This window comes from Pseudomonas sp. CFBP13509 (assembly GCF_005233485.1).
Lineage (GTDB): Bacteria > Pseudomonadota > Gammaproteobacteria > Pseudomonadales > Pseudomonadaceae > Aquipseudomonas > Aquipseudomonas marginalis.
On record NZ_QGAA01000004.1, the window covers coordinates 346,029 to 402,332 of the forward strand.

The 56,304-nt window shown below is 52.6% G+C and carries 52 protein-coding genes and 2 pseudogenes (2 of these 54 running past the window's edge); 27 read left to right on the plus strand and 27 right to left on the minus strand.

Features of this window, described 5'->3' with window-relative positions:
• A protein-coding gene (locus PspCFBP13509_RS09370) for a DUF6957 family protein (protein ID WP_137201150.1) crosses the window boundary here: on the plus strand, positions 1–269 show its 3' portion. Its footprint begins 127 nt before the window's first position; 269 of the gene's 396 nt are visible here — the last part of the coding sequence; its start codon lies off the left edge, out of view; its stop codon occupies positions 267–269.
• 1,115 nt (positions 270–1,384) lie between these two features.
• Here PspCFBP13509_RS09370 and PspCFBP13509_RS09380 read toward each other — a convergent pair.
• From PspCFBP13509_RS09380 to PspCFBP13509_RS09400, 5 genes are all read right to left on the minus strand, one after another.
• Positions 1,385–3,673, minus strand: a complete 2,289-nt coding sequence (locus PspCFBP13509_RS09380) for a DEAD/DEAH box helicase (protein WP_137201154.1) — start codon at positions 3,671–3,673, stop codon at positions 1,385–1,387.
• Positions 3,648–4,943 carry an ATP-binding protein gene (locus PspCFBP13509_RS09385; protein WP_137201156.1) on the minus strand — a complete coding sequence of 432 codons (1,296 nt, stop codon included), beginning with the start codon at positions 4,941–4,943 and terminating at the stop codon, positions 3,648–3,650. Before PspCFBP13509_RS09385 ends, PspCFBP13509_RS09380 begins: the two co-directional genes overlap by 26 nt.
• Entirely contained in the window at positions 4,940–7,378 is a 2,439-nt protein-coding gene (locus PspCFBP13509_RS09390; RefSeq protein WP_137211953.1) for a tellurite resistance TerB family protein, read from the minus strand. The genes PspCFBP13509_RS09385 and PspCFBP13509_RS09390 overlap by 4 nt, the downstream gene beginning before the upstream one ends.
• Before the next feature lie 364 nt (positions 7,379–7,742).
• The gene (umuC, locus tag PspCFBP13509_RS09395; protein ID WP_137211954.1) at positions 7,743–9,023 is read right to left on the minus strand and encodes a translesion error-prone DNA polymerase V subunit UmuC; all 1,281 of its coding nucleotides are present in this window, start codon (positions 9,021–9,023) and stop codon (positions 7,743–7,745) included.
• Positions 9,010–9,441 carry a LexA family protein gene (locus PspCFBP13509_RS09400; protein WP_137201163.1) on the minus strand — a complete coding sequence of 144 codons (432 nt, stop codon included), beginning with the start codon at positions 9,439–9,441 and terminating at the stop codon, positions 9,010–9,012. The genes umuC and PspCFBP13509_RS09400 overlap by 14 nt, the downstream gene beginning before the upstream one ends.
• A gap of 99 nt (positions 9,442–9,540) precedes the next feature.
• Here PspCFBP13509_RS09400 and PspCFBP13509_RS09405 point away from each other — a divergent pair, with 99 nt between their 5' ends.
• Positions 9,541–10,251, plus strand: a complete 711-nt coding sequence (locus PspCFBP13509_RS09405) for an SOS response-associated peptidase family protein (RefSeq protein ID WP_137211955.1) — start codon at positions 9,541–9,543, stop codon at positions 10,249–10,251.
• 256 nt (positions 10,252–10,507) lie between these two features.
• Complete coding sequence (locus PspCFBP13509_RS09410) at positions 10,508–11,167, plus strand: hypothetical protein (RefSeq protein WP_137211956.1); 660 nt, start codon at positions 10,508–10,510, stop codon at positions 11,165–11,167.
• Positions 11,168–11,237: 70 nt separating this feature from the next.
• Here the strand turns inward: PspCFBP13509_RS09410 and PspCFBP13509_RS09415 are convergent, their stop codons facing one another.
• Together PspCFBP13509_RS09415 and PspCFBP13509_RS31715 are read right to left on the minus strand one after the other, a co-directional pair.
• Positions 11,238–11,573: a hypothetical protein gene (locus PspCFBP13509_RS09415; RefSeq protein WP_065926142.1), complete on the minus strand. Its 336-nt coding sequence runs from the start codon at positions 11,571–11,573 to the stop codon at positions 11,238–11,240.
• 378 nt (positions 11,574–11,951) lie between these two features.
• A complete protein-coding gene (locus PspCFBP13509_RS31715; protein ID WP_242001062.1) occupies positions 11,952–12,236 on the minus strand; it encodes a hypothetical protein in 285 nt (94 codons plus the stop codon).
• 198 nt (positions 12,237–12,434) lie between these two features.
• Here PspCFBP13509_RS31715 and PspCFBP13509_RS09425 point away from each other — a divergent pair, with 198 nt between their 5' ends.
• A complete protein-coding gene (locus PspCFBP13509_RS09425; RefSeq protein ID WP_137211957.1) occupies positions 12,435–12,875 on the plus strand; it encodes a hypothetical protein in 441 nt (146 codons plus the stop codon).
• Positions 12,876–13,079: 204 nt separating this feature from the next.
• Here the strand turns inward: PspCFBP13509_RS09425 and PspCFBP13509_RS09430 are convergent, their stop codons facing one another.
• Positions 13,080–13,352 (minus strand): hypothetical protein, encoded by a 273-nt coding sequence (locus PspCFBP13509_RS09430; protein ID WP_137211958.1) that lies wholly within the window; start codon positions 13,350–13,352, stop codon positions 13,080–13,082.
• Between the two features lie 267 nt (positions 13,353–13,619).
• Positions 13,620–15,050, minus strand: coding sequence for an IS1182 family transposase (locus PspCFBP13509_RS09435; protein WP_137201169.1), 1,431 nt, complete (start codon positions 15,048–15,050; stop codon positions 13,620–13,622).
• 501 nt (positions 15,051–15,551) lie between these two features.
• Between PspCFBP13509_RS09435 and PspCFBP13509_RS09445 the strand changes: the two genes are divergently transcribed.
• On the plus strand, positions 15,552–15,809 hold the full coding sequence (locus PspCFBP13509_RS09445) for a hypothetical protein (RefSeq protein ID WP_137201173.1): 258 nt from the start codon (positions 15,552–15,554) through the stop codon (positions 15,807–15,809).
• A gap of 103 nt (positions 15,810–15,912) precedes the next feature.
• Here the strand turns inward: PspCFBP13509_RS09445 and PspCFBP13509_RS09450 are convergent, their stop codons facing one another.
• Together PspCFBP13509_RS09450 and PspCFBP13509_RS09455 are read right to left on the minus strand one after the other, a co-directional pair.
• Positions 15,913–16,317, minus strand: a complete 405-nt coding sequence (locus PspCFBP13509_RS09450) for a hypothetical protein (protein ID WP_236708831.1) — start codon at positions 16,315–16,317, stop codon at positions 15,913–15,915.
• A 141-nt stretch (positions 16,318–16,458) separates the two neighbouring features.
• A complete protein-coding gene (locus PspCFBP13509_RS09455; protein ID WP_056859367.1) occupies positions 16,459–16,695 on the minus strand; it encodes a hypothetical protein in 237 nt (78 codons plus the stop codon).
• A gap of 212 nt (positions 16,696–16,907) precedes the next feature.
• Here PspCFBP13509_RS09455 and PspCFBP13509_RS09460 point away from each other — a divergent pair, with 212 nt between their 5' ends.
• The gene (locus PspCFBP13509_RS09460) at positions 16,908–17,690 is read left to right on the plus strand and encodes a DUF4253 domain-containing protein (RefSeq protein ID WP_137211959.1); all 783 of its coding nucleotides are present in this window, start codon (positions 16,908–16,910) and stop codon (positions 17,688–17,690) included.
• A gap of 262 nt (positions 17,691–17,952) precedes the next feature.
• Positions 17,953–19,170 (plus strand): DUF1444 family protein, encoded by a 1,218-nt coding sequence (locus PspCFBP13509_RS09465; protein WP_068933367.1) that lies wholly within the window; start codon positions 17,953–17,955, stop codon positions 19,168–19,170.
• 365 nt (positions 19,171–19,535) lie between these two features.
• On the opposite strand, the gene PspCFBP13509_RS09470 is transcribed toward PspCFBP13509_RS09465, so the two are convergent.
• The 5 genes and pseudogenes from PspCFBP13509_RS09470 to PspCFBP13509_RS09490 all read right to left on the minus strand — a co-directional run.
• Positions 19,536–20,675, minus strand: coding sequence for a hypothetical protein (locus PspCFBP13509_RS09470; protein WP_003191440.1), 1,140 nt, complete (start codon positions 20,673–20,675; stop codon positions 19,536–19,538).
• A 253-nt stretch (positions 20,676–20,928) separates the two neighbouring features.
• Positions 20,929–22,020, minus strand: coding sequence for a bifunctional transcriptional activator/DNA repair enzyme AdaA (locus PspCFBP13509_RS09475; protein WP_012723700.1), 1,092 nt, complete (start codon positions 22,018–22,020; stop codon positions 20,929–20,931).
• Between the two features lie 84 nt (positions 22,021–22,104).
• Complete coding sequence (locus PspCFBP13509_RS09480; RefSeq protein WP_003191438.1) at positions 22,105–22,941, minus strand: isocitrate lyase/PEP mutase family protein; 837 nt, start codon at positions 22,939–22,941, stop codon at positions 22,105–22,107.
• 408 nt (positions 22,942–23,349) lie between these two features.
• Positions 23,350–24,672: a chloride channel protein gene (locus PspCFBP13509_RS09485; RefSeq protein WP_003191437.1), complete on the minus strand. Its 1,323-nt coding sequence runs from the start codon at positions 24,670–24,672 to the stop codon at positions 23,350–23,352.
• Between the two features lie 136 nt (positions 24,673–24,808).
• Positions 24,809–24,954: pseudogene (locus tag PspCFBP13509_RS09490) on the minus strand (potassium transporter TrkH); the annotation flags it as partial.
• 1 nt (position 24,955) lies between these two features.
• Here PspCFBP13509_RS09490 and PspCFBP13509_RS09495 point away from each other — a divergent pair.
• Together PspCFBP13509_RS09495 and PspCFBP13509_RS09500 are read left to right on the plus strand one after the other, a co-directional pair.
• A pseudogene (locus PspCFBP13509_RS09495) lies at positions 24,956–25,381 on the plus strand (methyl-accepting chemotaxis protein); the annotation flags it as partial.
• A gap of 171 nt (positions 25,382–25,552) precedes the next feature.
• Positions 25,553–25,918 carry a histone-like nucleoid-structuring protein, MvaT/MvaU family gene (locus PspCFBP13509_RS09500; RefSeq protein WP_012723702.1) on the plus strand — a complete coding sequence of 122 codons (366 nt, stop codon included), beginning with the start codon at positions 25,553–25,555 and terminating at the stop codon, positions 25,916–25,918.
• A 116-nt stretch (positions 25,919–26,034) separates the two neighbouring features.
• Here the strand turns inward: PspCFBP13509_RS09500 and PspCFBP13509_RS09505 are convergent, their stop codons facing one another.
• Complete coding sequence (locus PspCFBP13509_RS09505; protein ID WP_012723703.1) at positions 26,035–26,997, minus strand: GlxA family transcriptional regulator; 963 nt, start codon at positions 26,995–26,997, stop codon at positions 26,035–26,037.
• Between the two features lie 329 nt (positions 26,998–27,326).
• Here PspCFBP13509_RS09505 and PspCFBP13509_RS09510 point away from each other — a divergent pair, with 329 nt between their 5' ends.
• Positions 27,327–27,785 carry a hypothetical protein gene (locus PspCFBP13509_RS09510; RefSeq protein ID WP_137201177.1) on the plus strand — a complete coding sequence of 153 codons (459 nt, stop codon included), beginning with the start codon at positions 27,327–27,329 and terminating at the stop codon, positions 27,783–27,785.
• A 144-nt stretch (positions 27,786–27,929) separates the two neighbouring features.
• A complete protein-coding gene (locus PspCFBP13509_RS09515) occupies positions 27,930–29,558 on the plus strand; it encodes a methyl-accepting chemotaxis protein (RefSeq protein WP_137211960.1) in 1,629 nt (542 codons plus the stop codon).
• Between the two features lie 173 nt (positions 29,559–29,731).
• Here PspCFBP13509_RS09515 and PspCFBP13509_RS09520 read toward each other — a convergent pair whose 3' ends face one another.
• Positions 29,732–30,706: a helix-turn-helix domain-containing protein gene (locus PspCFBP13509_RS09520; protein ID WP_012723706.1), complete on the minus strand. Its 975-nt coding sequence runs from the start codon at positions 30,704–30,706 to the stop codon at positions 29,732–29,734.
• Positions 30,707–31,017: 311 nt separating this feature from the next.
• Between PspCFBP13509_RS09520 and PspCFBP13509_RS09525 the strand changes: the two genes are divergently transcribed.
• Together PspCFBP13509_RS09525 and PspCFBP13509_RS09530 are read left to right on the plus strand one after the other, a co-directional pair.
• Positions 31,018–32,331 (plus strand): methyl-accepting chemotaxis protein, encoded by a 1,314-nt coding sequence (locus PspCFBP13509_RS09525; protein ID WP_012723707.1) that lies wholly within the window; start codon positions 31,018–31,020, stop codon positions 32,329–32,331.
• Between the two features lie 53 nt (positions 32,332–32,384).
• Positions 32,385–32,657, plus strand: a complete 273-nt coding sequence (locus PspCFBP13509_RS09530; protein ID WP_224265959.1) for a DUF1652 domain-containing protein — start codon at positions 32,385–32,387, stop codon at positions 32,655–32,657.
• Between the two features lie 399 nt (positions 32,658–33,056).
• Here the strand turns inward: PspCFBP13509_RS09530 and PspCFBP13509_RS09535 are convergent, their stop codons facing one another.
• Together PspCFBP13509_RS09535 and PspCFBP13509_RS09540 are read right to left on the minus strand one after the other, a co-directional pair.
• Positions 33,057–33,398 (minus strand): carboxymuconolactone decarboxylase family protein, encoded by a 342-nt coding sequence (locus tag PspCFBP13509_RS09535; RefSeq protein ID WP_043205211.1) that lies wholly within the window; start codon positions 33,396–33,398, stop codon positions 33,057–33,059.
• A gap of 21 nt (positions 33,399–33,419) precedes the next feature.
• Positions 33,420–34,088, minus strand: coding sequence for an FUSC family protein (locus PspCFBP13509_RS09540; protein ID WP_012723710.1), 669 nt, complete (start codon positions 34,086–34,088; stop codon positions 33,420–33,422).
• 59 nt (positions 34,089–34,147) lie between these two features.
• On the opposite strand from PspCFBP13509_RS09540, the gene PspCFBP13509_RS32130 reads away from it, so the two are divergent.
• Positions 34,148–34,474, plus strand: coding sequence for an IclR family transcriptional regulator domain-containing protein (locus tag PspCFBP13509_RS32130; RefSeq protein WP_370636183.1), 327 nt, complete (start codon positions 34,148–34,150; stop codon positions 34,472–34,474).
• Between the two features lie 55 nt (positions 34,475–34,529).
• Positions 34,530–34,766 (plus strand): IclR family transcriptional regulator domain-containing protein, encoded by a 237-nt coding sequence (locus tag PspCFBP13509_RS09545; RefSeq protein ID WP_052308660.1) that lies wholly within the window; start codon positions 34,530–34,532, stop codon positions 34,764–34,766.
• Positions 34,767–34,916: 150 nt separating this feature from the next.
• Here the strand turns inward: PspCFBP13509_RS09545 and PspCFBP13509_RS09550 are convergent, their stop codons facing one another.
• Positions 34,917–35,459, minus strand: coding sequence for a cysteine hydrolase family protein (locus tag PspCFBP13509_RS09550; protein WP_043205215.1), 543 nt, complete (start codon positions 35,457–35,459; stop codon positions 34,917–34,919).
• A gap of 100 nt (positions 35,460–35,559) precedes the next feature.
• Positions 35,560–36,450, minus strand: a complete 891-nt coding sequence (locus PspCFBP13509_RS09555) for an MBL fold metallo-hydrolase (RefSeq protein ID WP_012723712.1) — start codon at positions 36,448–36,450, stop codon at positions 35,560–35,562.
• A gap of 132 nt (positions 36,451–36,582) precedes the next feature.
• Between PspCFBP13509_RS09555 and PspCFBP13509_RS09560 the strand changes: the two genes are divergently transcribed.
• On the plus strand, positions 36,583–37,566 hold the full coding sequence (locus PspCFBP13509_RS09560; protein ID WP_137211961.1) for a GlxA family transcriptional regulator: 984 nt from the start codon (positions 36,583–36,585) through the stop codon (positions 37,564–37,566).
• Positions 37,567–37,659: 93 nt separating this feature from the next.
• Here the strand turns inward: PspCFBP13509_RS09560 and PspCFBP13509_RS09565 are convergent, their stop codons facing one another.
• The 3 genes from PspCFBP13509_RS09565 to PspCFBP13509_RS09580 form a co-directional block, all read right to left on the minus strand.
• The gene (locus PspCFBP13509_RS09565; RefSeq protein ID WP_224265958.1) at positions 37,660–38,598 is read right to left on the minus strand and encodes a GlxA family transcriptional regulator; all 939 of its coding nucleotides are present in this window, start codon (positions 38,596–38,598) and stop codon (positions 37,660–37,662) included.
• Between the two features lie 665 nt (positions 38,599–39,263).
• Positions 39,264–41,345 (minus strand): TonB-dependent receptor, encoded by a 2,082-nt coding sequence (locus tag PspCFBP13509_RS09575; RefSeq protein ID WP_122461176.1) that lies wholly within the window; start codon positions 41,343–41,345, stop codon positions 39,264–39,266.
• Between the two features lie 109 nt (positions 41,346–41,454).
• A complete protein-coding gene (locus PspCFBP13509_RS09580; protein WP_122461174.1) occupies positions 41,455–41,844 on the minus strand; it encodes a DUF2946 domain-containing protein in 390 nt (129 codons plus the stop codon).
• A gap of 176 nt (positions 41,845–42,020) precedes the next feature.
• Here PspCFBP13509_RS09580 and PspCFBP13509_RS09585 point away from each other — a divergent pair, with 176 nt between their 5' ends.
• From PspCFBP13509_RS09585 to hutH, 9 genes are all read left to right on the plus strand, one after another.
• Positions 42,021–42,905 (plus strand): LysR family transcriptional regulator, encoded by an 885-nt coding sequence (locus PspCFBP13509_RS09585; protein ID WP_122461172.1) that lies wholly within the window; start codon positions 42,021–42,023, stop codon positions 42,903–42,905.
• 94 nt (positions 42,906–42,999) lie between these two features.
• Entirely contained in the window at positions 43,000–44,166 is a 1,167-nt protein-coding gene (locus PspCFBP13509_RS09590) for a pyridoxal phosphate-dependent aminotransferase (RefSeq protein ID WP_137211962.1), read from the plus strand.
• The gene (locus PspCFBP13509_RS09595) at positions 44,163–45,095 is read left to right on the plus strand and encodes an AEC family transporter (RefSeq protein ID WP_137211963.1); all 933 of its coding nucleotides are present in this window, start codon (positions 44,163–44,165) and stop codon (positions 45,093–45,095) included. Before PspCFBP13509_RS09590 ends, PspCFBP13509_RS09595 begins: the two co-directional genes overlap by 4 nt.
• Before the next feature lie 543 nt (positions 45,096–45,638).
• Complete coding sequence (locus tag PspCFBP13509_RS09600; protein ID WP_101220338.1) at positions 45,639–46,421, plus strand: transporter substrate-binding domain-containing protein; 783 nt, start codon at positions 45,639–45,641, stop codon at positions 46,419–46,421.
• Between the two features lie 55 nt (positions 46,422–46,476).
• Positions 46,477–47,205: an ABC transporter permease gene (locus PspCFBP13509_RS09605; protein ID WP_137201185.1), complete on the plus strand. Its 729-nt coding sequence runs from the start codon at positions 46,477–46,479 to the stop codon at positions 47,203–47,205.
• Positions 47,202–47,912, plus strand: a complete 711-nt coding sequence (locus PspCFBP13509_RS09610) for an ABC transporter permease (protein ID WP_068933319.1) — start codon at positions 47,202–47,204, stop codon at positions 47,910–47,912. Before PspCFBP13509_RS09605 ends, PspCFBP13509_RS09610 begins: the two co-directional genes overlap by 4 nt.
• A 16-nt stretch (positions 47,913–47,928) precedes the next feature.
• Entirely contained in the window at positions 47,929–48,693 is a 765-nt protein-coding gene (locus PspCFBP13509_RS09615; RefSeq protein ID WP_137201186.1) for an ABC transporter ATP-binding protein, read from the plus strand.
• 183 nt (positions 48,694–48,876) lie between these two features.
• Complete coding sequence (gene hutU, locus PspCFBP13509_RS09620; RefSeq protein WP_137201187.1) at positions 48,877–50,568, plus strand: urocanate hydratase; 1,692 nt, start codon at positions 48,877–48,879, stop codon at positions 50,566–50,568.
• The gene (gene hutH, locus PspCFBP13509_RS09625; RefSeq protein WP_137201188.1) at positions 50,565–52,097 is read left to right on the plus strand and encodes a histidine ammonia-lyase; all 1,533 of its coding nucleotides are present in this window, start codon (positions 50,565–50,567) and stop codon (positions 52,095–52,097) included. Before hutU ends, hutH begins: the two co-directional genes overlap by 4 nt.
• Positions 52,098–52,362: 265 nt before the next feature.
• Here hutH and hutC read toward each other — a convergent pair whose 3' ends face one another.
• Positions 52,363–53,100 carry a histidine utilization repressor gene (hutC, locus tag PspCFBP13509_RS09630; protein WP_137201189.1) on the minus strand — a complete coding sequence of 246 codons (738 nt, stop codon included), beginning with the start codon at positions 53,098–53,100 and terminating at the stop codon, positions 52,363–52,365.
• Complete coding sequence (gene hisC / locus PspCFBP13509_RS09635; protein WP_137201190.1) at positions 53,100–54,236, minus strand: histidinol-phosphate transaminase; 1,137 nt, start codon at positions 54,234–54,236, stop codon at positions 53,100–53,102. The genes hutC and hisC overlap by 1 nt, the downstream gene beginning before the upstream one ends.
• A gap of 740 nt (positions 54,237–54,976) precedes the next feature.
• On the opposite strand from hisC, the gene PspCFBP13509_RS09640 reads away from it, so the two are divergent.
• Together PspCFBP13509_RS09640 and PspCFBP13509_RS09645 are read left to right on the plus strand one after the other, a co-directional pair.
• Positions 54,977–55,324 (plus strand): RidA family protein, encoded by a 348-nt coding sequence (locus PspCFBP13509_RS09640; RefSeq protein WP_137201191.1) that lies wholly within the window; start codon positions 54,977–54,979, stop codon positions 55,322–55,324.
• A gap of 12 nt (positions 55,325–55,336) precedes the next feature.
• Positions 55,337–56,304 carry the 5' portion of an NAD(P)/FAD-dependent oxidoreductase gene (locus PspCFBP13509_RS09645; protein ID WP_137201192.1) on the plus strand. Its footprint extends 268 nt past the window's final position, so the window shows 968 of its 1,236 coding nt (coding positions 1–968); it begins with the start codon at positions 55,337–55,339; the stop codon falls past the right edge of the window.

A 56,304-nucleotide genomic window follows, 5' to 3' on the forward strand; every position in this document is an offset into this window, starting at 1 on the left:
TCGAGCAATGGACTCTTTTCCAAGCAGACGTATCCGCTGATGATCTGGCCAAGATTCAGACCGCCGGGCATCTTCCATTGGTGGTCTTTGCCCATCGAGTCATAGAAGATAGCCGTGGTCGCTTTCAGCCTGGTGATTGGGTGCGGTCGAGTATGTGCACATCGTTCGACGGCAGCATCCTGGCTGAGACGAAGAGCACCGTGTATGTGTTGGTCGGCCCCGGTCGACGCCAAACGGCGAGCCTCAAAACGATTTTCTCTTTTTTCTGATCGCGTATAGCAGTGGTCAGTCCATCTGGTAAGGACACTTAATGCCCGGCTCCATCGATGTAGATTTTCACAGCAAACAGCATTCTGACTTTGATCTCCAGTGCATAGCCGGAGCCATTTCCCAAGGCTTCGCTGAACCGGTTACTGCATACCTCACTGAAGCGTTCATCAAGTCTCGGACATGTGTTGGAGTCGTATTCGGACATCAAGGGGACGACCCTCACGGAAGGTTAGAAGACGGCCGGGTTATCCAAACCGGTGTTGTGGTGATGGCTCAGAAGGAAGGGGGTTATTGGGTCTTATCAGATGAGGCGGGCAGCAGGTATGTGCTTGTCACATTCCGCCGAGATGGTGGGAGCGAGAGTCTGCTCAGTTATTTGCAAACGGCAGAACCGCTATCATAGCTACCTTGCTGAGTCCGACATGAGCGATATTCCTCCAAACGAAAAGGCTCTACCCGAAATCAAGATTGAAGAGTTCAGAGCGCGTTATCCGCAGCTTTTCTCGGATCCCAGAGTCGATGAGATCTACTGTGATCCAGGTTGGGGCGGTCTTCTCTTGGTTTTTTGCGTTACCTTGTAGTCGCATCTAACGCGGCATCCTGACGTCACGCCGGTGACTGTCGCCCAAATCAAATCTAAATTTGGCGAGCTTCATTTCTTTTTGCTGGTGGTGATGCGTACTGCCGTGGAGCAGTTGATTTGGCAGCGGGGCTTTTGCTGAAAACTTGTGAGAGGTGCGGTGCTCCTGGCAGCCTTGTCGGAGGGCAGTGGGTTAGCACGCTGTGTTCGACCCACGACGGTAGCAGTACTGAATAAAGCCGAAGGATCCGACTGATATAACTGGCGTGGCGTGCCGCTTTCGCGGACGGCTGTTGTAAACCGAGCCACTACGCGTCTCGGCCCTGCCGGGCTTCCATCCTCACGTCTTCGGCCGAAGGCCTACGCGCTCCGCTTGCGGGTAGATGAGCCACGCTCCGGTCAATGCTCCATGACGCGGAGTGCATTTTGATCAGACGGCTGAACCTCATTGGCCTGATCGACAGGTTTCGCCCTTGCTGACGACAGTATTCTGAATTCACGCGCGGACACGAACTCGGCTACGTGAACTCAGTGTCAATGGACGGTAGTGCTTTCAAAGGCGCCTCCACTGGGTAGCCACCGAGTAGTGAAGAACTTTGCAAACTCCACCGCTCCTTTGAAATTCAACTGAGATGACGCATAGGATTTCATGAGTAGTGAGCGGGGGAGCGTCCAATCCCATTTTTCCCTGATGAGATTCTCGACTCCTTCTAGTAAGGCTTCGATGTCGTCAGGGTCTAGCTCAGCGATCTTAGCGAGGGCGTCAGCGACATTTTTTTGTGACCCTCCGATGGACAACGCAAGGCCTGAGCTCTCACAACTCATTCCTACATGATTGAACATGAGTACCAGAGCGTCATTGGTTTGGTCACCACGCCAAGTCACTAGATGAGTTTTCGAGTCAGACCCATAGGTGAAGTTGTCTGCCAGTCCGAGTGATGAGAATGACTTTCGGGCTTCTCTGAGCAATTCCTGCGCTTTGCTATCAATGAACGGGCAGGGGGCTGTTTCGGTTAGCACCGCGCGCATTTCCCCTCTGACCTGGTCGTGCACCATAGCGCCCATTCCGTCGAACTGGGGTGGCTGGCCACCCTTCGCGGCAGTGACCACAATCACCTTTTTTTCGATATCAACATCCAGTACCCGCCAGCGGCGACCACCAAAGATAATCCGCTGGCCCTTCATCAAAGGTCGGCTTACCGGTATTGATCCAAGCGGCTTACCTTCTCGTACCAGTCTGAACTCTTCGTCGCTGGTGAAAGCACTGTAGAACTCGTAGTGGTTGATCAGCCGTTCCCCGAGTTCCCCTGGAAGCAACAAACCTGAGCTGTCTTGCACAATCAATTTCTTCTCGCCGAGACCTTTCAGTAGGGAGAAGAAATCAGTCTTGGAAATACTTTTGAATGTCCCGCTTCCAACAAGACCACCCCACAGTTGAGCAGCGCTGGCGCCTCCTTGCTGTGCAATCACTGACAGAATCTGTTGCACCAGAGTTGAAGCGTGTAAACCCTCAGCCCTAGGTGGCTCGAACCAGTTGCCAATCAGCAACCTGATCATCGCGATGGTTTGGACGAGGTTCTGGCGTAGCAGGTCTGACAACAGCGATTGGTCAGTTAGCTCTCGTTCCTGACAGTAGGCTCGGAGCGTGGCAGGTTCGTCGTTGCGGCGGCCTGACCTTCCCAGGCGTTGGCGCAGGCTTGCAACCGATGGAGGCGAACCTATCTGGACAACTGTCTTGATGTTGCCGATGTCTATGCCAAGCTCCAGGGTGGTGGTGCACACGGCGGTTGCTGGCGGTGTGCCTGCTTTGAGCGCACGCTCCGTGTCTTCTCGAAGGTCTTTCGAAAGGCTGCCGTGATGAGGCAGGAATTCGTTGGGCATACCGCTGACTTCACACAGGCGACGCAGGCGGTCTGCGTACCACTCCACCTCCTGCCGACTGTTTGGGAAAACCAAGTTGTTACTGCCGCGCAGCACCTTGTACATGTGTGCGGCGATGGCATGCCTGGAGCCGGACTCGTCTTCTTTCTCTTCTTCGTCAGGGTTCTGGTCAGGGTCGTGATTTGGTACTTCGACAGCACGCAACTTTTGCATCGGCGGCATCATATAGCCGCGCACTTGCACCTGAAGATTCTGGCCAGATGATTTCGACTCAATCACCTGCACCCGTTCTGGATGCCCGGGCCTGAGAAACTCGCTCGCCAGCGACATGTCTCCCAGCGTGGCGGACAAGCCGACTCTCGGCAGGGTTTTTCCGGCTACAAGCTCGACTCGCTGCATTAATGACTGGAGCTGCTTGCCACGCTCGCTGCCAATGAAGGCATGCAGCTCGTCGATGACGATGTAACGCAGGTACTGGAACAGCCCCATCAGGCTTGAACCTCTGTTGACGAACAGCGCCTCTAGCGACTCTGGGGTGATCAGCAACACACCCTTAGGAGACTTGAGAAACTTGTGTTTTTTGCTGGCAGACACATCCCCGTGCCAGGCGACGACGGGAAGATCCAGTTGCTCGCAGAGTTGGCCAAGCCTATCCCATTGATCGTTGATGAGTGCCTTTAGTGGGCTGATATAGAGGACGGCCCCAGCTGGGTCTTGGTGCTCCATCAGGTTAGTGAGGATAGGCAGGAATGCGGCCTCAGTTTTCCCGGCAGCTGTTGAGGCGGCGATAATCACATCCCGATCAGCATCGACCAGCGCGGAAATTGCCCATTCCTGAGCGTCCCTCAATGCTGTCCATCCCTGGGCCCAGACCCACTGCTGAACGTCGGGGTGCAGGCGCTCGAAAGACGAGGATTCAGAGTTTGAAACTTGTGAGCTCATCGTCCGCCTCGATGCTTAAATCATGCTTGCCACCATCATCCTGGGCAACCTGAACGGCGCCTACCAATGCACGCCAGTCCGCTCCAGGGTTCTGCTCCAGCACTGCGAGCAGATTGATGAAGGCCGTGATGGTTGTGCGTGGAGTGCGGAAGTAGGCTTCACCCAACCGTTGGTTACAGTGCGCCATGAACGCAGGGATTGCCTCATCAGGCATCAGGTATTTGCCCGGGTCACCGTAGGCATAAACGTTACGCAGCTTTTGAAGCAGTACGTAGAAGTCTTCTGGAGTCAGGCTGCTTAAGCGGATGACCGGCCCCGACAGGTCGATCAATCCAGATTTGGCAAATGTGTTTTCGGCAAGCCGAGATTGCAACGCGGGGTAGCTGTACAGTCCGCGCCGGGTGTCCATCAGAAACTCAGGCGTACCGCCTAGGACAAAACCAAGGCCCTCGGTCGAGCCTTGCAAGGAGTCATTCAGAATCCGCAAGATCTGCTCGTAGTTGGCGTTGCGTGCTTGAGTGTTAGCGAGCTTGTATAGATTCACGAGCTCGTCCAGGCAAATCATGAGGCCGCTAAACCCCGCCAGGCGTACAAACCGCGACAGCAACTTCAACTGATCGTAGACCGATGCGTCATCAATGATGGTTCGGACACCGAGCGCCGCACGTGCATCTGTCCTGGTAGTGAACTCGCCTCGAAGCCATCGGATGGCGTCCGCCTTGAGCTGCTCGTTGCCTTGTTCAAACCCTTGGCAATACTTGGCAATGACGTCAGCAAAGTCGTAGCCGTTCACCATCTCAGTGAGATCGGCCAAGAATTCCTGAATGACGACTTCACTCTCGACGGCCCGAGTTTTCGCTTCCGATTTTGCCTGAGAAATGAATTTTTCAACGATACCCTGCAGCGCGCCACCATCCGGTTTCGTCCGGGTGGACGTGTTTTTAGCAAGCTCTGCATAGAGGGAGCGTGCTTGTCCGCCTGAGGCATGCAGCCGGCGGTCTGGGTTTAAATCGGCGTGCATCGTGACCAGCTTTCGCTCCATCGCAATGCCCCGCACAAGGTTGAGGAAAAAGGTTTTCCCAGCCCCATATTCGCCTACAACGATCCTGAAGGCGGAGCCGCCGTCAGCGAGTCGATCTATATCTTTGAGAAGGGCGTCGAGCTCACCCGCTCGACCCACCTGGATAAGATGCTGGCCCGCACGAGGGACTACACCGGCTCGCAACGACTGAATGACCGCATCGCGATCCTTTGGGCGTATCGCGCTCATAGGGCTAACTCTTCCAGGATATCCGGGTTGATCTCGATGGGGTCATCCCCCTCAGAGACGGGCATGTCGAACCGCTCAAACGCCATGTCGTTGATGTGCTCAAGCGCGCCGTCGAGCATGAGCTCCATATCTGTGGCAACATCTTCCAGCTCTTGGCGGCTCCATTGTCGGCGTGACACGATCATTCGTAGAAACGCTGAGTGTTCTGTGTCGAGCCCATGTACCGTAGCCGCATGATCAGTTGGCTGATCCCGGATACTCACTTTTACGATAGGTGGTTCAGGAGACTCATCATTGAACACCTCTGCCAGCAGTGCTGACACCGCTGCCGTTTCGCGTTGAAGCTGCGCAATTTTGTCCATGTCCAAATTGAAGCCTCGGGAAGCGTCATTAATGCTTGGCGTACCACCGGCCTGGTTAGGACTAGATTCGGCACCAAGTGCGGGCGTAGAGGACAAGTCCCTAGGAGGGTTGATGGCCGCGCCGTGTAAGTCCCCGTAAAGCATCTGTGGATCCAGCTCAAGTGTTTTATATACACGTTCCAGCAGCCTGACTTCCTGAGGCGAAACGTGTCCGTCAGCTTGAGCGAGATGAACGAGGAATCCAGCTATGGTGCGTTTGGCATCGGCATTCAGAGGGCTTAACTTTTTCTTTAGACTCGCCAGAGTAGGCGGCTGCAGAGTTTGGATTTGCAGGTGGGCTTTGAGCCGTTTCCGATGAGATACGCAAAGATGACTCCAGGAATCGATATGCCGCCCTAGCTGGGTCATCTCATCGCTTGAGCTTTCACCATCTATGGCCGCAACAGCGCTTGCCAAATCCAGTGTTACCACAGCAGCGTGATAGTCCGAAGTTGTCCGCAGGCTTCCATCATCGTCACCCGTCGCGAACAAAACGATCGTGTCCGAATTTTTGGGAGTACGGCTACCGGATAGTACATCTGGCTCAAAGCCGATATTCAAAGATTCGAGGGCTCTTGCCAAGGCTACGGTTGTTCCGCGAGGCAAAGCTCCTGAAGATCCAAAGCGCCCTGCCAGATCCCCGAAAGTCATGACCAACTGCTCATCACCGACTTGGAGTTGCAATTCAGCGATTACATCCTTCGCCGCTGCCGGCCATAGGGCAACCGGCAGTTGCAGAATACCCTCCAGATTTGAGGCTCCCTCAGGGTTTCGACCCAGGTATCTGCTGTATGGGTCGAGCACTATCGTGCATTCATCCACTATAGCTTGCAGCTTGTTGCGCGTTGCTGACGTAGCGGAAACATCCGGTATATCACCCAACGCAATTTCGGGAGCGCTTAAGCGGGAAGAGGCGGAACGATAGGCGATCTTTAGTAGAGTCTTATTTTGGGTAAGCACAAGGCCGTTCGGATAGCGGGCGGAATATTGGGCCGCGAACAGTGAAGCAAACTGATCCGCGCATCTGCTCACGGCAGTGCGGCGGCTGATGTTAGGGTCTGAATGTACCCATGCCATTGCCCACGCCGCGTTCAAGGGATGTTTGTCCAGAGCCATTTGGCCTAATGCCAGTCGTAGCGCAATCGGCAGTTCAAAGCCATTCGACTCAAATCGAGGCGGTGCATTCAAGTACATCTGCGGTTCCACATCCATGAGCTGTATGTGGTTGAGCAGATTCGACGCGTAGTTTCGAAACGATGAGTTGTCCCCGTAGAGGTTTTTGAGACGCCCAATCTCATCAGCGATGGTCGGCAGTTCCGAGCGCGCGGCCTCATCTGTAATTGAATCAACGATTACCCGACGCTCGAGGCCGTAAAAGAAGATGAAGACATACCCTATATCCACACTGGGGGCACAGCGGCCCTCGGACAGCCATTGCAGGTACCCACGTCGTGCTGCAGGAGAAATTCCGCTGTAACTCGGCCAGTAGCCGGTGAGCTTTTCAGTAAGATCCACGTGCGTAATTTGCACGGGCAGTTGCCCGTCAATCAGCGAGGGCTCATGGTTGAATGTGCGATCTGTTTTCTCAGCAAAATAGACCATGCGAACCGTCAGAGCCTTACCACCGACATTGATGGTTTCGTCATTTCCAATCCATCGCGCTTTCGAGGATAGATTTTTAGGCTTGGGGATCGTGAATTGCTGCTCAGGCGAGCCAGCCCTGATCGTATGGAAATCTGAGTCAGAGCAGTGTCCGCTGATCACATCAAGGCTGATTTCAGATTTTTGCTCGTGATTTGACAAGGAGGCGGTCTGACCTATTGAGTCGGCAAGGATATTCGTTTTCAAGCGAGTAGGGCGCTTCAGTGACTCTACGGAAGACTTCTTGATCAGCCAGATGATGCCAGCGATCCCGACCAAAAAAGCAACCGTGAACCGCAGATTAGATGGAGCAGCTGCGATGGCCACGACCAATATCAGTATCAAGGTCACGACGGTCGAAATGCCAAGGCTGCTTTTTTGCTTCCGTGCCATCAAGTGCTCCATGAGGTTCGGCTGGCTTATTGGCAGTATCTGCATTTTTTCGATTGGCGCCAAGCGTGGCATACGCTGTCAGATCGCGCCGACGGAGGTTGAATTCCTCGGGCTACGGGCGTTTTCTGCCTCTCATGATGGGGCAAAGACTGCCAGTCCGAGATCCACCAAGACCTTTTCATCTCATTGGGTTTAGCTAGAAGCTCTCCGTGCTGATATTCCGACTAGCTTCTCCAACGAGCGATGCTTTCAATTTGCGGCTGACTGTTTCCGTTCTTGGGGCTGCCCGCAACGGCTGCTCATAACTGTAAGCAGCGGTCACGATATCCCGCTGTGCATATGAGCGTAAGCTTTTGCCAGCCTGCTACCTAGCCTTGACCGTCCACAACTGATCTACCTTCGTCGTGTAGCTTTGGCTCATTAGGTCTCGACGCATCGCCCATTCAGGCGCCGCAGGCACGCTAGCCAACCGGACGACTCCCTTTCCCCACCGGCCATTGATCTCATCCAGGACGCTCATGACCTTGTCCGCCATCACGGGCTGGGACTGCGCAAACAGGTCATCAGTGAATTCGCCAGGCTGTCGCAAATCCATCAGCAAAACCTCTGCCTTGCTGTATTTAAAGCCCGGTTGGAAGAGGCGATTGACGGCTTCGGTCGCAGCCTTGGTCATGAGTCGAACGTCGTTTGTCGGGTAAGGGAGTTCGACGAGTGCGCCGTTCGCGTACTTCGCTTCTTCGGGATTGAACATGCCCGTCCTGATACTCACGCGGATCTTCTTGCACAGCGAGTTTTGCGCTCTGAGCTTTTCCGCCGCGCGTTGCGTGTAGGTGGCGACGGCCTCCTTGATCGGCTCGATCTGCATCAGCCTGCTGCCGAACATCCTGCTACAGCAAATCTCTTGCTTGGGTGGGTCAGCTTCGCCCAGTTCCAGACATGGGGTGCCAGCGAGCTCCCGTGCCGTCTTTTCGATCACGAGGCTGAATTTCTGGCGAAGCATCGACGGGTCGGCCTTCGCCAAGTCCATTGCGGTCTTGATGCCCATCGTTTCCAGGTGGGCCTTCATGCGCTTGCCAATGCCCCAGACTTCGCCGACATCGGTGTTGCGCAGCGTCCAGTCGCGTTTGAACGGATCGCAGAGATCGACCACACCACCGGTGATATCTAACAGGCGCTTGGCGGTATGATTTGCGAGCTTCGCTAGGGTCTTGGTGCGGGCAATACCCACCCCGACTGGAATTCCCGTGCGCTTGAGCAGGGTGGTGCGCACGTGCCGTCCAAAAGCAGACACATCACCTGGGAGGCCCGTGAGATCGGCGAACGCCTCATCAATGCTGTAAACCTCTAACGCTGGCACCATCGATTCGATGATCGTCATGACGCGCTCACTCATGTCGCCATAGAGCGCGTAATTACTGCTGAAGGCCACGATTCCATGCCGGCGTAGATGGTCTTTGATCTGGAAGTATGGCTGGCCCATTTTCGCAAAAGGTTTGGCGTCGTAGCTGCGCGCAATCACACAGCCGTCGTTGTTGGACAGCACCACGATGGGTGTCTTGGCTAGGTCGGGTCTGAACACTCGCTCGCAGCTCGCATAGAACGAGTTGCAGTCAATCAGGGCAAATACAGGTTCACGTGTTGTCATGATCGCGCACGCTGTATTTCACCACACCCCAGATCACCAGCTCATCGCCCTCCATGACATGCCTTGCCGGATATTTTGGGTTCTCCGATACAAGCATCACGGCGTTCTCACGCAGAAGCAGGCGCTTGCAGAATGGCTCCGAGTTCAGCGCTGCGATGACTATGTCGCCGCTGACCGCATCGATGCTCCGATCAACGACCACCAGATCCCCTGAATAGATTCCTGCGCCCTGCATGCTATCCCCATCGATTCTCACCAGGTACACGTGCGGGGCTCGAATATCGAACAGCTCATCAAGGGAGATGTGCTTTTCGATGTGATCAGCCGCAGGGGAGGGGAAGCCCGCTGGCACCTTGGATGAATAAAGGGGCAGCTTCTTACCGCCAGTAGCGAGTGGGCCGAGGATGGTGATGCTCATGATGCAAGCCTTAAAGTTTTAGACTGTACGTATATACAGTTAACGATTTGCTTCGCTTGCGGTCAATCTCATAAGCATCACTATTCGACGGGTGACAGCATGTGCGGACGCTACTCGATCTACGAATCGATGGATCATTATCTGAAGGAGCTCGCGCCAGAGCAGCTTGTGATCAACGGCTACGATCTTTGGCCAGTGGAGCGATACAACGTCGCACCCTCAACCCGCGTGGAAATTATTCGGCCCGTAGATGAAAAGCTGAGCATTGATAAGGTGAAATGGGGATGGTCGCCATTTTGGGCGAAAGGAAAGCGCCCTGATCCGATAAACGCCAGGGTTGAAACAGTCATGAGCGGGAAATTCTTCAGTCATCTCTGGCCAAACGGTCGCGTCCTTGCACCGGCAAACGGGTGGTTTGAGTGGGTCAAAGATCCGGCTGATCCAAAGAAGAAGCAGCCTTACTTCATAACCCTGAAAGAGCAGGCTCCGATGTTCTTAGCTGGTTTAGCTGAGGTTCACCAGGGCCTGGAGCCAGATCCTTGCGACGGCTTCGTCATCATCACCGCCTCCAGTGATCAAGGGATGGTAGATATCCATGATCGGAAACCGCTGGTTTTGGCTCCTGAGCACGCCCGCGAATGGATCGCCTCAGATACTTCCCCTGAACGCGCGCGGGAAATCGCGATGGAACACTGCCGGCCTGCTACCGATTTTCATTGGTATAAGGTGAGCAAGGCTGTGGGTAGTGTTCGTAATCAGGGCCCAGAATTAGTCGAGCCGCTCGCAGGGGCGTCAGACGTCGATGAATGATCAACCTGAGTCGTACATCCCATTGGCTGTAGATGTTGATGGACGGCAACTGGAGCGTTGTCCTGCCTGCCCATGGGTAGTTCTTGTCAGCTTTAATCAAGAACGGACATCGCTTAGATCAACCACCAGTTTTTACACCCGGCATACCTGCGACCGCCCAGGTAGCGGCTCGTACCGTGGGAGTCATATGGTGGAATTATTCGCCCCGAAGAGTTGGACACCATTCGGGTGGCCTGACATAAATTAAGGACAAAATATGTTCAGCAAATCTCAGATCATTACCATCCCAGTCATGATCTCATCGGTATTTTTACTCACCGGCTGCCCGCCACCAGCGTCTTTCACCCAATGGAAACGCGCTTCTACCTCCGTCGAGGGCGTTAAAGCCGCAATGGCAGAATGTGGTGACCCTGTGGCAGGGCCACTAAACCGTTTCCCAATAAACGAAGAGATAATTCACTTTCAGTGCATGCAACGTCTCGGTTTTGCCCGTAAAGACGGCTTTGAATACTGTGAAATAATGAAGAACATGCCTGCCTGCGTCGAGGAAAGGCAGGGCCGTCCGCTCAGTTTGTCGCAGCTCGAAGCGTTGCCGTTTGTAGAGGACGAAGCCTTCCATCCAATAAAACCAAATTCAGGCCGGGATGAACGTATGCAGGTCTCATGGCGTAAAGCGGGAGCATCACTCCATTTCTCAGTCCAGGTAGCAAATGATAGTGAAGCCTTGCCGGTGATGTATGCGTGCGGCTATGCGAAGCCACTTGGGTCGAATCTGGACGTCGCAAGCATCGGGCGCACTGCAGAAGTGCAGCGTTGCATGATTGATCATGGCTTTGAGCCCAAAAACAAAATAATGCAGGTTTGCCAGACTTACCCCCAAGTGACGGGCTGTTCGTCGACAACACCACCCAGTTGATGCAGATATAGCGCAGAGCCAAGGGGCGCGCTCGTTAGAGATAGAGAGCTCATCGGCCCAGTGGCGTCGTCTACATCGATTTAACCGATACGACATCCACGTACTTGTACTTCTTCCTAGCAGCCTTCACAGCCTCTTGCTCAGCAAGCAACGAGCTCAACGTATCAGCCTCGTGAATCAATTCGATCATTTTCCCTTCAAACTCGTTTCCAACACGTAACGTGACCCTCAGCCTTGGCGTAAATGCTTTCGCCACTTTCTTCTTCACTTGGGGAGCTTCTGCTGGCTTTGTAGGTACCATTTCTGGCTCAGGCTCCTGTACTTGAGGCGCAGACACCTGGTCTTCGGGCTGAGGCGTACCGAATAGGGCACGACGCATTTCTTCTTCAGTTAATTCAGAGCTCATAGAACATCTCAAAGGGGGCGGTAATCAGCTCGACGAATTCTACTAGGATGGCTGCTCCAGCGTGTCCTCTGGAAGCATGTATACCCACTGTGAATTCGGGCTACGTGCTCGCAACATTTCAACGTGGTAGTGGGCCTGATAGCGATAAAAATGATGCAACGTAAGCTAGGCTATTGAGGGCTTAAGGGGGCATCGCAATGGTTGTCTGGCTTCGTCTTCGACAACTGAGTGAACTGCTCCAATGCGTTTTGGAAGGCCTCCAATGCGAAGCTTACCGGCTTGCTCTCGGCGATCCATTTTGTCGAGTCCAACTTCCAGTTTGTCCGAAATACTTCGACCGAAGCGCCGCCAGTGTACGGTGTCAGCCTCGATTACCTGCTAGGTAACCAAGACGATACAGTCGAAATTCATGTCATCGCTACAGACCAGCAACGGCACGATTGTGGAGCTTCCATCCTCCGCCGGGATGATGCGACGGTTCGCAAGAGCGTCTTCGTCTTCGTCGATAAGCCAGATCAGAGAAAGACCAAGGCTTACGACGTCTGACCATTCGAGATGAGTGGACAGCCATTGCTCAATTCCAATGCCGTCAATCATTAACCATGCGCAAGCGCTCCTGGCGAATCCAGGTCGGTAGTAAGCGGCGCTGATAACTTGATGCATCGCGAAGTCCTTCAATGCAGTGCGGCGGTGTCACAGAGAATGATGATACTCCAGTGGTATCACGTCTATCGTCGTAGCGCCTGCTTCAAGCCGAACGCTTAAACCAGATCAACAGCCCTGACTTCCTTAGCTCGTTGAAGGACAAAGCTGGCACCCTGTACTGTGCAGAATCTGAATAAAACTACAAGGAGGCGTGAGGTGCGCGACAAGCAGATTTGGGAACTGACAGCGAGCGATCTGCACGATGTTGGGGTATGGTGCTTTCCGATGGACGAGTCCGTTGAGGATGAATGCACAGTCCGACCTTGTGTTGAGGAAGTAGGCTTGGCGATGATCGTGCGAGCCGAATTTTGCGATGCCGATGGCACTCGCTATCTGGGGTACGTGCACTGGAGTCTGGTTGAACATATTGGCCATCGACAACCCACGCTGTTCCTCAATGACGGCACAGCTGTCTCGTTCTGGGGAGGAATTGTTAAACCCTCCTGTGATGAAGCCTCAGATGAAGCGAAACGGATTTCTTTCCCTATCACATTTAAGTCTGAACCATTGCTCGGGCTCACGCCGATGGTTGGCGTCCTAGAAGGGATGTATTACTTAGATAGCAATGACCAGATTTTTTGCCTTTCGATAGGTTAAAGGTGAGGACAATGGCTACCCCAATCTGACTAACACCAGTGCTTGAAAGCGGCAAAAAAGCCAGAGCGAGTCGACCAGTTTTGGCCGATTGAAGCCTTTCAGAAGCTTCCTAAAGTTGATCTGTCTCAAGCGCCAGTACCCAGCGGTTGAACGGCGCTGAGCCCGCCAAACCCAGCACGTCAAAGAACACCCATTTCCGATTCTTTACCGAAAAAGACTGAACGGCTTGTCCGGGGGTAACCCTCTGTGCATTGCTGGTCGATAGACCTCACCAGACGCGCTTCCAATGTAAGGCGAGTTTCTGGGGTCAAGCATACCGACTTGCAACGTCCCGCAAGCGTCCGGAAGTTTCAAAGATAATGTTTCACCCGTTTCCAGGCGGCCCACGAACGTTCCATCAAACAAAACTGCCAGCGGGATAGCCTGGCCATAGGCGCTGTCAAATATTCCTTTCTTGCGCTGAATGGTGATGTCCATGTGCTGTCCTTTAAGGTGCTCACTACACAGAGTGTAGTCGCACGTTTACGACGCACTGCGAGCGCGCGCCGAAGTCTGAAACGCCCTAATTTGGCAGGCAGGTGGAATGACCGCTTCTGGCCCAGAGTGTGTAAAAACGCGCTAATGCACTGTCGGCGGGCAGTGCCGAAGGTTGTTAGCCGAGTAATTGTTCAGAACAAGTCCTACGGATCATAACGAGGGCCTGGGTGCCCTTAGCGCCGCTGGGTGGCCAAAATACAGACCTCTTCAGGCCGACAGCGCCTTCATTAAACCGCTGGTACCGAGAATTTTCATGACTCGCTTAAAGTTGTAGGCGAGGACGTTCAAGCTCATCTCCGCACTTACCCCGGCCAGCTTTCTGGTCAGGAAATGTGTGGCGCCCATCCATTGTTTGAGTGTCCCGAAGGGGTGCTCGACCGTACGCTTGAGGACTCGCATCATGTCCGGCGCGTTGCTCAGCCTGTTCTGCATTTCCTCCAATACGGCTTCATGCTCCCATCGCCGAACTCGTCGTTGCTTGCTCGGTGTGCACTTCGATTTCAGCACGCATCCCTGGCAGTTAGAACTCCAGTAACGGTGCAACTTCAGGCTTTTTTCAACGCTGGAAAAGCGCCAGATCAACGCCTCCCCAGCGGGACAAATGTATTCGTTTTTTGCCGTGTCATAGAGGAAGGCATCGTTATTGAAACGCCCTTCAGCCTTGGCTCCAGAGGTCATCGGCTTGGGCACATAGGCGGTGATACCTGCATCGTGACAAGCCAGGATTTGTTCGCCTTTGAAGTAACCTCGGTCAGCCACTACCGACAGGGTATCTGACGCCATAGCCTCGCGGGCCTGCTTGGCCATCGAGCTGAGTTGATCGCGGTCGGAACCGACGTTGGTAACCTCATGGGCAACGATCAAATGGTGCTGGGTATCGACCGCTGTCTGCACGTTGTAACCGACGATTCCAGTGCCGCGCGTTATCATTGAGCGGGCGTCTGGATCGGTCAGTGAGACCTGTTTATCCGGTGATTCGTTGAGCTGAGTTTCAATTGCTTTAAGCTCTTTCATTTGCGTCTTCAGTTTGGCGATTTTCTCTTCCAACCGCACGGCGCTGGGTTCGGAGGCTGTGGATTCTTGTCGATCAACAGCATCAAGCGCGGTCAGGTAGCGGCTGATGCTCGATTCAATTTCTTCCATTCGCCGCTTTAGTTTGGCGCTAGTGAAGTTGCGGTCACGATTGTTGACGGCCTTGAATTTACTTCCGTCGATGGCAACCAGGTTTTCTCCGAACAATCCGAGCTGCTGACAGAGCACGACGAACTGACGACAGACGCCTCGGATGGCCTTGCTGTTGTCTTTTCGGAAGTTGGCGATGGTCTTGAAGTCCGGCATCAAACGCCCGGTTAGCCACATCAATTCGACGTTGCGCTGGGCTTCTCGCTCCAAGCGCCGGCTCGACTGAATTCGGTTGAGATAGCCGTAGATGTAGATCTTCAGCAAGATCGCAGGGTGATAACCAGGTCGGCCTGTATCAGCAGGAATAGCGCGATCAAACCTCAAATTGACCAAGTCGAGTTCGTCGACAAATACGTCGACTACGCGAACCGGATTGGTATCACTGACGTAGTCGTCAAGGCTTTCGGGAAGCAGAGTGCTTTGTCCGCGATGGTCACCTTGGATGAAACGTTTCATAGGCAATCCTGCGTTATCACTTTGGGCAATCGTAGCAACGTTGGACGGCTCTTGATGTACTCTGATGCAAGAAAGAAATGCTAGTAACTTTGGAGTTTAAGGACTTGCCCATGGATGTGATTTCAGCGCACCTATTTTCTACAAATCACCGAACTCAAATTGAAGCAAGCGATCACTGTGGCTGTTTTTACTGCTTAGGTGTGTTTTCGCCCTCAGAAATCACTGAGTGGGTTGATCTAGATAACACCGCTCTGTGTCCGAAGTGCGGGATAGACTCGGTGATCGGTTCAGCATGCAGTCTGCCGATTACCCCTGAATTTCTTTCGAAAATGCACGAACACTGGTTCTAGAAGATCCTGTTATTCGACGGCATCCGTTCGGTTTGAGATTTACAGACTAGCTTTACCTCAGTACCGCACGCTCCTGCTAAGTATTTACACACTCTGGGCCGATAGCTGTCAGTCGTTCCATAGGCAGCACGCCATCGTGAACTGTGCCGGAATGCGTCTGAAGCCAGTGCTTTTCTTCCGTGCTGTGCTGATTATTGAGCTGGCAGTATTGGACAGGGGAGGGTGGGTTAAGGTTTATCCAAGCGCGGCCACCCACGATCAGAATGTCCGACGTCTTTGCGTAAAGGTGGTCAACCTTGGCGATCACGCTGCTGTGGCCAACGTTGAGTTGATGGTGCGCGAACGGCTGGAAAAGATGGGGAAGGAAGGCGAGTTTTATCCGGCTGAGGAGACGGACACTCATCGATAGCACCCAGCAGCTCTGGTAAAAAAATAGGGTCTCGGCTAGTCGTGAGTGCCTCAGTACGCCATTTGAGCATGTGTTGCGATTTCCGCTTTATGGGCAAATTGCACTAGCTCTGTGATTTGGCGCTCCTGCACTGTTCGTTCCACCAGATGACAAGTTCAGCATGTTGCTCGTGAGTGATCCATGCAAAATTTGTTTTGTCCGCCGGGTCGCCCCCAAAGACTAAGGGCTTCGTATACCACTTGATCTTGCCAGCGAAACGCTCGTCCGGCTCAAGGGAAATCTGCTGGGGAAGGGCAAACGGCGCGGCATAGGACGCATCGAGTGGCAGCGTCGGAATGGTAAACATTACTCCGGAAGAGTTGATGACGATAAAGTCGTCCCACCCTCTTAGACCTAATAGCGTGTACCCCGGAAGATGATGATCAAATCCGTAGGCCTTCATGGCAGCTAAGCTCTCATCCTCCGTGAAGATGATGAAATAGTCGTCGTTTTGCCAACCTTCGTTCATGAGGGGGGGACTCACTTTTGGCAGATAGGGAGGTACTCGGTGTGCTATCAGCGTCTCGTGGCCGACAGAGAGCAACGGTTGCTTACAGTCGGATGATTGTCTGATCACATAAGGGCTGCATTGTTTTGGTACAGGCGCAAATCACTGGGAGCGTAGACGTTGCCATTCATTCCAGCAGTCCTCCGCGACGATGTCTGGATAACCACGATCTTCTTCCACTGCCAAGGCTGCGCTAAAAGGCAAAGCGATGCAGGTGGATCTGTCTCGGATTTCACACACCTCAATCTCGGTAAGCGGCTGGCCCTTTTTATCCTCGGCGGCTTGCAGCACTGCCGCCAGAGCCGGCACAAAGACTAGACATAACGGATCTGTAGTCATCAGTTCTTCCCTGAGTCGATTAGAAATTGCATGGTAGGCCAGTTTCGGACATCAACATTACCTCGAAGTGCGAACGTCAAAGTTAGCGTAGCGCGCTGCTATGTGATGGCAGGAAGACTTATTGTCGCTTGGCGGCAGACCTTCAATGATGATCCTGAAACGCTTAGGATTACTCACTCAATTCAGTACCAAAATGGAGCAGGCCACGGTTTATGGATATCGAATTTCGCGGTAACGGCAAGCGTGATAATCCGTCTGTAGGTACATGCGATGAGTACGGCGTGAGCGGGATTACCAGCTTTGACGATCTGACCGAAGCTCGTCGTAAGATTGCTGAGGCGCATCCAGGCTTTAAACCTCTGTTCTCGCTCGATGATCTGCACCAAGCCCGCTACGCCTCGGGACATGTGCGCAATAATTTAGGGATGGACGATGCATCGGAGCAGGACATAGCGGGCTTGCCTCCAGAGTGCTTTGAGAATGGTGAATACATAGGCTATCCGACTACAAAAGAGGAGTTCGCAATCTGTCTTCGCAATTTCATGACCCTGGTTGCAGCCACGTCTTTCGAGGATGCTTGTACTCATGGTTTGACGCTAGATCAGCAGGCCCTCCAGGAGTGGATCGGTTACCAGAACAACCCTATCTCTCTTCTAGAGCAGCCTCTTTCAGCGCTCCTGGTACCCGTTCAGCAGTCCTGCCAGGCACTCGCGGCTTTTCCGAATGGCTATTTCACTTCGGATCTGGATCCCGCGAAAAACTTTGCCGTTGCGCGTCATTTTTCAGAAGCGCATGGCTATGAGTTGATGGGCGTAGGTGCTTCTTACATCGGCTTCATTCGTGCTGAACCGCCTGATACATCACTTGCTAACGTCGTAGCCAAAGACTTCTGTGCGCTCTATAACACTAGCGATGAAAACCTACAGGGACGTGTTTCCAAAGTTGCGCAGGCGATCTCCGGTCGGACGCATCTTTGGCTCCGTTACGTGGAGTGAGCTTCGTCGCATCCAAAGTCCGGCTGAATAGTTAACAAAGCTTGTGAGAGGTCTGGAGCTTTTTGCCGCCTCGTAGGAGGGCAGTATCCACACATCCACTACAATCAGGCACATGATTGGCGCTGCTCGTTTTCCGCTACGTAACGTCAATTTCGTCTGATAGCTGTCGATATGGAGAGCAGCCGTCCCAAGCGCTGAACAAGTTTAAGCCTGCCCAATTCCCGCTGTTTACAATTGCCTGCTGACAAAAAGGATTCTGTACATGCTTTTTTCCCTGCTCGACAAATTTTTCAATCGACCGCTAACTGATGAAGCATTTGCCAAAAAATTTATGGATTCGACTCGTAAAGCTGGATTCAGCGAGAATCTGAATTTTGAGAAAAACGAGTTCCGCATCCGCCATGGGGATGGATCGTACTTCAATCTCCATAATGCCTTTCGCGACTATCAAAATGCAGACAAAGCACAGAAATCCGCCGTTCTGACCGGATACGTATCGACGCTGTTAGAGGCGGGTAGAAAAACCGAGACTGTGTTTGATAATGTCAAAGCACAGCTGCGTCCGGTGATTCGCAACCTTGCCATGCTTGAAGAAATTCGACTGGAACACGCCCGTAAAAATGGCGACAAGCAGTACGATTATGTTTCACAGCCTTTGGGCCGAGACTGCGTTATTCTGCTTGCTGTCGATTCGCCCGAGTCCACTGCCGCCCTTACCAATGGCCCCGAAGCACATTGGGGTGTGACGATGGAAGAGGCGGTAAAGATCTCCATCGAGAACCTGCGTGATACGACAAACGAAGCCTTCGGGGAGATTATTCCAGGCCTATACGCTGGGGAGTGGGCGGATGGGTACGACACCAGCAGGGTGTTGTTGCCAGATGTCCTTCAGCGCGTGCCAGTTAAAGGTCGGCCAGTGTTCATGGTGCCCAGTCGAGACGTCCTGATGGTCACTGGAGACAAGGACGAACAGGGAATTCGTCAGATGGTAGAGCTTGCTTTCCAGGCTCTTGAAAGGGGGCGTGCTGTCTCTACCGATATTTACACCTACGAAGGTCGCGATATCATACCGTTTAACTGTGATGATGAAGGGGTCAGCAGTCGGTTGGTTACACTGGAGCATTTGCTGCTGCAGAGTAATTATGCCAATCAGAAAGAGTTGCTCGACAAGCTCAATCTGGAAAAGGGCATCGACATCTTCGTCGCCTCCTACAACCTCTTCCAAATGGCTGACCAACCAAACCAGACGGTATCGATGAGCGCCTGGACAAAAGGTGTGCTGACGCTGTTGCCCAAGACAGATCGCGTCGCGTTGGTTGAACCTGTTGAGGGTGGGGAAGCGACAGTCAAAACCGTCTCCTGGAGTGAACTTGAATCCGAGCTTGGCGATCTGCTGGCTACAGAAGCGGGCTATCCACGTCGCTATCGGACACTGGGATTTCCTTCGGTTGAGCAGCTTAATCGCCTGACTACCTTGTGATCAGTGCTCTACTACTCTGGCGCACTGCAATGGAGGTATCGCTGAGCTGGCAAAGCAGCAGTCGCAATTTATCATTACGATACACTCCCCATTTTGATTGCTTATCCTGGTGGGAAAATTTGGGAGTTTACCGATGTGGGGTTGGTGGCTTCTCTAGCGCTACTGAGTCGGGCCGCAAGATCTGACTGACTTACTTCAGTTGGCGAGTCGCTGTGCGCGGGCAGGCTGTGGCGAACCGAGCTCCCGCGTCCCGCCGTATCTCGGCCCTGCGGGCGTCCATCCTTCACGCCTTCGGCTGTGCCAGCCTGCGCGCTCCGCTTGCGTTGGTTACTCAGTGCGATATGGTCGATACGCCAAGCAGCTTCTCATTTCTCCGATGGGGAAACCACATCTTGCCAGCCATCAATCAACTCCATATTTTGCGCAACGAGCTGGCAGGGCTTGCCAGTTGCCTTGCGACAATTGCTAAGCGCCTGCTTTCGTGCTGTCTTGAGTGAGCGCGCGCCGTAGTACCAGTAAATGCTGCTACTTTCCTTGGACATGGCCATGGCTTTCTCGGTAACGCTCTGAAGATAAGCCTCAGCGCTCGCACGGTCTTCGGGCGCCAGCTTCGAAAGCAGCAGCATTAATGCGCTGTCGTCCATGGCAGGAAGCCGGTTGCTCCTGAGAAAATCTTCGATATGAGGCTTTAAAAGGGTATTGGCCTCTTGTTTGTAGAGCGAGTGCCCATCCCTACCGAATGGGGGTAGCAGCGCCAGTTCAGCATTACCTCCCGCCGAGCGGTAGCCCGCGATCATCCGACCTACAAGATCTGGGCTGAAAAACGGATCATTCTCGGCGTAAATCCAGAGCGTTGGCGTTGGGTTGCCTTTGCCAAATTTCGTGAGGTTTCGCACAAGATCAGTTTGATATAACGAGCAATTAGAGTCCGCAGAGCCCACATTTGTGTAGTGGTAAACGCCGCCAGAGATGTTAACTACCGCCGTCAATGGGTGACTTGGTTGAGCCGCGAGGTCTAGCATTGACGCTCCGCCGATAGAGATACCAACACCTACTGCCAAGGATGGATCTACATCTGGACGCTCACGCACAGCCGCCAATGCGGCGCCAAGCTCTCTGCCATGCGCATCGAGAAATCGTGCCACGTTGGGATTGGTGCAAGTTCCCCCTTCATTCATGAAGTTTCCGGTCGAACGACCATAGCCGGGCCATACAATAGATGCGGCAAGCCAGCCACGGTGCGCAAAGTCGTGAGCGATATGAGCAAGCCAATCGGCATGTGCGGCGGACGGAGATGTTGCCGCCGAGCCGTTAACAATCAGTGCAATGGGGTACTTACCCTCCTTTACGGGACGAACGATTAATGCTTCGATTTTCTCAATATGTGAGTCAACCTGGATGGGCAGTAAGAGTTGTTCTTCGCTTACCAGTGAGTCTGCACGGGGTTGGCTTGCAAAAAGCATCAGACCAAACGTGATAGTCCTGAAGCGTAGTATTGATTGCATTTAGAACGCTCGCTGATACGTTAGAAGCCAAGCTTAAACTGGTGCGACAATAGCTGATCGTAAGGTTCTGTCCAACACGTCTTGTGGTTAGCCCGGGATGTCTCATCGCGTATCACTCAATCCAGCACCGTTGGGAAATAGGTGATGTGGAATTAACCTGCTGACACGTGGTGACTTACGCCATTAGTTCTGGAGTTCGGAGGGGCTGTTTCCGGAACTCTTTAGTTGTGTCTGCATATGTTCCGATTAGCAGCTAATCCAACAGGAATTCGTCCTGTTGAGTTATCTGCAAAGCAGTCTTCTCCAAACGCAGTAAAAATTCTTTTCGGGGCTGTCCTCCGCCATATCCGGCGAGTGCTCCATTCGTCGCTATGACACGGTGACAGGGAACGATAATGGATAAGCGATTGTGTCCATTTGCATTGCCCACTGCTTGGCTTGCACCTGGCTTACCGATGGCCCCAGCGATGGCACCGTAGGTTGAAATGGTTCCATAGTCGATTTTTAAAAGCTCTGCCCACACAAGCCTGTCAAAAGAACTGCCTGGCATATGGAGCGGTACTGAAAATTTCTTTAGCTTTCCCTCAAAATAAAGTTTTAGTTGCACTTCGATTTGCTTGATGTGGAGATGCTCGCCAGGCGCAATTGAATACCCATGACGCCCACGCAGTTCGTTTAATTCAGCGGTTAGCGCTGGACGGTCAAGAAATTCGAGGAGTACCAAACCTCGTTCCTCTGCCATGGCAATCATTGGGCCCAACGGTGTAGTCAGATGGCGATAAAGCAGGAGGGACGTTTCAGTTGCCTTACCGGGGGGCATTTGAAATGTTTTTTTGAAAGCATCCCTAAAGCCACTCAATGACTCGTATCCTAAGTCAAATGCTGTGTTATCCAGGGTTTCGCCCGAAGAAATCCGGCCTAGGGCGACACCGAGCCTTCTAGAGCGCATCCATGCATGAAAAGTCATGCCAAAATTTTGTTTGAACCACCTGCGTAAGCGTAACGGATCGATACCACGCGTAGTTAGTTCAGCATCACTCCAGCGAGCGTCAGGTGATGCAGATACAGAGGCCAGTAGCCCCTTGACCCAATCTGGCGCGGAAGCCGCGAGATCTAATGGCTTGCATCGTAAGCAAGGCCGATAACCTGCAGCCATCGCTTCGTTGGCCTGCGAAAAGAACTCTACATTCTCGGGCTTTGGCTTACGTGCACCACATGTAGGGCGGCAAAAAATACCTGTAGTTTTGACAGCAGTGAAAAAAACGCCTTCATAGGCGGTGTCGCTGCATAGCATCGCATTTACCATCTCGCTTCTGGGCGGAAGAGCGTGATTGTAAGATCTCATTAGAGCGTAGCCTCGTCTTCGAATGGGTGTGAAAATCGCTTTCGAGGTGCGGAAAACAGCGGCGATTTTCATGCGGATCACAGATTAATAGGGCGAAGATAACTTTTCGCTTAGGTGTTTTTTTGCTGCCATAAGGTTATTCAGGTCGCTGTAGGTATATGCGTCCAATGGATACTCGAAAAGCTTTCCCGTTCGCAGGAAGCTCTTGGCGAACGCCTTGTTGGCGCCGCATAAGAATTCAGCAATGCTGGAACCAGCGCTTAGCCGTTTGACGCCTAGACTCGTTAATTCATCCATGCCGGGTTGGCCGTTCCAGGCAAGCAGGTTGACGGGTAGCCGCGTTGCCTCGCACAGTGTAGCAATGTCGTTTTCCTCAACCATTCCAGCCGCAAAGATGCCGTCTGCACCTGCTTGCTCGAACAGCGATGCACGGAAGAGGGTCTCTGGCAATTGTCGCGCTGGCTCTACCAAACATCTCAGATAAACGTCAGTTCGTACGTTCACGAACAAGTCTATTCCATGCTTGTTTGCTACCTTCTTTGCCACTTCGATTTTTCGCAAAATCAGATCAGTGCTGCCTGTTCCGTCCTCAATGTTGATTCCAACGGCTCCAGCCCTAACTACGCAGTCAATAACTTTAGCAACCGACTCAAGGTCGTCGGAATAGCCCCCTTCGACATCGACCGTGAGGGGGACTGTAAGCACTCGAACCATTGACTCAACTGTAGTAGTCAGCAGTTTTAGGGGAAGTTGATTGCCATCCTGGTATCCATGCGCCCAAGCAACGGCGGCGCTGCTGGTCGCGACTGCCTTACTCCCTACGCTCTCGACAATACGTGCGCTGCCAGCATCGCTCACGTTGGCGAGTACCAACAAATTATCTTGGTGAAGGTTGCGGAAAACCGCACTTAGTGGCGTCATTCAGTGGTGCCCCGGAGAGAGAAGACTGATGCAGATCGCGCTATCGTAAGCTGACTACACAGACGTCTCCACCGAGAAATCGACAGTGATTTAAGAGCTAGCGAATATAGTTTCTGCGGGCTAGGAATGGGTGAATACCTACTCAAAAGCCTGCTGAAAGACGTTGCCGTACACATCCAGTCATTGCAGGGATCGGATAGATGATTACGATCTTCTTCCATCGCCAACGCTGCACTGAAAGGCAAAGCGATGCAGGTGCATCAGTCTCGCTGGAATAAACCCAGCGATCTTTAAGGATGCATGCGGCAGGCACGTGGATCTTCTTATCACTCGTGCAGAGGACACGTTAGCGCTGCAGCATGAGAAGGATAAACTGAGCTCACTGGCTAGAACGACCACGCGGTAGGCTTATCGAGTAGGAATCTTTGGCTTAGTGGCAGGTTCTGCACTCTCGAGAAAGCCTCGCGCCAACTGCTGATACAACTCAGGGCCCATTCTTGAACTGACAGCCTTGGCGATCAGGGCTACCGCCATGAGACTGATCACCATGCTGTGGCTATTAATCATCTCCATCACAATGATTGCGGAGGTGATTGGCGACTGAGTAACGGCAGCCAGAAATCCGACCATGCAGAGTGCAATAGTGGGCTGCGCGGCCAGATGGAATAGCTCTGCGGTATTGGCGCCGACTGCGGCCCCTACAGCGAGCGAGGGGGCGAAAATACCTCCTGGAATACCAGAGAAGTAGGTCACTACGGTCGCTAAGAAGCGAGTAATGGGGGCGTGCCATGGCAGGACTACATCGGATGCGATGACCTGAGAAGTAATGCCGTACCCACTACCGAACGACATTCCGCCGCTCAACCAACCTAAGATGGCGACGACCAATCCACAGATGCCGGCAAACCACACCGGGTGCAGGCGCCGCCATTGCCAGATGATGAAGTGTGGATGCCGCTGCGGCCATAACAACATTCGACTAAACAAACCACCCAATAGCCCGCATCCAATTCCTATGACTAATGCCGGGACGACAATGTCGAGGTTTATGTCCTGAATGCCGAAGTGACCGAAATAGTTGTAGTTTCCCTGCAAGGCAATGGCAACCATCCCAGAGAGGATAATGGTGCTGAGAAGAACCCCGCTGGTACGGGTCTCCAGCTTGCGTCCAAGTTCTTCTACCGCGAATGCGATCCCTGCCAAGGGCGTGTTGAATGCTGCCGCAATACCCGCTGCACCTCCCGCCAGAATGAGATCCTCGCTGCGCACGATTCGCGCATTGGGCAGGAAGCGGTGAAAGAATTGCATGATGGATGCGGCAACTTGCACTGAGGGGCCTTCACGCCCCGCCGAAAAGCCGCCCGTCAGCGCCAGAGTTCCAAGGCTTATCTTGGCGAAAGCAATGCGCAATGAAACCAGTCTGTTAATGGGCTTACCTTGACGCGCAAGTCGTGTTGCTGCGATTACCTGAGGAATTCCGCTACCTTGGGCGCCCACAAAAAAGCGCGTTGTCAGCCAGACTACGAGCATGCCGATCATTGGGGTGTAAACAAGCGGAAGCCACGCTCGCTCAGCGGTCTGTTGAGCAAACTGCGCCAAGGCCATGTCTGCCAGCCTAGCGAAAGCCACCACCAGCAGCCCAGCAATGGTTGCTGCAATCCATAGCGATACCCTGGTGCGCCAGCGTATGGAGGCGAAGCCTCGGCGTAACAGCATTATCGGCTTGATCACCCGAGGAGCTCCTCTTGAAGTCGCTGTATTGACCGCAAGACTAACCAAATAAGCAGCTCGTTCCAAACAGCTTTGGCGGAGTCGCTCGACAGGATTTTTTTCGCGCCCATGGGTATTCACCTATTCATTGATAGGACTAATACCTCCAAAAAACCGGTTTTACGAGTACCAGGACGGTGAGTATCTCCAGCCGTCCCAGCAGCATGCCAATGGTAAGCAACCATTTTGCAGCGTCAGGTAATGACGAGAAGTTACCAGGGGGCCGATGATTGTGCCTAAGCCTGAGCAGGGTCGAGGATTCGCGGTGGTCGCCGACGAGGTCAGAACTCTGGCCTCGCGCACACAAAACTCCACTGAAGAGATCCGCCGGATTATCCAAGAGCTGCAACTGGCAACAGGCGACGCCGTCGAGCAAATGAAAACGGGAAAACTGCGCGCGCAGGAGTGCATCGAATCCGCTGATCAGGCCTCTACCAGCCTGGATGCAATCAATGACGGCGTTGAGCAAATCGTAGGAATGAACACCCAGATAGCCAGCGCGGCGGTTCAGCAGCACGCCGTCTCGGAGGATATAAATCGCAATGTGACCGAGATTCGTAACGGTAGCCTTGCATTGATGGAGGGGATAGAGGACAACGCTGTGACTGCGGAAGAACTCTCGCTGCTGGCTGGGCAACTGCGTACTGTCGTTTCGCGTTTCAAGCTGTAACGCGACAGAAGGGGAGCTCAACTTGTTGCCTCCCTCCAGCTTTTGCTTACGCTCCTACCGATAGCGCGTTAACACCCAGCATTTTATAGGGGTCTAAGAGTTGAGTCTTCTCCTTCCTGCGAGTGTCTATTCTCTCGTAACGTGACAATACTAATTACTCAGGAAACTCCCATGTCCAAACTCGCAGAATTCCGCCAGCTAGAAAAACACCTCGCCGAACAGCTCCAAGCTCTCGAAGCCCTCAAGGGGGATGCAGGCCTCAAGAAAGAAATCGAATTCGAAACGAAGCTGCGCGATTTGCTCGCAAAATACGGCTACAGCCTCAAGGACGTGATCAACCTGCTTGATCCGCAAGCCGGTCAACGGGCTCCAGTAGCCGAGTCCAAAGTGGGCAGTCGCAAGCCTCGCCAGTTGAAGGTTTATAAAAACCCTCACACTGGTGAAGTCGTCGAAACCAAGGGTGGTAACCACAAAACGCTTAAAGATTGGAAATCCAAGCACGGCGCCGCGACAGTTGAGTCTTGGCTGAGCAAGTAATCACCTTCTGCAAGGAGGCCCTTATGGGGCCTTCTTGCTCACAATTTTACTGTGCGGGATCAGCTATAACGCTCGTTGACGAGTAATATCAGCAGTCTGATGGTCAGACCGTACATTCATATGGTTGACTTAAATCTTTGGCGATACTCACTTGGAGTTACGCCAAAAAACTTCCAAAATTTCCTTATCAAACTTGCCTCATGTCCCAGTCCCGTCAAGTGTGCGATTTCCTTGAGAGGGCACTCGGTGCTCACCAGCAAGTGACGTACGGCATCAACTCTTAGTTTTTCGACCATCTTGCTCGGGGTCTGCCCTGTTGTTGTCCTGTACCTTCTTATGAAGGTACGCTCGCTCATATGCATTCGCTTGGCAAGCGCCGCGATAGACAAGTCTTCTACAAGGTTTTCATTTACCCATGCATGCAGATCAGAAAAAGTGCAACTTCTGGTTTGCAAATCTAAGCTAGAGCTAAACTGACTCTGGTCACCAGGCCTCTTTAAGAATACGACTAAGTGCTTCGCGACTTTCAAAGCTAAAGCGTGCCCTAAATCAGCTTCAACAAGTGCTAAGGCTAAGTCAATACCTGAGGTGACACCAGCTGACGTCCAAATGCGTCCATCGTTGACAAATATAGGCCCACGACGAAGTAAAACATCTGGATGAGTTTTCTCAAGTTCATCATACGCAGACCAGTGGGTTGTAACTTTGCAGCCTGAGAGCGCTCCGGCTGCGCCTAGTCCAAACACTCCTGTACAAACGGAGACCAGACGCGTCACTTTCTCAACGTGAGCCTTAAATACAGCGCTAAATTGGGGATGTTTACAGAATTCGTATATGCCTAACCCACCAGGAACGATTAGCGTATGTGGGGCTAGTGAGCTCTCATCTAGAAGGGCGGTGTGGATATAGGTATCAGGAAGCAAAGCGGCTACGCTATCAAGCGAAACCATCGATAGATGGTAGGGCGGAGCTTTCGGATCTGAAAAATAGTTGGCTGTTGAAAATACTTCTAGAGGGCCGGCCAGGTCGATCAAATTAGCTTGGGCAAAAGCGATGAACTGAATCGTTTTAGTTAGCATTCAGCGGATTCCTGCGCACCTATGTAGTGCGCATGAATCCATTTTTGGCGTGAATCGTCAACCTGTTGTCATTTTTTTCGGACGAAATGATAGCGTATTATGATCACATCGCCACCTTCCTTGAGCCAACGTTAGATTGCAAAAACGGATTCTTTTAACAGTGTTATCGGTTTTAGACACGCATATGATCTGGATTGCGCGTAAATACATCTTCAAAGCGAGGGATAGTTAGCCATAAAATTTTGGTTCAGCTTCAGCGCGCTCGTCGTCATGGAAGACAAGAAAATAATAATTTCATGATAGTCAACGAACTCTGCTGGTTTCCTATAATGCCTAAATTAAAAAAATATATAGAAGCAACACAAAAATGCGAAGAACTTACCATGCAGATGGTAGAAGATGTAGGTGGGATTGTTTTTTCAGTGCGGGCGCTTGAGCATACCTTTTTGCTCGCTAATCTTGAGGTGGAAAAAGCTGCGCAACTCGACGTAAGTGATACCAATAAAACTACCTCGTTGCCTTCCTATATGCTTGCTAGAGAGTTGAAGAAACTGAATTTTTCACTTGAAGCATTGAAAACGTCTATTAAGCGTAACATCGGCGAAAGCCTTAGTTATCTCAATTCACTTACAGCCAATCTCGAAATGGAGATTCCGGATGACCCGGATGATCCGCTTTGGGAGGCATTTCGTGACTATAAGAAAGTGTTGATTAAAAGTGTCCGAACCTTGAAGAAGCTTGATGATGAATTATTTAATGCGGAAATTAGTCTTGTCGACGAATCGTGACGAAGCGCACTAGCATGCGAGCTACTTCCGTATCGCAGTAAAATTAGTTAAGGTTATTGCCTAGCGCAATAATATGCATTATTTCTATTAAAATACTTGTCCAGGCTAGCTAGCTTGTGATGAAAGACGACTGTCGGAGTCGCTATGAATTTCAAGAATTTAGGTATTTCAACTAAAGCTACTTTATGTTTCGGAAGTATCACTGCCATTCTCATTTTCTTAGGTGTTTTCGCTTACGTGCAGCTATCTCACTTAAGGGCCGCCGGACAACAGTTAGCAGAAAATGCTTTGCCGAGTACGCAGACTATCGATGATATCCAAATCTCCTTGCTTAACGCCCGGCTAGAAAGCATCAGGATGCTTGCTAACTCAACAAATGTGGCGGGGAAAAGCGCCGCCGAAGCTAAAGTCCAACATTCGGTGCAAATATTAGAAGAGCGTAGCGATTACTATCGTAAGAACCTCATCGCTGGTGAGAAGGATCGGGAGCAATTCGAGGCTGCAGATCAAGCAATGAAGATTTATATTGCAGGGCTTGCGCAATTGTCAAAGCTTGACTTGTCTGAGCATGAGCAGGCCTTGATATTTGCTAATTCTACCCAAGCGGATAATGCCAGCTCATTTCAGGAAAAACTTAATGTTATTAGGCAGTTAAATGCCGAACAAGCAAAAGCTTTGGGGGTCGAGGCGGACGTTGTTTATAATGAAAGCGTGAATGTACTTGTTACTATTGTTGTCGTTTCTCTTTTGCTTACTATTGTTTTAGCTATAGCATTGACGCGCAGTATAGTAAAGCCTGTGGGGGACTCGCTCAGGCTTGCTGAGGAAATTGCGTCGGGGGATCTTACGCGGCGTCTTGAAATTACGGGCACAGATGAGGTTTCTAGGCTAATGGTTGCCCTCAATCTTATGTCTAAGAATCTCCAGGACACAGTTTTAGAAATTTCTGAAGCGTCCATCCAGCTGAGTTCAGCTGCAGTCGAAATGACCTCCATAACTGAGGCTGCGGATCGGCATCTTCAGCAACAGAATAGCGAAATTGAACAAGCTGCCACTGCTGTAACAGAAATGACTTCCGCAGTTGAAGAAGTTGCTCGTAACGCAACCTCTACCTCCCAAGCAGCCCAGGAGTCTAGTGAGGCGGCTAAGCTCGGTAATCTCCGTGTTTCCGAAACTTTGTCTGCCGTAGAGACTTTGACAGAGCTCGTGGAAAGCTCCGCCTCTCAGGTGACAGAATTGGCGGGACAGGCGGAAGATATAAGCCAAGTCGTAGGCGTAATCAGAAGTATAGCGGAGCAAACCAACCTGTTGGCTTTAAACGCCGCAATTGAAGCCGCACGCGCAGGCGAACAAGGGAGGGGGTTCGCTGTTGTTGCTGATGAAGTGAGAGCGCTCGCGCATCGAACTCAAATTTCCACCTTGGAAATAGAGAAAATGATAACAGCAATTCAGAGTGGATCCTCAACAACAGTCGAGTCAATACGTCGAAGCACTGAAGAAGTTTATAATACTAAAAGGACAGCTGAGGGGGCGGGTCAATCATTGCGGCAGATCACGGATTCCGTTCTTCAAATCAACGAGCGTAACCTACAGATCGCAGTCGCATCGGAGCAACAAGCACACGTCGCTAGAGACGTTGACAGGAGCTTGTTGAGCATTAGATCTTTAGCGATCCAAAGCAGCGAGGGTGCAAATCAAACAATTAAGGCCAGCAATGAACTCAGTCGGCTAGCGGTTAACTTGAACCATCTCGTTCAAAAGTTTAAAGTTTGATATTGGTGCATTTGAAAATACTTTAAGAGCTGCTTTATTGGAATGCGTACCAGGCGCGGTACCCTAGGTGAGCCCGCAGCAAAGCCCAGGAGCCGCCGCTGCGTGCTCGCTGATCTTCCAGCCGCCACCAATCACCTCTCTCAACTTACTTGCACCTAATAAACCCGTGTGTGTCACGATTTCTTACGAAGAGAGGGCTGTCCTATGAACGAAGGATGAATGAAATATTTAAGACTGTAGTATTTGCAAAAGGATTGATAATTGGTGAAGCCACACGCGTATGCAATTTCTTTTGGAGTGAGGGAGTTATCCTCCATGTTTAACATACGCCTCGCTTTTTCCAGTCTCTGCTCTCGCAAAAAGACGATAGGCGTAGTGTTCTTAAATTTCTTAAACCCCATTTGCAGAGAGCGAACGCTAAGGCCTGCATGGGTGGCGACTTCGCACACGGTTAAGTGTGGGTCTACACTGGATGCCATGTATTCTGCAGCCATGTTGATTAAGTGAGGCGTAAGCGTGATGGATCTTTTGGGGCCCAGGATACTCAAAGTGTAATTGTTACGAAAGTTGCAGAGAAAAAAACCTATCAAGCTTTCTTTTAGGCTGTCAGCAACTCTTTTTACAAATATTGGTGATTTTTCCGAAAAATCTAAAATGGTTTCTACGAGTCTCTGGATAGAATTAATCTGCCATCGTTCGCTTGTTCTTTGGTCGAAAAAAATTCTCGATTTAGGGGAGTAGCCTAAGATCAAGGTAAGTTGTTTTGCCATGTCAGCGTTGGAAATATATATCGTTGTGTAGTTTATTCCCTCGGCATAATTCGCGAGAAATATTTCTCTCTGGTCAGCGATTACGAGAGCTCCTCGCTCGACCCTGTGTATTCCATTATGGTTGCGCCATTGCATAAAGCCAGAATGTGGAACTGTAATAGAGAAACCATCCAGTTCGTTCGACGTTCTATATCCCCATCCAGACTGGCTATAAGAAAGACTTACGAATGACGTGCCCATAACACAAAACCTTTTTTCATAGTCTAGCGTCCCGTTCAAACCCGGAGTTATCGACATGAAATTATCGTAGCTTTGGAAGTGCTCTGACGCATCCCCTATGTCATGAAAATGTAGTTTGTTAGCGCCGTAGATATCCATCATTCATTCGTGGTCACAGAAAATTCTATTATAGCTTTTGCCCCGCCCTGCATTCAATTCCGTTTTTATTGCATTTGAATTGATAATCAAAGAAAAGCGCAATACTAAAGAAAAGCGCAGAATTATTTTTTTTGTTGCTGGTGTTTATAAAAAGTCATATTTATCCTGGTCGCGAGTTGACGGTAGCCCTCTATTTTTAGCCCAATGGCTAGTTGACAATTAGGTGTGGATTGAGCTTGAGGGGTAGAGAGTTATCCATTAGGTTTTGCGCAATAACTATTCATTTCGTTATCATTTACTAAGGGCTGATCATGTTTAATAAAGCACTGAAAAGAAAACTATCCGATTTGGAAGCTAAAAGCAGCGAGCTTAACGAATTGTTTGTGGCTCTTGATCGGTCAACGGCTATCATTGAGTTTAATGCAGAGGGAAATGTGGCAAGTGCGAATAATAATTTTTTGCGCTTGTTTGGTTATCATGCTGACGAGATTTTGTGCAAAACGCACAAAGACTTTTGCCTGGCGAGCTTTGGCCGAAGCCCTGAATATCCTTCTTTTTGGCAGAGGCTGCAGTTAGGAGAGTCATTGTCTGGCACCTTCCCTCGGATTACGAAGAATGGTGAAGTTATTTGGATTGAAGCCACTTATAGCCCACTGTTGGGCGCATCTGGGAAAGTCGAAAAAATAATAAAATTCGCCTTTGATGTAACGGAGCAAGTCGCTCGAGATTCAGAATTGCGCGCGAAATTGAATGCGATTGACAGGGCGATGGCAATTATTGAATTTGACACATGTGGAAATATAATATGTGCAAATCAGAACTTTTTAAATGTTGTGGGTTATGATGTGTCCGGATTAAAAGGGAAGCATCATAGTTTGTTTTGTGAGCCGGAGTTGACGCGCACAGAAGGATACATTGATTTTTGGCGACGCCTGAATGCGGGCGATTTTTTTAGCGGCCAATTCAAAAGAATAGCCAAGAGCGGCAAAACGGTCTGGCTAGAGGCAAGTTATAATCCTGTTTACGATCGTGATGGGAAGTTAATCAAGATTATAAAATTTGCTAGCGACATTACAGCTCGCATTGAGAAAATTGGCGAAGATGCCCAAGGTGCATCACGTGCGTACCATATTTCCGCTGAAACTGAGCGAGTTGCAAAACAAGGAGCGCAGGTCATTCACGAGACAGCGATTGAGATGCGCTCAATAGCTGAGAGCATTGGAATATCTGCGCGATTGGTTGGAGAGTTGGGGGATAGATCGGAGCAAATAACGGCTATCGTCAACACTATACGGGGTATCGCTGAACAGACCAACCTACTTGCGCTGAATGCTGCAATCGAGGCAGCACGTGCCGGTGACCAAGGTCGTGGATTTGCGGTAGTGGCGGATGAAGTCAGACAGCTGGCGGGACGTACAAGCCGCTCTACAGCGGAAATTGCAGAAATGATCGGTAGAATTCTTACTGAGACACGCGACGCGGTGGCGAGCATGGTTTCTACGCGCGATCGTGCACAGCGCGGCGTGATGCTGGCTGATCAAGCGGGAGAGGTTATATCCCAAATCCAAAGGGGAACAAGCGATGCGGTTGAGGCGGTGAGCATGTTTGCTTCTAAATGTGACTGAAAGCAATCTATTATAGGTTGAGTTTAGTAGACCCTCTGATAGGGCGTCTCCGGGTGTCAAAAATACTAGCAGGAATTTCTGCGCTTCAGTTGCGAAAGGCTCTTGAGTCGGCTTTTCGACCACTTTCGTGCGATTGTACATTGAGCGCAGATGGCACCCTTACTATCAAACTTTACGAACCTTGTTCTGGTCGTGTGGATCTTCTTGTTACCGCTGTCCGTGGTGATATCCTTGCGTCCAGTTCCGCACTTTCGTCGCTGATCGAAGAGCTGAGCTTTGAGATCGACGCTTGCCGACGTTCGTTCTCTCAGATCGGTAGGAGATAAGTCTTTTTCCATACCCCGACATTCTTTCCGCTCGTGTGCCTTCATTCTGCTCACGGTAAAATATTCATACCGATTTACCCGGAGCGACCGAAATTGTTTGGTAAAAGGCGATAAAGTCGGGTGGGAGACATCCCGTGCTATACTTATGCGTGCCCACCGTGTGTTTGGCACCCATTACTTTCGAGTGAAGTGATTAGATGAGAATGACCTCGTTTGGTAAGCTCTAACTTGCATTAATGGACTGATTGAATGCCTCACATATGTTTTTCCAGACTCGAAGGGTCGGGCACGCCAAGCAAGTCCACATCACGTTTTATTTCTGTGCAAAGATCGGATTGCCGCGATGCGCAGCTTCGATCCGATAGCGTTTTTTTGAAACGTACCCAGACGAATACTGCTTTAGCGTCGTGACTCATCACTTTGATGGGCAGCTTTCATCGCTTGCCATCCATGGGTAATCCCTCCACCCGCTCGAAGCGCTGTCGCTACCATGATCGCCTCGGCTACATCTTGCTTCGACGCCCCCGCGCTGATGGCTCGCTTCGCATGGTCGGTAATGCAAGAAGAACACTGTGTAGTCACTGCTACGCCAACAGCGATTAATTCCCGCGTGGCTAAATTCAGGCTACCGACATCCTTGTTGAATACAGCTTTGTCAAAGTTGAAAAATGCCGCGACCATTTCGGGGGCAGCCTCTTGGAGATCTCGCACGAAGTTAGCATCAGCCTGATGGTTGTGCATTTTTGTATACCTTTAAATTCATTATTGGAGCGTGGAATTTGATGCTTGGTGCTGCTTGATTGAGTTCACGGTCATGCGGTGGCCAGACTCAAATACTTTAAGCCCACGCTGTGTCAGCTTCCTACCGACCGGCGATGGCGGCTCGTATGCAGCGAGAAAGGCCAGACGCTCAGCCGCACGTTGTGTAAGCCAGTTGACTGACAATCGCTTTTTCCGCATTTTTTCCAAGTCGGAATTAAGTGCTCTGATAATTCGTCGCTGCAGCCATGTGGCCTTGGGCGGCCCTAACAGATCAAACCCTGCGTACAGCAAGCCGAGGCCCGCTGCGATTCCCAGTCCCGTGGACAGGCATTGATCGACTGCAAATGTCATGTAGTTGCTCGGCTGAACAAGCACAGCCAAGGTGAGGCAGAAACCAAGCCCGTAGGGGGCGAGTGTCGGTGACGTCATGCTCATCAGCCCCAGAAAAAGAGGCGCAGAAAGCACCAGGATCAACATCTCGAAATCGCCCGAACCCTGCGCAAGCGAACTGAGTACAAACAGGATAGCGACAGGGATGGCGATCAAGGCTCCCCCAGTAACTTGGCGGTTGCCACGCGTGGCACTGGGTGTGAGGAGAATGCCTGGGAGAGCAAGACAGGTAGCACGATCATCATGATGAGTGCGGCTTGTTCTCCTGACAGAGTCCATACCCCGATAGCGCTTAGGAAAACAAGTGAGCCCAGGCGGTAGATCTGCCTCGCTCAACGGTGCAGCGCATCGTAGGAGCGCTGGAAGAGCAGGGAATGATTCGGAGTGAAGGAGCCGGAGGAATCAGTCTCGGGGCGGGTTTGTTAAGGCTTGTCGCGAATGCCCATGTCGACCGCATGACTGTCGTTCGCCCTTGGCTGCATAAGCTGAGCGAGGTGGTTCAAGAGACGGTTGTATTTTCGAGGCCTGCCGGCATCCAACTGATCGTTGGAGACCGTGTTGTTGCTGATCGTGAGTTACAGGTGGTGCCACGTCTTGGCCAATTGGATACCCCGTTGTATGGGACATCTGTTGGACGGGCGCTCTTGGCTCTAGACAAAAAATGAGGACGTTAAGGCTCTGTTTGCAGCTGAAATCGCTACGAAGCAGGAGACGGCAGTATTGTTGACGCTGCTGAAACAGTTGGACAATATTCGCAAAACCGGGATTTCAAGCGATCACGGTGAACTCATCGAGGGCATCACCACGACAGCTGTCGCGCTGGATACAGTGTTAGGCCGTTTTGCAATCTCAATGCCAATCCCTACATTTCGTTTCGAAAGGGCTCGCGATACCTACATTGAGGAGTTATTGCCTTGCAAGGCTGGAGTGTTCAAAGAGATCGGTATAGTCGGCTAGCGCACAAGCGGGACGATCCTGACAAGGTATAGTCCGTCTGAATCTAAGGCGATGAATGCTTAACTCGTTGCCGGCGCCATCAAATTGCTAGTGCGTTGATGATGAAAGCAAGGGCCCCATGGGGCCCCGCAAAGTCAAGTCGTCGCGCGGTTAGGCCGACAGGTACTCGTCCACCGATTTGACGGTGGCGTAGCCGAACTCAAAGGCTGCCATCATCGTTGCATGTGCATGAGCGGCTGGAACGTTTACACCACCAAATTTGAGATCCAAGGTCGCGCAGGCATCGTGCAGCACAGTAACCGGATAGCCCATGTCCACCGCCGCACGAACTACTGCGTCGATGCACATGTGGCTCATCGCGCCTATGACTACGACTTCCTGGACATCAGCGGCTTCCAACTGCTGTTTCAGATCGGTTTCTCTGAAGGCGTTGATGTGTTTTTTTACGACTACAGGTTCATTACCTTGTGGAGCTACATCTGGTTGAATTTCCGCACCCTTGGATCCCTTCGCAAAGATCGGAGCGCCTTCAGCGGACTCATGTCGTATGTGGAAAACAGGAAACCCCTTATCACGGAAGTGGCTGATCACTCGGATAGCATTCTCGACAGCGGTGTCGATGCCGGTCAAAGGCAGCTTGCCAGTGGGCAGGTATTCGTTTTGCAGATCAACTACTACAAGGCCACGTTTCATGAACGATCTCCGGTCAATTATCCGAGCATAGGGAATGGGTGACGAAGGCTCAGATCGGCAGGTAGAGCACCTGCCTTATTCCGAACCCAAAAGGTTTGAGTCAGAACTCCAGTGAAGCGCCATCTTCCGGAATATCGACCCGGCTCTCGATACCTTGCTTTTTGACGTATGTGCGTAGCTCGTCACGAGTCAGAGACATGTGGTTAATTGCGTCCAGGTGCACTGCGACGATTTTCGCGTCCTTCGCAGCCTTTGAGGCGCGTAGAACGTCTTCCTCGCCCATGATGATCGATCCCTTATAGCCGGTCATCATTGCTTTCCCGGCATTCAGTACGATGACTTCGGGATGATATTTCTCAATGGTCTGGTCGACCTCTTTACGCCAGACAGTGTCACCGGCCAGGTAAAGGGTCTTGTAGCCTGGAGCTTGAAAAACAACGCCCATTGCTTCGCCAAGAGGCTTCGCTAAAGCGGGTACTGCATACATTTCGTCGGTGCCATGCTGACCACCGGTCTTGGTGATTTTGACGCCGCCGAATTCAGCTTCGTCAGTCAGTACGCGCACATTTTTGAAGCCTTGGGAGCGGATCAACTTCGCATCCTCCTCGTGCTGCGTAAACAGCGGGATGTCTTTAGGCAGCGCTTTCTGTGCGGCATCGTCCCAGTGGTCAAGATGCGTATGAGTGACGATGACGGCGTCTACACCAGAGATCACTTTTTCGGGCGACTCAGTCAGATCAACCAAGGGATTGCGCAGGTCACTACGGTAGGTATTTTCAAATCCTGGGTAGGTACCCTTTTTGGACAGCATCGGGTCGATCAGAAAGGTCGTGCCGCCGTAGGAGATTTTTACCGTTGCGTTGCGAACTTGCTGTAAGTCGACTTTATGGGCCGCGTCCGGGGAATTGGGAGTGTCGGAGCTCGCAAATGCCGAAGAGGTTGCGGCAGTGCAGGTAAGGCCGAGGGCGATTGGAAGTGTTTTAAAGTTCATCTCGTTAATCCTGTTATTGCATCAGTGACTCCATTCTTGCCCAATACTCTGGGACTCAACAGTGGCCTGAATGACAGATTGCGATATAATCAGGCCATAAACCTGCGCTGTTCTCGAATGTGAGGCTGACTGATGCAATCCACACGCGTTGCTGTTCTGGCTTTTGACGGAGTCAGCCTGTTTCATCTTTCCGTCCCTGGAATGGTGCTTGGAACAGCTCAATCTGCACCCGGTGAACCTCATTACGAGGTCAGTTACTGTGCAGAGGCTCCGGGAATGGTGATAAGCGACCAAGGCATAGGCTTAGCGGTCGATCATGGCCTGGAACTGATGGAGGCATCCGACGTAATTGTCATTCCGGCGTGGGGTGATCATTCGGTCGCAGCGTCTGCAAAGCTTGTGCAAGCCTTACAACGTGCAAATTTCCAGGAAAAGCTCATCGTCGGGTTATGTCTGGGAGCATTCGTGCTCGGCGAGGCCGGGCTTCTTGATGGCAAAGAAGCAACCACTCACTGGGCAGTCAGAGACGAGTTTGGGCGACGGTTCCCAGAAGTTCGTTTCAGGCCTGAAGTGCTCTATGTAAGTGATGGCAACATCATTACCTCTGCAGGAACCGTTGCGGCAATAGATTGTTGCCTTCACTTGGTACGGCAGCGGCTCGGCGCCGATGTAGCGAATCGAACCGCAAAAATGCTGGTGACACCGCCGCACAGGCAGGGCGGCCAAGCTCAATACGTTGAGCATCCTGTGCCGCAGCTATCCAGCGAGACTCACTTGTCTGATGTGCTGGTATGGGCTCGTATGAATTTGGCCAGTGATCTGTCGCTCGACGTAATGGCGGACATGGCGAAAATGAGTAGGCGCACCTTCACTCGTCGATTCAGGGAATCGACTGGCAGTACCGTCTCAAAGTGGTTGAATGCTCAACGCGTTGTCAGAGCGCAGGAGCTGTTAGAAACGACTGACCTGCCTATCGAATGTGTAGCCGGTGAGGCAGGATTTGGAACGCCTTTATCGTTGAGGCAGCAATTCGCTGTGCACCTCGGCACGTCGCCTTCTGAGTATCGGCGAATGTTTTTCCGTGAAAAAAATTGGAAGAAAAAAATAGCGAACTAGATGTTTTTCCAAGAATCAAGCTCGATATTACGCTTAATATATAAATACTAAGTTAGTATAGTATTCAGTCCGCCGCTTAATGTGAAAAACCTTTCAGAGAAGCGGCTTAAACCGCTCTCGATATTCCTTGGGCGTGACGGAGTATTTTTTTGTAAAGTTACGAATAAACGTTGACTCGTCACCTAGCCCACACTTATTGGCGATTGCTTTGAGTGGCGAGTTTGACGTCACAAGTAAGTGGCAAGCCGTTTCTAGGCGAATCTGCTCGACCATTTTACTCGGCGTGCTACCTGTGACTTCACTATATTTACGTGCAAAAGTTCTTTCACTCATGTTCATAAAATTTGCTAGTGAAGATATCGATAAATCGCTATTAAGATTGCTATTTAGCCAAGCGTGAAGATCTGAGAATTGACTGCTTTTTGACTGTAACGTCAAAGATGAGCTGAACTGATCTTGATCTCCTGGCCGTTTTAAAAAAACAACCAGATGTCGTGCTACTTCGAGTGCAGCAGAATGCCCCAAGTCGGCTTCAACCATTGATAACGCCAAATCGATCCCGGAAGTAACACCCGCTGAAGTCCATAAGTCCCCGTCATTAATAAATATAGGGCCGCGCCTTACGTTTACAAATGGAAAGTCTGTTTCCAATTTGTCATAGGCAGACCAATGAGTAGTAACGTGTCGCCCGTTTAGTTTTCCAGCTCTCGCTAGCGCAAATACCCCCGTGCAAACGGAAACTAGACGCTTTGCATTTTCAGCATGTCTTACAAAATGTGTAAAAAACTTTGGATGATCACAAAATTTGTGGATGCCAGGCCCGCCTGGGACGATCAGCGTGTGCGCTCCCGGTGTTTCCGCTCCCAAAACCGCAGCGTTTAATGAGAAATTAGAGAAAATCTCAGTGGTTCCACTTAAAGAAAGGATCGATAAGGAGTAGGGGGGATGATCCGGGTCTGCAAAGTGGTTAGCCGCAATAAAAACATCCAAAGGGCCTGCTAAGTCGAGAAGGCTAACTTCGGGATAAGTCATGAACTGAACAGATCTTACAAGCATTTGTGTTACACCTTCCGGGAGAGCACCTTGTGGGTTCTGGTGATTTTGGCAGAAATCATCAATTTTTTGTCATGTTTTTAACTTATTTTCGTCTATCGTAACTTTAACCTAGAACGCTGCAGCATAGCCCAATCTCACCTAGGGATAAATTTAGTAACTTGAACATCCTTGTGCGATGTATTGGTAATTCGCACGGCCTAATTATTTTTTCGATTTGGAGATTGGTTTTATGTCGGGGCTTATGAAGAGCGCTATGGGGTTCGAAGTGAACATGGATGATGAATTTGCAGATAAGATTTGTAATATTCTTGGGCTGTTGGAGATTGGTTCTTCAGGTGTTGCAGGATGTGAGTTGAGGAAGGTCGCCGAATCGAATAGTTGGATAATCGAATTTTTTTGGCGCGACGAACAATCTATGCATGCTCATTTTCGATCATGTCAACTGCAAGAACTGATTAAGCTGTTGGCTTCTAGATCGCGTAAGATTGTATTCGAATGCGACAGTGAATGAGCCTAATACATATAGATTTCTCAGGCGATTAGTTACCAACCAGCTTTCTCTTAGTTAATCGGATTGCGGTGAGGAAGACGCGCATTCCTTGGAGCTGATGAGGCCTAATAGGCCTCAACAGAATTCCTCCTCAGAAGTCCAAAGTCACTCCGGTGTAAAGCGCACGGCCATCACCCGGGGAATGTAGGGATGCCTGGGCACCGTCCGGGTCATACCAAGCATATTCATAATAACGATTTGTAAGGTTTTTCAGCTGTAAGTCGACACTAACTGATCGTGTCACTTTGTATGTTGCGCCGAGGTTCATCAGCACGTAACCGCCATACGTCCCTTTTTTATTCTCCCGTTCTAGGTAGTAATTGGTCTGGCCGTTCATCCAGGCCGTCAGATGTAATGCTGGTGTCGCGTCGTAGCTGATTCCCGCGTTGTAGAGGTGATGCGGGATGTGGTCGATTTCCTGACCTTTGCTGTTAGGCAACGTGGCACTCGGCTGGAGTATTTTCGAATATTGCCAAGAGTAGGCCATCCAGATATTGGTGCGTTCGTTCGGATACAGGTTCATCTGCAAGTCGTAACCCCAGCGCCGTGTTTCACCAACATTATCGGATTCGCCGCTTGGGTCGTTCAGCCTTCGACTAACTTCCCCCGAGGCCTCTTGCTGCCAATAAGCAACGCGCCCGTCTACCCAGTCATCCGGCGTGAACTTGATTCCGGTTTCCCAGCCCTCGTTGATCGAGGGTGCCAGATCGGTATCCCGGGGAGGTATCTTGTAAGCCGCCGCCCCGGTGCCCACTTGAAAGGTACGTCCCCAGTTCGCATAGAAGCTGGCAACGTCCCAGGGAGAATAGACAACGCTGATCTTCGGCTGCTTGATCAGCCCGTAGTCGTTGATGTCGTAATCTGTGCCGGTCATTTCATTAGTGAAGTCGCCCTGGATCTTGTCGACCCTGTAGGCGGGTACGATCTTCAGAGACTCGAAAGGTTTGATCTCTGCCTGGACATAAGCGCCGTAGGTGTCGAAGTCGAACTGTTGGTCGCGGGTGGTAGCTAGACGTGTGCGGTCTCTAGTGCGATAGCGCTCACTTTTATTTTGCTGCTGCTGTACGTCTGCGCCTCCTTCCAAGGCGAAGTCGTAAAGCCAGCTGACTTGCGGTCGCCAGGTCACGGAGGTTAGCGCGCCATATTGCGTCTCGTAAGCGTCGCGTTCCTGTTGAGCGCTGGTGCTCCAGTATTGCGTCCAACGCCTGTCATCGAAGGTGTTGACGTAGGTCTTCGCTGACCAAGCGAGGTTATCAGCCAGGTCTGTATCAAAATGCAGACTGACTTGGTTCATGCGACGCGTACCCTTGTCAGTAGCGTTGAAGCTGTTGGTCATTTCCGGGTGATGACGTGCATCGTCTTCTCTTAGATAACCTGGCTCCTGAGCTTCAGTTTCGTAGTGACGAGCAATAAGGCCGATACGGTAGCTGTCATCGTCCGGCGTGTAGAACCATTTGCCAGACATTGAAAACTTGTCGGCTTCGGCATGATCCCGGTAGCCATCAGATTTTTGATAGGCGAAAAAGTAATTCTGAGTCCAGTTGCTGCTCTCAATTCCCTTGGCCAGCTGTGCTTCTTGGGTATTGAAGCTTCCATAACGCAGCCGCGCCTTGTTGTAGTCGCCACCTGTGCGGGTGAGCATGTTGACGTTGCCGGCAATGTTGTTCAGACCATAACGCGCATCGCTGGTGCCACGCACCACCTCAATGCTGTCCAGCTCCATGGGGAAAATCATGTCCATGAACGGCATATTGCCGTCGTTGCTGTTGCTCGGAATGCCGTCGATCAAAAGCTTTACGGCATTCACTTCGCCTTCACCGTTAAAGCCACGGAAGGAAATTTTCCCTGAGGTCGTGCCTTGGTTGAATTCAGTGAGCATGACACCCGGTGCGCGACTGAACAGTTCCCAGCTGTAATTTACTGGCATTTTTTCGAGGATGTCTCCTCCGAGAATATCCACCGAGCTGAGAACGTTGCTGGTACTCAAAGGGCCGCTTGCCGAGCCCTGAATGCTGACCGCACCTAGGGTCAGGGTTGAATTTTCGATTCTGCTGGCTTCAGCTAATGCCACTGACAGCGGGCTCAACGCGAGCACGCCTATTGAAAGCAGGGGCCAAAGGGGGCGGGACACAGACAATGCCTTTGCAGGGCGCAAAGTGGTTGAAGCAGGCATAGCACGCACTTCCTGATGATCAAGAAACTTTAAGGGCGTTCAGCGTCCATCGCAGGCCGCTAGAAGGATTTAAAGAGAGCAGCACCGCATGAGGTCAGCGGTGTTGTGATCAGGCGAAAGGGGATGCGCGTGGACTTAGGCTTGGCCAACGAACTCTCGGATGTAGCGTGGGCAACTCAGGATTTTCGAGGGCGGTATTGGGGGTGTACGGCGGTAGGTAGTGCCGGTAGTAGTTGGACGGTAACGCTGCAAGTCCCGCATGACCACAACAGCAGTCGCCGTGCTGCATGACAGGTTTCGATTGCGGCAGCTGCAGGGCATCAATTACTTTGCCGAGGTCTGCAGGAAGGGCGCTCAAGTTCCCACCTGAACAAAAACCACCCCAAAGCATCAGGCGCACGTCTGGTGCCTGTATCGCACGACTCATCGGCATAGCGAACAGATTGAGCAGGACAGCCAGACAGGCAATCCAGGGACGGATACGTTTCAACGAGCTCATAAATGAAATCGCCGCGAAGGGGCAACTATTTAGCCCGCTTTAAAGAGTGAAGTAAATTTTTCCTGGGTGCGCTATTTCGCCACAGGTCATATTGGATCGCAGGGAAGATCTCTGCGTCCAAACAAGACGCCTGCACCAACTGGTAAGCTCGCTCATCAACTTGTTGGATGATGGCTATGTCTCTACGCGCACTTCGAACACTGCTTGCTATTGCCCAACACGGTTCTTTCGTCAGAGCAGCGGACGCCGTTCATCTCACCCAGTCAGCGGTCAGCCTTCATGTTCGGTCGTTGGAGGAGGATTTCAACGCGCTCCTGTTTGACCGTTCACGACGGTTGCCGGTACTGACGGATGCGGGCCATATCGCCGTGGAGCGCGCGAGAGAAATTCTAGCCTTGTATGACGGCATCTCCTCTGAGCTTGGCGGCGACAGCGAGTTACGGGGCAGGCTTAGAATCGGCGCCATCCAAACAGCACTGGCAGGCGTTTTGCCCCTCGCACTGTCTGCATTGCGCGCCCTGCATCCGCACCTGCGCATCACTGTTGCGTCGGGCATGTCTGCTGAGTTGGCCACGCGCGTAGAAGCGGGCGAACTAGATGTTGCGATCACCACAGAGCCGGTGAAACCACACCCTTATGGCCTGGTGAGCACGGTGCTTTACGAGGAAGGTTTCTGGATCATCGCGCCTGTGTCACTCGCGCATGAGGACTTGCAGCTTCTTCTCAAAAGTCAGCCGTTTATTCGCTTTGATCGTCGTGCCTGGGCGGGTCGAACCATTGAGCGGGAGCTTCGCACTATGCGGATGCGGGTGCAGACCAGCATGGAGCTTGATAGCCAAGATGCGATTATCCAGATGGTTTCAAGCGGACTTGGAGTATCCATCATTCCTCTCGCTCAGCAACAAGTCGAAAGCCTGACCACACTCGCCTTTGAGCCGTTCGGCACGCCTCAAAAAACCAGGCGCGTTGTATTACTGGAGCGCGAAGAGCGTCCGCTTAGGCGATTGGCTTCAGCCCTGGCGAACGCCGTGAAAGCTTATTCTCCGCACACCGACCCATGAGTGATACTTGTTGTTTGCTGAATTTTAAATCGTTTTTATTTTAGAGTCCGACTTCTTATCGTGGTGCCCATCCAGACGCATTCTTGAGGGCGACATGAGCACTCCACCTACCGCAGACAATATCCTGCAGTCTCCTATCCTGATCATGGCAAAGCGAGCGGCGTTGATGCGAGCGCAGGGCAGGGATGTCATCGACCTGACATTGGGCGAGCCAGACTTCAACGCGCCGCCACACGTTCTTGAAGCTGCGCACGCTGCGCTCAGCGGTCGCCTGACCTACTCACCGTCTAACGGTATTGAACCACTTCGTCGCGCGATCCGAATGCGCATGAAAGAAATTCGAAACCTCGATTACGCCGATGATCAAGTGGCCGTCGGCTGTGGCGCCAAACAAATCATCTACAACGCTTTTCAAGCGACCCTCAAAAGTGGCGACGAGGTGATCGTGCCCGCGCCCTATTGGGCGAGTTATCCCGCCATGATCAAGATGTGCGGCGCGCGACCGCTGATTGTTTCGACTACAAGAGAACAAGGTTTTCGCCTCACTGCAGAGCATTTGGATGCAGCGCTTAGCCGGGCAACGTCGCCCAAGTGGCTCGTCTTGAATGCGCCGGGCAACCCGTCAGGAGCGCTCTACTCACGTGAGCAACTGTTGGCCATCGCCGAAGTGCTGCGTCGATATCCAGGGGTGATGGTGCTATCAGATGACATTTATTCAGAAATTCGTTACACGGATGATCCCTACCAAACGTTGGCGGCGGTGGCGCCTGATTTGAGAGACCGTATCCTGATCGTGGATGGCGTATCTAAAGTTTACGCAATGACCGGCTGGCGAGTGGGGTGGGGGTGTGGGCCAACGTCATTGATCACGACGATCAGCTCGGTTCAATCACAGAACTGTACTCAGACCAGCACCCTGAGCCAGTTGGCGGCGGTTTCCGCATTGACTGGGCCTCAAGCGTTGGTGGGCGAGCGAAATGCAATTTATCGACAGCGGCGTGATGCTGCTCTACACGTGTTGAGGGCCTGCGAAGCGATTGATATCGCTTGTCCGGAGGGTGCGTTTTACCTGCTGCCTCGTATCAAAACGATCAAGGATGATCAGGCTTTCGCGCTCACCATGCTCGAAGAAGGAGTAGCCACCGTTCCCGGTAGCGCTTTCGGGATGCCTGGGCATCTCAGGCTTTCATTCGCCACTGATGAGTCAATCCTGATTGCAGGATGTGAACGGTTAGTGCAGAAAATTAAGGCAAGTGTATGACCCTCTCTTTGTTGACGGCCTTGTTGCCCATCGCATTATTGATCGTGCTGGGCGTATGGCTCAAACGTCATCAATTTCTGGCGGATGACTTTTGGGCGCAGGCAGAGCGCTTGGCATATTACGTACTGCTTCCTTCTCTTTTTTTTCACGGACTCGCGACCGCCAAGCTTGATGGGGTGCCCTTTCAAAGCATGGTCTCGGTGCTCGTGTTGTCGACTGTTGTGGTATCGCTGATGCTGTTGGGCGCAAGAGCACTAATCACTCAGGACAATGCCGCATTTACTTCTGTTTTTCAGGGTGGCATACGCTTCAACAATTACGTCGGCGTTTCTGCAGCGGCGGGATTGTTTGGAGTGCAAGGCATAGCCCTGGCCGCCGTCGCGAACGCGGCGATAGTGCCAACAGTGAACATCCTGTGCGTGCTGGTATTCGCGAAGTACGGATCAGGCGGCAGGATGCCTTTGAGCAAAGTCCTCAAGCAATTGGCACTGAACCCCCTTGTATTAGCTTGCTGCGCAGGCGGATTGTTACAGGGTTTGGGCTTGGGACTACCAGTTGGTATTGAGCCGATGCTTAAGGCCTTGGGGCAAGCGTCACTACCGCTCGGTCTGCTCTGCGTGGGTGCCGCGCTTGAATTCGGGAGCATGAGGCAATGGCTTCGCCCGGTGGGCTACTCGTCGCTGGTCAAGTTTTTAATCATGCCACTGGTTACGCTTTGGGCTTGTCATCTGTTCGGGCTTGAAGGAAAGGCTGCCGTTGCAGCACTCCTGTTCCAAGCACTGCCCACTGCCTCATCCTCATACATCATGGCGCGACAGTTGGGTGGAGATGCGCCGCTTATGGCTGGGATCATTGCTTGCCAAACCCTTCTCGCAGGCGTCGCTCTTCCCATTGTCATAGTGGTAATGACCCAATGGATTGACTTCTAGGCATTTACGAAAAGCGTTCAACGATGCCGTCCTGATGCGGGATGTTTCGCGCACCACTTTTGAGCCGTATCCGTTTTTTTCTTCTATTACGCCGAGATTGTGGCAGTAGTACGAATTCAGATTCTATCTCGAGCTTGGAGTCATCCGGGTCGCCGAGGGGGCTTCAGGATCATGTCCGCGATAGGTCGATGCTGATCCGCCTCCAACCGCCTACGCCATCTCCCGAACTCAGCCACATGGCGCATATCGAGATTAAAGAGGTTGACTGTCCTCCTGACCTCTAGAGAAAAAACCTCCGATAACCCCTATTTACAGGCAATTCTAGCGTCTTCTAAATCCCCAGAAAGGAATCGATCAGATCAAAGGATGACTGATTGCCTAGGCCTGTCTGTACAAGTATGTATTTGCGCGCTAGAGTCGACCATGTGTCTCGACACGTTTGTCCGCAACCTGGGGGCTGTGTGTTCAGCGTAATGCCACACGCGCTCCATAACTGTACTCGTGCGCCCCAAGCGCTTCTGTTGGTTATTAGGAATAAAAACAATGAAAAAATCTATTTTGACCTTATCAGTATTGGCTCTGTGCGCGGCGGCTGGTATTGCCGTTGCCAAGGAGTACAAGGAGTTGCGCTTTGGAGTCGACCCATCCTATGCACCCTTCGAATCCAAGGCCGCCGACGGCAGCCTTGTGGGCTTTGATATTGATCTGGGTAACGCGATTTGCGCTGAACTGAAGGTCAAGTGCAAATGGGTAGAAAGTGATTTCGACGGGATGATTCCTGGCCTCAGGGCCAATAAATTCGACGGCGTGATTTCTGCCATGACCGTGACTTCTTCGCGGGAAAAAGTCATCGATTTCTCCAACGAATTGTTCTCGGTGCCAACATCCTTCGTCTTTAAGAAAGGCTCGGCCTTGAGCGAAGACATCACGACGCTGGCTGGCAAAACCGTTGGCTATGAACAAGGCACCACCGAGGAGGCCTACGCCAAGGCCGTGCTGAACAAGGCCGGGGTAAAAACCCAGGCCTACGCCAACCAGGATCAGGTTTATGCTGACCTGGTCACGGGTCGCCTCGATGCCTCGATTCAGAACATGCTGCAAGCTGAAATGGGTTTCCTGAAGTCCCCGCAAGGCGCTGACTTTGAAGTGAGCAAGCCAGTCCATCACGAACTGCTGCCAGCAAAAACGGCGATCGGTCTGCTCAAAGGCAATGCCGAGCTTAAAGCCCTAGTGAACAAAGGCATACAGGCGCTCCACGACGACGGCACCTACGTGGCCATCCAAAAGAAACACTTCGGTGATCAGAATATTTACAGCGGCAAATAACGACGCTGCGCCCATTCACGGATGGGCGTTTTCCTGATTGACGAAGGGCTTCCCCATGTTAGAAAACCTATTGCAGATGCTGGGGCTGTCGGGCTTCAGCCTCAAGGGCTTTGGCCCACTTTTGCTGCAAGGCACCTGGATGACGGTCAAGTTATCCTTCCTTTGCTTGCTGCTAAGCGTGATTTTCGGCCTGATCGGTGCCAGTGCCAAGCTTTCAACGTCGGCGCTGTTGCGCGTCCCTGCACAGGCCTACACCACGCTGATTCGTGGAGTGCCGGATCTGGTTCTGATGCTGCTGATCTTCTACAGCTTACAGACCTGGCTCACCCAGCTGACCTCAGCCTTAGGGTGGGATTACATCGAGATCAATCCATTCAGTGCCGGCGTGATCACGCTGGGCTTTATCTATGGTGCGTATTTCACTGAGACTTTCCGAGGCGCCATCCTCGCCGTGCCGCGTGGCCAGATGGAAGCGGCCACTGCTTACGGCCTTACCCGCGCGCAGCGTTTCCGCTACGTACTGTTCCCGCAGATGATGCGTTTTGCCTTACCGGGTATCGGCAACAACTGGATGGTCATCCTCAAAGCCACCGCGTTGGTCTCGATTATTGGGTTGGCCGACCTGGTGAAAGTGGCTCAAGACGCCGGCAAGACCACCTATCAACTGTTCTTTTTCCTGGTGCTGGCGGCCTTGATCTATCTGGTCATCACCACTGCATCGAACTACGTCTTGCGCCGGCTGGAAATCCTCTATGCCGCAGGCACCCGGGAGGCCGTGCGATGATCGAACTTCTGCAGGAATACTGGAAGCCTTTCCTCTACAGCGATGGCTATCACATCACCGGGTTAGCGATGACCCTGTGGCTACTAAGTGCTTCGCTTTTCCTGGGCTTTTTGATGGCACTCCCGCTGTCGATTGCCAGGGTCTCAAGCAACGTATGGGTGCGCTGGCCGGTACAGTTCTACACTTATCTGTTTCGCGGTACGCCACTGTATATACAGCTACTGATCTGCTACACCGGTATCTACAGCCTTGCAGCGGTGCGCGCGCAACCCATGCTCGACGCATTCTTCCGCGATGCAATCAACTGCACCATTCTTGCCTTCGCTTTGAGCACTTGCGCCTACACCACGGAAATTTTCGCCGGGGCGATCCGTAACATGAATCACGGCGAGGTCGAAGCGGCCAAGGCATTCGGACTGCGCGGCTGGAAGTTGTATGCCTACATCATCATGCCATCTGCGCTGCGCCGATCGCTGCCGAACTACAGCAACGAAGTCATACTGATGCTGCACTCGACCACAGTCGCGTTCACTGCGACTGTGCCGGACATTCTCAAGGTCGCCCGGGATGCCAATTCGGCAACGTTCCTGACATTCCAGTCGTTCGGTATCGCCGCCGCGATTTACCTCGCAGTCACTTTCTCTCTGGTTGGCCTGTTCCGTCTGGCTGAACGCCGCTGGCTGTCTTTCCTCGGCCCGGCTCATTAATTCAGGGTGTTTGAACATGTACAAATTGACCGTTGAAAACCTGCATAAAAGCTATGGCAGCCACGAAGTACTCAAAGGCGTTTCCCTAAACGCCAAGACCGGCGATGTGATTAGCCTGATTGGCGCCAGCGGGTCGGGCAAGAGCACCTTCTTGCGTTGTATCAACTTTTTGGAAACGCCCAACGACGGCGCCATGGGCCTGGATAACCAGCCGATTCGCATGATGCATGACCGCCACGGCATGCATGTGGCCGACGCTTCTGAACTGCAGCGGCTGCGCACACGGCTTGCGATGGTGTTCCAGCACTTCAACCTCTGGAGCCACATGACCGTGCTCGACAACATCACGATGGCTCCACGCCGCGTCCTGGGTATCAGCAAGAAAGATGCTGAGGAGCGTGCTCGGCGGTATCTGGACAAGGTAGGTTTGCCGTCTCGCGTTGCCGACCAGTATCCGGCTTTTCTCTCTGGCGGGCAGCAGCAGCGGGTCGCTATCGCTCGGGCTTTGGCCATGGAGCCTGAGATCATGTTGTTCGACGAGCCGACTTCGGCGCTTGATCCAGAATTGGTCGGCGAGGTGCTCAAGGTTATCCAGGGTCTGGCCGAAGAAGGTCGAACCATGATCATGGTGACTCATGAGATGAGCTTCGCGCGCAAGGTGTCGAGTCAGGTGTTGTTCCTCCACCAAGGACTCGTGGAAGAGCAGGGCTTACCTAAAGATGTCTTGGGTAACCCCAAGAGCGAGCGCCTGCAGCAGTTCCTTAGCGGCAACCTCAAGTAACCGCTATGCCTTCGAGCGACTCTTCGGTCGCTCATTAGCTCCAAATTACCTTGCCCTTCGTCAGTGACCATGCTCGAGTAAAATTCGCTTGATTATGGTTGTATATACATGATTATATTTATGCGTGACCTGTAGCGTTAAACCAATAAATAGGCTGAGAAAGTCATTTCGAGAGGATTACCGGTGAGCAAGCCATCCCATTTCCGTAATGTCGAAATCCGCGCCGCGCGTGGTAACACGCTGACCGCCAAAAGCTGGCTGACCGAAGCTCCACTGCGCATGTTAATGAACAACCTCGACCCGGAAGTGGCCGAGAACCCAAAAGAACTGGTGGTGTATGGTGGCATCGGTCGTGCGGCGCGTAATTGGGAATGCTACGACAAGATCGTCGAAAGCCTTACCAATCTAAACGACGACGAGACCCTGCTGGTGCAATCCGGCAAGCCGGTCGGCGTGTTCAAGACCCACAGCAGCGCCCCGCGCGTGCTGATCGCCAACTCCAACCTAGTGCCGCACTGGGCCACTTGGGAACACTTCAACGAACTCGACGCCAAAGGCCTGGCCATGTATGGCCAGATGACCGCCGGCAGCTGGATCTACATCGGCAGTCAGGGCATCGTCCAGGGCACCTACGAAACCTTCGTAGAAGCCGGTCGCCAGCATTACAACGATAATCTGAAGGGTCGTTGGGTGCTGACCGCAGGCCTCGGCGGTATGGGTGGCGCCCAGCCACTGGCGGCAACCCTGGCCGGCGCCTGCTCGCTGAATATCGAATGCCAGCAAGTCAGTATCGATTTCCGCCTGAACAGCCGTTACGTCGACGAGCAAGCCACAGACCTCGATGACGCACTGGCCCGCATCGCCAAATACACCAAAGAAGGCAAGGCTATCTCCATCGCCCTGCTGGGTAACGCGGCGGAAATCCTGCCTGAACTGGTCAAGCGCGGCGTACGCCCGGACATGGTCACCGACCAGACCAGCGCCCACGACCCACTAAACGGTTACCTCCCGGCCGGATGGACTTGGGAAGAGTATCGCGCTCGCGCCAAAACCGAGCCTACCGCTGTAGTGAAAGCCGCCAAGCAATCGATGGCCGTACACGTCAAAGCGATGCTTGAATTCCAGAAAATGGGCATTCCAACTTTCGACTACGGCAACAACATCCGTCAGATGGCTCAGGAAGAAGGCGTGGAAAACGCATTCGACTTCCCGGGCTTCGTACCGGCCTACATCCGTCCGCTGTTCTGCCGTGGCATCGGCCCGTTCCGCTGGGCTGCGCTGTCGGGTAACGCTGAAGACATCTACAAAACTGACGCCAAGGTCAAAGAGCTGATCCCGGACGACGCGCACCTGCATAACTGGCTGGACATGGCGCGCGAGCGCATCAGCTTCCAGGGCATGCCGGCACGAATCTGTTGGGTAGGGCTGGGTCTGCGCGCCAAGCTGGGCCTGGCATTCAACGAAATGGTGCGTAGCGGTGAGTTGTCGGCGCCGATCGTCATCGGTCGCGACCATTTGGACTCCGGTTCCGTGGCCAGCCCAAACCGCGAAACCGAATCAATGCAGGACGGTTCCGACGCCGTGTCCGACTGGCCACTGCTCAACGCACTGCTGAACACCGCGAGCGGCGCGACCTGGGTTTCCCTGCACCACGGCGGCGGCGTCGGCATGGGCTTCTCTCAGCACTCGGGCATGGTGATTGTCTGCGACGGTACCGACGAAGCGGCTGAGCGCATTGCACGCGTGCTGCACAACGACCCGGCGACCGGCGTGATGCGTCACGCCGACGCGGGTTACCAGATCGCAATAGATTGTGCCAAAGAACAAGGCTTGAACCTGCCAATGATCACCTCTGTTAAAGGAGCAAAAGCATGAACACACTCAACATCATCCCTGGCCAACTGAGCCTTGCCCAACTGCGCGACGTCTACCAGCATCCGATCAACATCTCCCTCGATGACAGTGCTTCGGCCCAGATTGAAGCCAGCGTTGCTTGCGTGGAACAAATCCTCGCCGAGAACCGCACCGCCTATGGGATCAATACCGGTTTCGGCCTGCTGGCCTCGACCCGCATCGCTACCGAAGACCTGGAGAACCTCCAGCGCTCACTGGTTCTGTCCCACGCTGCCGGTGTTGGCGAACCGATCAGTGACGCGCTGGTCAGGCTGGTCATGGTGCTCAAGGTCAATAGCTTGAGCCGTGGTTTCTCCGGCATCCGCCGCACCGTCATCGAAGCACTGATCGCTTTGATCAACGCCGAGGTTTATCCGCACATTCCGTTGAAAGGTTCGGTCGGTGCATCCGGCGACCTCGCACCCTTGGCCCACATGTCGCTGGTGCTGTTGGGTGAAGGCAAGGCTCGTTACAAGGGCGAATGGCTGGAAGCAACCGAGGCGCTGAAAGTCGCCGGCCTGACGCCACTGACACTGGCTGCCAAGGAAGGGCTGGCGTTGCTCAACGGCACGCAGGTATCCACCGCTTATGCACTGCGTGGTTTGTTCGAGGGCGAAGATCTGTTCGCTGGCGCACTGGCGATCGGTGCTCTGACTGTTGAAGCGGTTCTGGGGTCGCGCTCGCCGTTCGACGCACGCATCCACGCCGCGCGTGGCCAGAAAGGCCAGATCGACAGTGCTACCGCCTACCGAGACTTGCTCGGCGAGCGCAGTGAAGTCTCCGACTCCCACCAGAACTGCGGCAAGGTTCAGGATCCGTACTCCCTGCGTTGCCAGCCGCAAGTCATGGGCGCTTGCCTGACCCAGTTCCGTCAAGCTGCGGAGGTATTGGTCGTCGAAGCTAATGCCGTCTCCGATAACCCATTGGTCTTCGCTGTCGAAGGCGATGTGATCTCCGGTGGCAACTTCCACGCCGAGCCTGTGGCCATGGCTGCTGACAACATGGCATTGGCGATAGCGGAAATCGGCTCGCTAAGCGAACGGCGTATTTCCCTGATGATGGACAAGCACATGTCGCAATTGCCGCCATTCCTGGTGGCCAACGGCGGTGTGAACTCCGGCTTCATGATTTCCCAAGTTACCGCAGCGGCGCTGGCCAGTGAGAACAAGGCACTTGCGCATCCACATTCGGTGGATAGCCTGCCAACTTCCGCGAATCAGGAGGATCACGTGTCAATGGCTCCTGCAGCGGGCAAGCGTTTATGGGAAATGGCTGAAAACACTCGCGGCGTCCTCGCTGTTGAGTGGCTCGCTGCGTGTCAGGGCCTTGACTTGCGCGAAGGCTTGAAGACCTCGACGAAGCTGGAGCTTGCCCGCACCAGCCTGCGCAGCAAAGTGGCTTACTACGACAAAGATCGCTTCTTTGCGCCGGATATCAACGCAGCAAGCGAGCTGTTGGCTTCCCGGTGCTTGAACGAACTGGTGTTGCCAAAGTTGCTGCCTAGCTTGTAATCGGGGGGAAGGGGCGTTTGGCTCCTGTGTGAGCAAGCTGAATTGCTCGAGTCATCCCGCACGAGAGCTACAGTGTTTATGCAGTTTTTTTGCTCTACAGCTATCGGCGACAGGCAGTTGTCGTAGCTGTGGAGCTTTTTCACTTTTGTAGTGCAGGAAACTCACTGGTGAAATTCTGCGTCAAGAGGTTGTCCGGAAAGTAGAAGCAGCAATGGCATTTCGATCCCGGTTTATGATGGAACAGTTCATCAGATGCCTTCAGGCATCAACTGTCTCTATGCGCCCCGTTTACCGGCAGGCGACTGCCGAGTCGATAGCGTGAGGAGGGGTGAACCAAGCGCACGTAAGTCACAATTTTGCTTTGGCTCCAAGTGCGGCGGATAAGTGCTAAGCAAGGTTCGTTGGCGTCGATCTGCATATGTTTGCTTTCGTCAATGCTTGGGTGACAGGCTTCGACGATATGCTCCATTTCATCGGGTTTGACGACGCGCAACAGGTATTTGGCGGGTTGCAAGTGCTCCCCGAAGTCTTGCTTCAGAAATTCTGGCACCAGCTCGGGATTGACGTAACGATCCTCGAGTTGCACGGGCACGCCTTCTTCGCTGTGAACACAGACTAGATGAAAAACTGAAGAACCGGTGGTCAGGCCCAATGCGGAGGCCACCGGCATTGAGGCCGATTCGCGCCCCAAGTGCAGCACACGGCAGGTGTAACTGTGACCTCTGGCGAGGATTTCGTCGGCAATGTTCGTGATACGCAGCAAGTTTGATTGCGGTTTGCTTTCGGCTACGAACGTGCCAACGCCTGAAATCCTGACCAGATGACCTTCTTCGGTCAGTTCGCGTAAGGCCCGGTTGACGGTCATGCGCGAAATGCCCAGTTCTTGCACCAGTTGGTTTTCTGAAGAAATCAGGTCACCAGGTTTCCAAACGCCCGCGCGAAGTTGGTCTTGCACATAATCCTTTGCACGCCGGTAGAGCGCTTGTGGTGCATTTTTGATCATTAGTCAGTCCGTGTTTCAAGTGCGGCAAGGACGCTTGCCAGTGCTTGGAGGAAAAGGTCGTTATCCTCACAGCTTCCGACAGAGACGCGCAAGTACTCAGTGTATCCAACTTCGCGCCACGGTTTTATGATAACCCCTTCACGCAGCAGTGCTTGGTTGATTACTTCGGCCGGATAAGGCGTGCTAAAAAACAGGAAGTTGGCCAAGGACGGTGCGGTCGTAATGCCTTGCTCGTGCAGCGCTACTTCCAGCCGCTGGCGTTCGCTGGCGACATGGGATAGGCAGGCGTTTAGATGACCATCATCTGCCAGTGCCGCAATCGCTGCAGCTTGTGCCACGCTGTTGACGTTGAACGGGGTGCGCAGGCGGTTAATCAGATCTGCCAGCAGTGGATCGCTGACGATACCGTAGCCGATGCGCAAACCTGCCAGGGAATAAGCCTTGGAGAAAGTCCGCAGCAGGATAAACGGTTTGCCGCTGGCCTGAATCAAACCGAGGCAATCTGGGTACTCGGCCTCCCACTGCGCGTATTCGTAATAGGCCTCATCAAACACCAGCAGACACTTCGAGGGCAATGCGTCGAGCAGTTGCTGCAACTCGTCGGCGCTTAAGGTGCAGCCGACCGGATTTGACGGGCATGAAAACATCAGCACATGGGTGTGGGGGGTGAGTGCAGCGATCATTGCCGCTACATCGAAGGTGCCTCTGTCGGTCATGGGAACACCTACCACCCGGGCACCGGCTGCCATTGGGTATATGAAGTGCAACCCGAAAGATGGCACCACGGTAACTACTTCGTCATCGTGGTCTAAAAACACGCGGCTGATGACGCTCAGCAAATCTTCCGAGCCGTTGCCGAACACCAATTGATTCTCGGGTACGTCGAGCTTTTTCGAGAGTGCAGAGCGTAATGCCTGGCAGCCAGCATCGGGGTATAGCGCAATTTCGCTGCAAGCTCGAGCCGTTGCGGCGCTAACGGCGGGTGCTGTGCCCATCGGGTTTTCGTTGCTGCCTAGTTTGGCGACGCGAGTCAGGCCGAAACGCTTGCGCACAGCATCCGAGGCGAGGCCGGCGTTGTAACTGGCCAATTCGCGCACTTCTGCGCGGGCAAGCAGGTTCAAGTCATTGGCATTCATACAGGGTTAACCTCATTAGTGTCTTGCTGGTAGGCATTACGATCTAGGCAGTTCTGCAAGAGTTGCTGCAGACGCGGCTATTCGGCGTTATGGCTGATCTCGTACGGCTGGTCGTTGAATGGGGCTGAGCGGTATCAGTACATTCATGAGTAACATCCTTGGGGAGCAGGATGATCACGCAGCAGACATCTGTATGTGCCTGTATATACCGGTAAGGCAAGATGCAGGCCAATATGTCTGAGCTGCTTTTGATTCCGCAGTTCAGGCTTGTTTCTAGCGAAGTTGACCAGGCTGATGATCGCTACTTTTTAGCCTTATGTAACCGCTGGTTGCGCTTGGAGTGTTACCCATGATGCCTGGTGGGAAAAAACGAAACCTTTAGTGTCGGGGCACCTAAAGCGTTCTAATCGCGAGAGGAGGGTAAGTCGCTCTACCTTAGGCTTATGGCGCATTTTTTGATCGAGCGGCATGATAAATGCTTAATCTTGTATATACATGATTGGTGTTTCAGGCTAAAACACATGTTTCACCCCTCCTGAACCTATTAAGCAACGAGTCGACATGATCTCAAGCCGCTGTTCGCTCCTGATCTATGTGTCCGGTGTCCGCGAGGGGGAACACGTGCTCAAGCGTATGCATGACTCAATGGCCTACCGTAAAAACCGCTGAAGTCGAATCGATGATTCACAACCGGTGCTCGTTGATGGGCGCCTCCTTGAATTACCCAAGAGAGAACTGCCATGACCGTTAGTAATCTGCCCTTTTCCAAAGTCCGCCACAGCCAGGGCCTGGTTTTTTTGTCTGGCGAATTGCCTTTTGGTGAGGACGGTAGCTTTCCTGAAGGTATCGAAGCGCAAACACGTTTGACCTTGATGCGTATTGCCCAGACGCTGGAAGCCGAATCGCTGTCGCTGGACGATGTTGTCAGCGTTACCGTGTACCTGACCGACCGGAGTAATTTCGCCGAATTCAATCGGGCTTATGCATCATTCTTCACGGCCAACCTGCCAGTGCGCGCGACCGTCTGCGCCGGCCTTGTGGTCGATGCATTGGTCGAGATCAGTGTCATCGCGCAACAGCGTGCTTGATTCGGAGGCAGCGTGAACGAAAAACAAGTGGTGGTACTGGGTGCCGGCATTGTCGGCGTATGCACGGCGTTGCATTTGCAACGCCGTGGCTGCGCGGTGACGCTGGTGGACAAAGGTTTGCCGGGGCGTGAAACGTCGTTCGGCAACGCAGGCATCATTCAGCGTGAGGCCATTGAGCCTTATGCGTTCCCGAGGGATCTTGCCAGCCTGATAAACGTGGCAGCCAAGCGTGACATTGGCGTCAATTACCATTTGCGCGCGATGCCTGAATACGTGCCTGCCTTGGTCAGGTATTGGGCCAACTCCGCGCCTAGGCATTACCAGGCCATTGCAGATGCCTTTCGCACGCTGATTGAGCACTCGATCAGCGAGCATTCGGAGTTGATTGATCAAAGCGGTTCGCAAAACCTGATCGTGCGCAAAGGGTGGATCCAGGCTTTTCGTAGCCCACAGCAATTCGATGAGGCGGTGGAGCGCGCGGTACGCGTGAGTGCACACGGCGTGTTGTCTGAGCATCTGGACGGTGTCGCGCTCAGAACGGCGGAACCAGCGTTGAGCGATGCATTGGTGGGGGGCATTCATTGGCTGCAACCCTGGACGTGCATTGAGCCGGGTGAGTTGGTGCAGCGTTATGCCGATCTGTTCGTTCGTGAAGGTGGGGATATTTTGCGTGGCGATGCGCGATCGTTGCGTCAGTCGGGAGCCGGTTGGAGCGTAGACACCGATTCTGGATCAGTCGGCGCGTCGCAGGTGGTCGTGGCGTTGGGCCCTTGGGCTCACGAACTGCTTGGCGAGTTGGGCTACCGCATTCCGTTGTTCGTTAAGCGTGGTTACCACGCTCACTTTGCCGATGGCGCGACATTGAGCCGCCCGGTGCTGGATACCGAACAAGGCTACATGCTGGCGCCGATGAAGCGCGGTATTCGCCTGTCAACGGGGGCGGAATTCGCCAGCTTGAGTGCACCTCCAACACCGGTGCA

Excerpts from the sequence above, each read along its gene's own strand:
- PspCFBP13509_RS09380 (WP_137201154.1), bottom strand. The coding sequence starts at position 3,673 with ATGAGCTCACAAGTTTCAAACTCTGAATCCTCGTCTTTCGAGCGCCTG.
- PspCFBP13509_RS09385 (WP_137201156.1), bottom strand. The coding sequence starts at position 4,943 with ATGAGCGCGATACGCCCAAAGGATCGCGATGCGGTCATTCAGTCGTTG.
- PspCFBP13509_RS09390 (WP_137211953.1), bottom strand. The coding sequence starts at position 7,378 with ATGGCACGGAAGCAAAAAAGCAGCCTTGGCATTTCGACCGTCGTGACC.
- umuC (WP_137211954.1), bottom strand. The coding sequence starts at position 9,023 with ATGACAACACGTGAACCTGTATTTGCCCTGATTGACTGCAACTCGTTC.
- PspCFBP13509_RS09400 (WP_137201163.1), bottom strand. The coding sequence starts at position 9,441 with ATGAGCATCACCATCCTCGGCCCACTCGCTACTGGCGGTAAGAAGCTG.
- PspCFBP13509_RS09405 (WP_137211955.1), top strand. The coding sequence starts at position 9,541 with ATGTGCGGACGCTACTCGATCTACGAATCGATGGATCATTATCTGAAG.
- PspCFBP13509_RS09410 (WP_137211956.1), top strand. The coding sequence starts at position 10,508 with ATGTTCAGCAAATCTCAGATCATTACCATCCCAGTCATGATCTCATCG.
- PspCFBP13509_RS09415 (WP_065926142.1), bottom strand. The coding sequence starts at position 11,573 with ATGAGCTCTGAATTAACTGAAGAAGAAATGCGTCGTGCCCTATTCGGT.
- PspCFBP13509_RS31715 (WP_242001062.1), bottom strand. The coding sequence starts at position 12,236 with ATGCATCAAGTTATCAGCGCCGCTTACTACCGACCTGGATTCGCCAGG.
- PspCFBP13509_RS09430 (WP_137211958.1), bottom strand. The coding sequence starts at position 13,352 with ATGGACATCACCATTCAGCGCAAGAAAGGAATATTTGACAGCGCCTAT.
- PspCFBP13509_RS09435 (WP_137201169.1), bottom strand. The coding sequence starts at position 15,050 with ATGAAACGTTTCATCCAAGGTGACCATCGCGGACAAAGCACTCTGCTT.
- PspCFBP13509_RS09445 (WP_137201173.1), top strand. The coding sequence starts at position 15,552 with ATGCGTCTGAAGCCAGTGCTTTTCTTCCGTGCTGTGCTGATTATTGAG.
- PspCFBP13509_RS09450 (WP_236708831.1), bottom strand. The coding sequence starts at position 16,317 with ATGAACGAAGGTTGGCAAAACGACGACTATTTCATCATCTTCACGGAG.
- PspCFBP13509_RS09455 (WP_056859367.1), bottom strand. The coding sequence starts at position 16,695 with ATGACTACAGATCCGTTATGTCTAGTCTTTGTGCCGGCTCTGGCGGCA.
- PspCFBP13509_RS09460 (WP_137211959.1), top strand. The coding sequence starts at position 16,908 with ATGGATATCGAATTTCGCGGTAACGGCAAGCGTGATAATCCGTCTGTA.
- PspCFBP13509_RS09465 (WP_068933367.1), top strand. The coding sequence starts at position 17,953 with ATGCTTTTTTCCCTGCTCGACAAATTTTTCAATCGACCGCTAACTGAT.
- PspCFBP13509_RS09470 (WP_003191440.1), bottom strand. The coding sequence starts at position 20,675 with ATGCAATCAATACTACGCTTCAGGACTATCACGTTTGGTCTGATGCTT.
- PspCFBP13509_RS09475 (WP_012723700.1), bottom strand. The coding sequence starts at position 22,020 with ATGAGATCTTACAATCACGCTCTTCCGCCCAGAAGCGAGATGGTAAAT.
- PspCFBP13509_RS09480 (WP_003191438.1), bottom strand. The coding sequence starts at position 22,941 with ATGACGCCACTAAGTGCGGTTTTCCGCAACCTTCACCAAGATAATTTG.
- PspCFBP13509_RS09500 (WP_012723702.1), top strand. The coding sequence starts at position 25,553 with ATGTCCAAACTCGCAGAATTCCGCCAGCTAGAAAAACACCTCGCCGAA.
- PspCFBP13509_RS09505 (WP_012723703.1), bottom strand. The coding sequence starts at position 26,997 with ATGCTAACTAAAACGATTCAGTTCATCGCTTTTGCCCAAGCTAATTTG.
- PspCFBP13509_RS09510 (WP_137201177.1), top strand. The coding sequence starts at position 27,327 with ATGCCTAAATTAAAAAAATATATAGAAGCAACACAAAAATGCGAAGAA.
- PspCFBP13509_RS09515 (WP_137211960.1), top strand. The coding sequence starts at position 27,930 with ATGAATTTCAAGAATTTAGGTATTTCAACTAAAGCTACTTTATGTTTC.
- PspCFBP13509_RS09520 (WP_012723706.1), bottom strand. The coding sequence starts at position 30,706 with ATGGATATCTACGGCGCTAACAAACTACATTTTCATGACATAGGGGAT.
- PspCFBP13509_RS09525 (WP_012723707.1), top strand. The coding sequence starts at position 31,018 with ATGTTTAATAAAGCACTGAAAAGAAAACTATCCGATTTGGAAGCTAAA.
- PspCFBP13509_RS09535 (WP_043205211.1), bottom strand. The coding sequence starts at position 33,398 with ATGCACAACCATCAGGCTGATGCTAACTTCGTGCGAGATCTCCAAGAG.
- PspCFBP13509_RS09540 (WP_012723710.1), bottom strand. The coding sequence starts at position 34,088 with ATGGACTCTGTCAGGAGAACAAGCCGCACTCATCATGATGATCGTGCT.
- PspCFBP13509_RS09550 (WP_043205215.1), bottom strand. The coding sequence starts at position 35,459 with ATGAAACGTGGCCTTGTAGTAGTTGATCTGCAAAACGAATACCTGCCC.
- PspCFBP13509_RS09555 (WP_012723712.1), bottom strand. The coding sequence starts at position 36,450 with ATGAACTTTAAAACACTTCCAATCGCCCTCGGCCTTACCTGCACTGCC.
- PspCFBP13509_RS09560 (WP_137211961.1), top strand. The coding sequence starts at position 36,583 with ATGCAATCCACACGCGTTGCTGTTCTGGCTTTTGACGGAGTCAGCCTG.
- PspCFBP13509_RS09565 (WP_224265958.1), bottom strand. The coding sequence starts at position 38,598 with ATGACTTATCCCGAAGTTAGCCTTCTCGACTTAGCAGGCCCTTTGGAT.
- PspCFBP13509_RS09575 (WP_122461176.1), bottom strand. The coding sequence starts at position 41,345 with ATGCCTGCTTCAACCACTTTGCGCCCTGCAAAGGCATTGTCTGTGTCC.
- PspCFBP13509_RS09580 (WP_122461174.1), bottom strand. The coding sequence starts at position 41,844 with ATGAGCTCGTTGAAACGTATCCGTCCCTGGATTGCCTGTCTGGCTGTC.
- PspCFBP13509_RS09585 (WP_122461172.1), top strand. The coding sequence starts at position 42,021 with ATGTCTCTACGCGCACTTCGAACACTGCTTGCTATTGCCCAACACGGT.
- PspCFBP13509_RS09590 (WP_137211962.1), top strand. The coding sequence starts at position 43,000 with ATGAGCACTCCACCTACCGCAGACAATATCCTGCAGTCTCCTATCCTG.
- PspCFBP13509_RS09595 (WP_137211963.1), top strand. The coding sequence starts at position 44,163 with ATGACCCTCTCTTTGTTGACGGCCTTGTTGCCCATCGCATTATTGATC.
- PspCFBP13509_RS09600 (WP_101220338.1), top strand. The coding sequence starts at position 45,639 with ATGAAAAAATCTATTTTGACCTTATCAGTATTGGCTCTGTGCGCGGCG.
- PspCFBP13509_RS09605 (WP_137201185.1), top strand. The coding sequence starts at position 46,477 with ATGTTAGAAAACCTATTGCAGATGCTGGGGCTGTCGGGCTTCAGCCTC.
- PspCFBP13509_RS09610 (WP_068933319.1), top strand. The coding sequence starts at position 47,202 with ATGATCGAACTTCTGCAGGAATACTGGAAGCCTTTCCTCTACAGCGAT.
- PspCFBP13509_RS09615 (WP_137201186.1), top strand. The coding sequence starts at position 47,929 with ATGTACAAATTGACCGTTGAAAACCTGCATAAAAGCTATGGCAGCCAC.
- hutH (WP_137201188.1), top strand. The coding sequence starts at position 50,565 with ATGAACACACTCAACATCATCCCTGGCCAACTGAGCCTTGCCCAACTG.
- hutC (WP_137201189.1), bottom strand. The coding sequence starts at position 53,100 with ATGATCAAAAATGCACCACAAGCGCTCTACCGGCGTGCAAAGGATTAT.
- hisC (WP_137201190.1), bottom strand. The coding sequence starts at position 54,236 with ATGAATGCCAATGACTTGAACCTGCTTGCCCGCGCAGAAGTGCGCGAA.
- PspCFBP13509_RS09640 (WP_137201191.1), top strand. The coding sequence starts at position 54,977 with ATGACCGTTAGTAATCTGCCCTTTTCCAAAGTCCGCCACAGCCAGGGC.